Here is a 56,217-nt window from a genome sequence, read left to right as displayed (position 1 = left end):
CGCGGCTTGATCAACTTCACATCGCCGAAATTGCGGCATTCTCGCCGATCGATAGCGCCACTTCGCCGACATGGTGATGATCTCGCCGTATAGCACTTCGATCGGGGTGCCTGGCAGTCGTCCACAGGCACCGGACGCGTGACCGCCGGGCGCTGTCCACAGGGGTATCGGACGCCATGCCGGGGGTCGGAGGCTGGCCGCATGCCTCCTCGCCCCCACCGGCCTCCCGCCCTCGCCTGGCAGGTCTTCCGCGGTTCCGACGTGATCCGACGAGGCCTGGTCACCAGACACCAGCTACGCGGCTCGTCCTGGGTCCGCCTTCGGCACGACGTGTACGCCGACGCCCGCCTCGATCGTGACCACGGGCTGGCCTGCCGGGCGGCAACGTTGCGGCTGCCGCTGGGGGCGATGATCGCTGGGCCTTCCTCGGCGTACCTCCATGGCATCGAACACGCCGCCGGCTTCGAGGACGACGTGCACGTTCTGGTGCCGAGGGTCGGCCGCGTCGACTCTCAACGCGGCCTACGCGTGCACCTGGCCGGTGCCGGCGTTCCTGCGACGCAGGGGCTTGGCGTCGGTCCGAGCCCACCGCCACCCACGCCGATGACGGCTCTACCCGGATCGCAGAGCAACCCCACACTCTGCCGAACGGATCCATCCTCTGCGGCGTGGGAGACCGCAGCCTGGTTGGACCCGCTGCGTGCGGTCGCCATCGTCGACTCGCTGCTCGCGAGCGGCTTGACCACCCGAGCTGCGCTGACCGCCGTCGGCACCGCCAACGCGGACCGGCCGGGCGGCCGACGCGCGTGCTGGGTTTTCGATCTGGCCGATCCGGGCGCGCAATCGCCGCCCGAGTCGCAACTACGGGTGCGTCTGGTGCTGGGCGGGCTACCCCGGCCGGTTGCCCAGCACCCGATCCAATTGGCTGGCGGGCTCGTGCTGCACCCCGATCTGGCCTGGCCCGAGTTCCGGGTGGCGGTGGAGTACGACGGCCGCTGGCACTCTGACCCCGAGCAACTGCACCGCGACCGTCGACGGCTCAACCTGCTCGTCGGCGCGGGCTGGTTGGTGCTGCACGTGACCAGCCGGCGGCTGCAGAACGACTTTCCGGCAGTGCTGAGCGAAGTCCGCTCGGCCCTCATCTCCCGCGGCTGGCGCAGGTGATCACCTCAAGAGCTGATCGACACCAGGTCGCCGACATGGGGGCATCACCCAACGCGGATACCGCAATGTCGGCGACATGGTGTTGATCATGGCCGGAAACGCCAGCGGGGCCCGGTCGACGATCGTCGACCGGGCCCCGAGGCGGTGCCTTACGGGCGGGCGTTCGGCTTGAGCGGGGTCTTCACCGCCGCGTAGGCGTCGACGATCCCGTAGCCGTAGAAGCCGTTGAAGTTGACCCCACCGGCGCAGTACGCGTCGTAGGTCTCGTCCCGGCCCTCGTTGCGGTACTGCTGCAGCCGCGGCTCCGGGCAGGCGTGCTCGGCCGCCGTCCGGTAGAGGTGCTGCTCGACCAGGTCCGGCGACATCCCGAAGCCACCCCGGCGCTCCGGCTTGCCGTACCGGCTCACGATCAGCGCGGCGACACCGGCGGCGTGCGGGGACGCCATCGAGGTGCCTTGCAGGTACGTGTAGTAGCCGCACTCACCGTTGGCCTTGCACTGCTTGAAGACCGACTCCTCGAAGCCGGCGACGATGTTGCCGTCGGCGTCGACCGAGCCCTCCTCCTGAAGCACGTGCTTCGGGTACGAGGAGAGGATCATGTTGGCGTCGGTACGGAACGTGTCCGTGCCGAAGCCGTCCCGGAACCAACCGCCCGGGGCGGCGACGGAGATCTGCTCGGTGCCGTAGTTGGAGAAGTCCGACTTCTTGCCGGACGGGCCGACCGACGACACACCGATCACGTGCGGGCCTTCGGTGGGCAGGTCCCAGCAGCTCTCGTTGTCGATAGGCCGGGGGTACGGGTCGGCACCGTAGTCAGGGCTGCTGACGTCGGTACGGGGTGCGCCCAGGTCCTCGTTGCCGTTGCCGAGCGCACCGACCAGGGTGACGCCCTTGTTGTGAGCGAAGACCAGCGCCCGCTTCATCGCCTTGATGATGGCCCGCTGCTCGGCCTGGTCCTCGGGCGAGTCGGCGGGGTTGGCGGTGCAGTTGTAGAGCCACGGGTCGACGTAGAACGACATGTTGACCACGTCGATCCCGGAGCGGCCGGCGTAGACCAGGGCGTTGACCACCGGGTCGAGGAAGAAGTAGCCGGAGTCCTGGCCGCCCTTGAGCTCGACCAGCGAGACGTTCGGGGCAACACCGGAGAGGCCGAAGCCGTTGGCCGCGGCGCCGATGGTGCCGGCCACGTGGGTGCCGTGCCCGCCGTCGTCGGTGCCGACCGGGTCGAGACAGCTCGGCACCTCGCAGGGGCCGTCCACGTCGGTCAGGTCCGGCGCGAAGTTGCGCGACAGCGACCAGTTGAAGTTCGGCGCGATGTCCGGGTTGCTGGCGTCGACGCCGGTGTCCAGTACGCCGACGGTCACGCGACGGTCACCCGGCTCGATCTTGCGGGCCTTGTCAGCCCGGATCATCTCCAGGCCCCAGAGCTTGTCGTCGAGTGGGTCCAGCTTGGCGCCCTTCCGAGCGGCGGCACCAGCGGCAGCACCGGCAGCGGCCGTCAGGTGCTCCTGCTCGACCCGGTCCAGCTTCGGCTTGCGGCCGATGGCCTTCTGCTCGGCGGCACCGATCAGCGTCGGGGCTACGATCGCCCTGGCCGCGAAGTCGGCCCGGTCGCTGGTGACCTGGAACATGCCGACCTCGTCGGACCGGGACACCACCGTGCCGCCGGCTGCCCGGATCGCGGCGACCGCAGTGTCGGCGGCGACGCCGTCCTCGGCGACGACTGTGAAGGTGCGGGAGTTGCTCGGCGCGGCACTGGCAGGTACACCCAGCCCCGAAGCCGTAAGTGCCAGCACTGCCGCGGTCGCGACAGCACCGGCGGTGAAGCGCGTGCTCACCACATCGGATCCTCTCGTTGAGGGACGTGGCAGCCATCACACAACAACATGCGGGTTTACGCCAGATGAGCGCCCGTTATGGCGGTGAATCTCTGCTTCATGTGCCCAGTTCGACGGGGACACCACCGGCATCGATACGCAGATGGGCGAGCGCGGCCGGCAGGTCGGCCATGCTGGACACTTCGGCATCGGGCGCGATCCCGAGCGGGCGCGGCAGGCCGAGGCGGTTCAACCACACCGATCGCAGGCCGGCCTGCCGGGGCCCCACCACGTCGTGCTCCCACGAGTCACCGACGTACACGATCTGCCCGGCTGGCACCCCGGCCGCCGCGACCACCGCAGCGTAGAACTCCGGGGCGGGCTTCTTGGGCAGGCCGTTCTCGTGCGCGTACACCTCGAAGGCGAACTCACCGACGAGCCCGCAGCGTTCGGCGCGGCTGTTGCCGTTGGTGGCGAAGCCCAGCGTGTACCGGTCGCGCAGCGCGGCCAGTGCCGGCGGAACGTCCGGGAACGGTCGGGTGAGGGCGAATCGGCGGGCGAAGAAGAGAGCCGCGACCTCGTCCAGGTGGTCGTCCAGCCCGGCGCGGGCCAGCGACCGGGCCAGCGCGGCGCGGCGGATCTCCGCCACCGGGGCGGCCCGCAGCTCGCCGAAGACCGCGCCCCAGTCGGACTCCAGTTGGGCGAGCGTCACCCCGGCCGCCGCCGGGGTGCGCCGCCGCATGTCGTCGAGGACGGCGACCAGCCCGCCGGTCACCGCCGGGCGCAGATCCAGCAGGGTCTCGTCGGCGTCGAACACCACAGTGGTCAGCACGGTGCCCACTGTCTCACCGACCATCGAGCGCCAGCACAGGCTCGGGCGCGACAGGCGCGGACGCCGACGGCGACCCGCGCAGCTCATCGAGGCGCACCAGCGCGACGCCGGCGACGATCAACGCGCCACCGAACAGCTGCCAGCCGGTGGGCAGCTCGTTCAGGAACAGCCAGGCGATCAGCACCGCGAAGAGCACCTCGGTCAGCCCGACGAAGGACGACAGCCGGGGGCCGAGGATGCGGGTGCCGGCGATCCCGGCCAGGTACGCGATGACGGCGGCCACCAGGGAGAGCCCGGCGATGGGCAGCAGCCAGCTGGTGGACTGGCCGGCGAAGGTGACCTCGCCGAAGGTGGCGTGCAGCGGCAGCAGGCCGGTCAGCCCGATGAGGAGCAGCACAGCGGCGCCGACGGCCATTCCACCACTCGCCATGGCGACCGAGGGCAGCCGGGGATCGACCCGGCCGGCGAGCACGAAGTAGCCGGCCAGGCCGAATGCCGCGCCCAGACCCCAGAGCACGCCCACCGGGTGGAAGTCGGCGGTGCCGGCGAGATCGAGCACGAACGCCAGCCCGGTCAGGGCAGCCACCGACCCGGCCACGGTGAGCCGGCGGGGACGCTGCCCGTGCCGCAGCCACATCCAGCCCACGACGAGGATGACGCCCAGGTACTCCAGCAGCAGCGCGACACCGACCGGCAGGTAACGCACGGCGTTGAAGAAGCAGACCTGGGCCAGCGCCACCCCGAGCAGCCCGAACATCCCGATAGCTGCGGCGTTGCTCCGCAGCACGTGCCACCTCCCCCGCAGCGACAGCAGCGCGGGGATCGCCAGCACCAGGGCCGCCACACCGACCCGGGCGATCACTGCGGACCCGGCCGACCAGCCGGCGTCGATGAGCGATCGCGCAAAGGTGCCCGAGGTGGCGAAGGTGACTGCGGAGAGCAGCGCCAGCCCGGCACCGGCGGCAGGTCGTGAGTGCATGTCGTGCTCCTCGGGATGGCACCGCGTCATGAGCAAACTATCCTTGTGCTGATGACGCTAGGCGGCCCCTGTGACAGGAGTCAAGTTGCTATTCGCTCATGACACCGAATGTTCGCTGATCGCCACCGCCGCGCTGGTCAACACCGCGGGTCGGGACGGCGAGTTGCTGCCCGACATCGCCGCGCTGGACGCGTTCTTCCTCCGGCACGCGTACAGCGGGCGGCACGAGCACACCGACGCCGAGTTGCGCGCCGTCCGGGACCTGCGGCCCCGGCTGCGCCGCATCTGGCACGCCGAGCCGCCCGAGATCGTCGCGGTGGTCAACGGCCTGCTGCTCGAACACCGGGCGCTGCCCCAGCTCATCGAGCACGACGACGAGCCGTACCACCTGCACGCCGTGCCCCGCGACGCGCCGCTGGCCACCCGGATCGCGGTGGAGGCGGCGATGGCAGTGGCCGACCTGGTCCGCGCACGCGAGCTGAGCCGGCTGCGGATCTGCGAGTACCCGGACTGCGACAACGTCGTCGTCGACCTGTCCCGCAACCGGTCACGGCGGTTCTGCGAGGCCGGCTGCGGCAACCGCGCCGCGGTGACCGCCTATCGCGCCCGCCGGGCGGCCGGCCGCTCCTGACCGACGGCTGACCACGCCTCGGCCCGCAACTCGTACTCCACCTCGCCGTGCTCGGTGCCCGGAATCGGGTCGTCCCACTGAAGGTGGAAGGTACGCACGTGGTGCAGCCCGGCCTTGACCATCACCCGCCGGGACCGGTCGTTGACCGTCATCGTCTCGGCCCAGACCCGCCGCACCCCGACCGTGTCGAAGGCGTACCGGACCAGCGCCCGGGAACCCTCGGTGGCCAGCCCTCGCCCCCACGTCGAGCGGCGCAGCCGGTAGCCCAGCTCGGCCTCGGTGCCGTCTGCCGACGGGTCGAGTGCGAACCAGCCGAGGAAGTCGCCGGTCTCCCGGTCGAGCGCTGCCCAGCGCCCCAGCCCGGGGTGCCGGTCGTACTGGGCCAGCAGCCTCGGCAACTGCTCATCGCGAACAGTGGCCAACGGAGTGGCGGCGCCACCGGTGAGGAACCGCATCACCTCGGGATCACTGTCCAGCTCGACCAACGCGTCCACGTCGCCCGTGGTGAGCCGCCGCAACCGCAAACGCTCGGTCCCCGCAGGCAGCGCCGCATCGTTCCCACCCATGACCGGATCATCCCGCCCACCCCGCGATTCCGTCGAGCCGTTTACCCGAGGCCGCCGCCCGCTCGCAAGATCCGCGCAACATCGGTGAAACTGCTGCTTCGCGCCGCGCTGAGGCAGCAACTTCGGCGAAGTTGCGCGGGGAACCCGGACCGCCGTCGCCCGCGAGGCGGTCGCGTCAGCGCGGGGGCGCGGCCACGAAGAGCCGCCAGGAGTACGCGTCGACGGCGAGCACGGGCCCGTCCGGGTCCTTGCTGTCTCGCACCCCGACCACGGCCCCCAGATTCGTAGCCACCTCGACGCACTGGTCGTTGGAACCGCTCCGGCTGCTCTTCCGCCATCGGGCTCGGGTCAACTCCACGACTCCGCCACTTCCCTCAGCAACTCGATCGACTCCTGCGGTGGCAAGGCCTGCCCGAGGGTCGCTTCCCAGGTCCACTGTAGGCGGAGAAGATCGGCTGGTCGGTCGAGTTCCTGACCACCTATCTGGCCACCAAGGTAGGCAAGGTCGCTGTGGTCGGCATGCGTGGCAAGGATGAACGGCCCGTTCAGGCCGGGATATTCCTCGGCGGTGCGCGGCACGACATGTAGCTGAACCAGCGCCGGGGCGAACGGGGTGATGCCGCAAACGATTCAGCTCCAAAGGAAGGCCGCACCATGACCCGGAGCGCCCCGGGGACGACCAGACCAGGCCGCTACGGCGACCGCACCTGCCGCTGCGCCCGCTCTGGCTCTGCCGGGTCTGCGCCGCGCCCTGGCCGTGCCCGGTCGCCCGACTCACCCTGCACCAGGAGTACGCCCACAACCGGATCGCGTTGAGCATCTACCTGTGCACGGTCCTGCACGACGCGGCCGCCGACCTGTACCGACTCAACCCACACGACGGCCCGAACCCCGCGGCGCTATTCACCCGCTTCCTCGGCTGGGCGGCGCCGCGCGGCGGCCCGCGCTGAGCAGGACACCCGCAGGTCAGGGATGGGTCATCCGGAGCAGGTCCAACGTCTCGTCGAGTTGGGTTTCGGTGAGCTTGCCGGAGTCGACGTGGCCCCGGGAGATCACCACCTCGCGGATCGAGGCCTGCTTGGCCAGCGCCTCCTTGGCGATCGACGCGGCCTCGTCGTACCCCAGGTAGCGGTTGAGCGGGGTGACGATCGACGGCGAACCTTCGGCGTACGCCAGGCAGACCTCGGCGTCCGCGACCAGGCCGGCCACCAGCCGGTCGGCGAACAGCCTGCTCACCGCGGAGAGCAGCCGGATCGACTCCAGCAGGTTGCGGCCCATGACGGGCAGCATGACGTTCAGCTCGAAGTCGCCCTGCGAGCCGGCGAAACCGACAGTCGCATCGTTGCCGATCACCTGTGCGCACACCTGCCGCATCGCCTCGGCGACCACCGGGTTGACCTTGCCCGGCATGATCGACGAGCCGGGCTGGAGGTCGGGGATGCGCAGCTCTCGCAGGCCGGCACGAGGGCCGGAACCCATCCAGCGGATGTCGTTCGCGATCTTGTAAAGACCGATCGCCACGGTACGCAGCTGCCCCGAGGTCTCCACCAGCGCGTCACGGGCGCCCTGCGCCTCGAAGTGGTTGCGCGCCTCGGACAGCGGCAACCCGGTCGACTCGCGCAGCCTGCCGATCACGGCGGCGGCGAAGCCGAGCGGGGTGTTGATCCCGGTGCCCACGGCCGTGCCGCCCAGCGGCAGCTCGGCCAGCCGGGGCAGCGAGCCCTCCAGCCGTTCGACGCCGTAGCGGACCTGGGCGGCGTACCCGCCGAACTCCTGGCCCAGGGTGACCGGGGTGGCGTCCATCAGGTGGGTACGCCCGGCCTTGACCACCGTCTCGAACTCCGCCGCCTTGGCCTCCAGCGCCGACGCCAGGTGGGCCAGGGACGGCAGCAGGTCCTCGACGATGAACTGGGTGGCAGCCAGGTGGATCGAGGACGGGAAGACGTCGTTGCTCGACTGGGAGGCGTTGACGTGGTCGTTCGGGTGCACGTCCCGACCCAGCTCCCGGGTAGCCAGGGTGGCGATCACCTCGTTGGTGTTCATGTTCGACGACGTGCCCGAGCCGGTCTGGAACACGTCCACCGGGAACTGGTCGTCGTAACCGCCGTCGGCCACGTGCGCGGCGGCGGCGGCGATGGCGGCGGCCACGTTCGCGTCGATCACACCCAGCTCACCGTTGACCTCGGCCGCCGCGCCCTTGATCTGCGCGAGGGCCTTGATCTGGGCCGGTTCGAGGCCCCGGCCCGAAATCGGGAAGTTCTGCACCGCGCGCTGGGTCTGTGCCCGCCACAGCGCCTCGGCGGGCACCTCCACCTCGCCCATCGAGTCGCGTTCGATGCGGTAACCGGTCGCTTCTGGAGTCGTCACGCGTACCATCCTGCCGCGCCCGTGGCCGACTCGCAGATGATCCGTCAGCCCAACTCGGCCAACAGCCGTTCCACCTCGTGCCGGTCCGGCGACTCGATCTGCCGGAACAGGAACAGTGCCCGGGTCAGGTGCGCGCGCGCCGCCGCCGCGTCGGTTGGCAGCAGACAGCGGGCGATGCCCTCCAGCGCCCGGCCCAGCTCGTATGGGGAACCTAGCTTGGTGGCATCGGCGAGCACCTGGCGATGCAGGTTGAGCGCGCTGGTCACGTCGCCCTGATCCAGGATGGCTCGGGCCAGCAGGTTGCGCGAGCCGCACTGGGCGATGCGGTCCCCCACCTCGGTCATCGCGACGAGCGCAGCGCGGTGCAGGTCGGCAGCCCGCTCCGGACGGCCGGCCTCCCGTTCCATCGTCGCGATCTCGTTGAGCACCTCGCCCTCCCCGAACCGCGTGCCCAGCTCCCGCTTGAAGCGCAGTGCCACCCGCAGCAACCGGCCGGCCGGTGCCACGTCGCCCATCCGATGTCGGACCATTCCGAGGTGCCCGAGGGCATTGCCGATCCGTCGCGGGTCGCCGATCTCGCGGGCGATCCCCAGGTGCCGTCGGGCGGTGCGCAGCGCCTCGTCGTGGCGTCCCCAGAGCAGCAGGGTCATCGTCACGTTGTTGAGCTCGTTCGCCAGCGCTACCTTGTCTCGCATCCGCGTCGCCAGCGTCCAGGCGGCGTCGTAGCACTCCCGGGCCTGGCGGAACTGGAAGTTGGCGGCGTACGCGCTGCCCAGGTTGCCCAGGGTCTTGCGGTGCTCGTGGCGCAGGCCCAGCTGGCTGAAGATGCCGAGTGACCGCTCCATCACCCGGATCGACTCGGGGAAATCGCCCAGCCGGTAGTGGGCCGAGGCGAGATAGTTGAGCATCGTCGCCACCGCCCTGTCGTCACCCAACTCCTCGGCGGCGCGCAGACCGATGGTGTGTGTCTCGATCAGCTCATCCAGGCGACCGCCCTCGAACTGGGCGTACCAGCAGGCTCTCGCCAACTGCCAGCAGTAACGGGGGAACCCCTCGGTCTCCGCCAACCGGACCAGGGCGGTCCAGGCCGCGAGGTTCTCGTCGAGCCAGGCTCGACCCTGCGCGGCGACGAGCGTGACCAGGTCAGGGCGGAGCGGCTCCGCCACCACGATCAGCGTGTGGAGCGAGGAGAGTTCCCGCTCACGGGCGATCGCCGTGGCGACGTGCAGGTGATGGTCGAGCAGACGCTCGATGCCGCCCCGCCGCTCGTCTGCCCGCTCCGGCTCGGCCACCAGCGTCCGCGCGTACTCCCGGACCAGGTCGTGCAGCCGGTAGCGGCCGGGCTCCGTCTCCTCCACCAGGTGCGCGTCAACCAGCTCGTCCAGGAGGTCCTGCGTCTCGGGCAGGGGCAGCTCCGTGAGAGCGGCGGCGACCGGGGTGTCGAACCGTACCCCCGGGTGCAGGCCCAGCAGCCGGAACGCGCGCTGCGCGGCCGGTGACACCTGGGCATACGACAGGGCGAAGGCACGCGCGACGGACCGTTCGCCCGCCTCCAACTCGGCCAACGGATCCCGCCGCGAGGTCAGCCGCTCGGCCAGGTCGGCGATCCGCCAGTGGGGCCGGTGGGCCAGCCGGGCACCGGCCAGCCGGATGGCGAGGGGCAGATGGCCGCAGCGGCGGGCCACCTCGGTGGCCGCCTCCGGCTCCGCCGCCACCCGGTCCACGCCGGCCACCCGCCCGAGCAGCTCGACCGCCTCGTCGGCGTCGAGCACCGGAAGCGACGACGGTCGTCCCTCGTCCACCCCGACGAGCCGACGACGGCTGGTGATCAGAATCAGGCACTGCGAGCCGTTGGGTAGCAACGGTGCCACCTGATCGGCGGTGGCCGCATTGTCCAACACCACCAGGACACGCCGGCCGGCCAGCTCGGTTCGCCAGAGCGCCAACCGGTCCTCCGGGTTCGCCGGCACCCGCTCTGCGGGCACACCGAGCTGCCGCAGCAGCGTGGCCACCGCCGCCGCCGGCGTCAACGGGGTGCGTTCACTGTGGCCGTGCAGGTCGAGGTAGAGCTGGGCGTCGGGGTAGTTGTCGGCGAGAGCGGTGGCGACGTGCACCGCGAGGGTGGTCTTGCCGCTGCCGGCCATGCCGTCGATGAGCTGGATTCGTGCACCGTCCTCCACCTCCTTCACCAGGCGGGCCAGTGTCTCCTGCCGACCGGTGAAGTCGCCGATCGCCCGGGGCAATGAGCGGACCGGGGCGACCCGTGGGCTCTCCCGACCGGCCAGGGCCAGGTCGCCGGCGAGCACCCGTTGGTGCAGCTCCTGCAACTCGGCGCCCGGTTCGATGCCCAGTTCGTCGGTGTAGGTCCGCCGGCCCTCCCGGTAGACCGCGAGCGCGTCGGCCTGGCGCCCGACCGAGGACAGGGCGAGCATCAGTTGGCCACGCAGGCGCTCCCGCAGTGGATGCCGGTCGACGCTCTCAGCGAGTTCCTCGATCAGCTCGGCTGCCTGGCCGAGGCGCAGCTCGACGTCGACGCATTCCTCCAGCGCGGTGAGACGCTGCTCGTCGAGCGCCTGGGCACGACGGCGGACGTTCCGGCTCAGGATTCCGCCGAGCGCCGGCCCCCGCCAGAGCGCCAGGGCGGCGCGGAATTCCGTACGCGCCTCGACCAACCGGCCGCCCGCGACGGCGGCACGGGCCGCCTCCACACCCCGGGCGAAGGCCTCGGCGTCCAGGTCGGTCGGTGCGGTGCGGACGCCGTACCCCGCCGGGTCCGTGACGATGGTCTCCGGTGCCAGCCCGAGCTCGGCGAGCCGGCGGCGCAGCCGCGACACGCAGGTCTGCAACTGTGCCCGAGCGGTGGCCGGGGGATGCTCCTCCCACACCGCGTCGACCAGTTCGTCGACCGGCACGAGCCGGCCGGCTCGCAACAACAGCATGGCGAGAACGATCCGGTCGCGTCCCGCGGTGACGGTGGATTCGCCACCGCCGACTCGCAGGGGCCCCAGGATCCCGAACCGCATCTACTCTCCCGCATTATTGGTGCAACTTTCAGCAGAGTAGTCCGGCGGTCACGGATCGCCTCAGTCAGGCGATAGTGATCTGAGAGCGGATCGACAGCGGTGCCCCACAGACTCGACCCGGGTTGTCGGTGACGGCATCCGACGGGGGCGGTGCGCCCGTCCCACCCCAGCGGGGCGGGCGCACCGATGTCGGTGGAACACGGACGACAGAAGGGGCGCCGAGCGGATCCGCTCGGCGCCCCTTCGCGTACCTGTCGGGTCAGCGGCGGCCGACGGTGAGCACCGGCTTGGTGACCTCGGCGAAGAAGTCGTTGCCCTTGTCGTCGACCACGATGAAGGCGGGAAAATCCTCCACCTCGATCTTCCAGACCGCCTCCATGCCCAGCTCCGCGTATTCGAGCACCTCGACGTGCTTGATGCAGTCCTGGGCGAGGCGGGCCGCGGGGCCACCGATCGAGCCGAGGTAGAAGCCGCCGTGCTGCTGGCAGGAGCGGGTCACCTGACCCGACCGGTTGCCCTTGGCCAACATCACCTGCGAGCCTCCGGCGGCCTGGAACTTCTCCACATAGGCGTCCATCCGACCGGCGGTGGTCGGGCCGAACGAGCCGGAAGCGTACCCCTCGGGGGTCTTCGCCGGGCCGGCGTAGTAGACCGCGTGGTCACGCAGGTACTGCGGCATCGGCTCGCCGGCGTCCAGCCGCTCGGCGATCTTCGCGTGCGCGATGTCGCGGGCCACCACGAGTGGGCCGGACAGGGACAGCCGCGTCTTCACCGGGTATTTCGACAGCTCGGCGCGGATCTCGTCCATCGGCCGGTTCAGGTCGACCCGGACGACCAGTTCGGCGTCGAGCGAGTCGTCGGTGACGTCGGGAAGGAAACGCGCCGGGTCGGTCTCCAGCCGCTCCAACCACACACCCGACGGGGTGATCTTGGCGACCGCCTGCCGGTCGGCCGAGCAGGAGACGGCGATCGCCACCGGGCAGGACGCGCCGTGCCGGGGCAACCGGACCACGCGTACGTCATGGCAGAAGTACCGGCCGCCGAACTGTGCTCCGATGCCGAAGTTGCGGGTCAGCTCCAGCACCTCGGCCTCCAGCTCCAGGTCCCGGAAGCCGTGCGCGGTCATCGAGCCGGAGGTGGGCAGCGCGTCCAGATACTTGGCGCTGGCGTACTTCGCGGTCTTCAGGGCGTACTCGCCCGAGGTGCCGCCGATGACGACGGCCAGGTGGTACGGCGGGCAGGCCGCGGTGCCGATCAGCCGCAGCTTCTCCTCCAGGAACTGCATCATCCGCGTCGGGTTGAGCAGCGCCTTGGTCTCCTGGTAGAGGTACGACTTGTTGGCCGAGCCACCGCCCTTGGCCATGAACAGAAACTTGTACGCGTCCGGATGCCCGTCCGGGTCCTCGGCGTACAACTCCACCTGGGCCGGCAGGTTGCTGCCGGTGTTCCGCTCGTCCCACATGGTCAGCGGGGCGAGCTGGGAGTAGCGCAGGTTGAGCTTGGTGTACGCCTGGTAGACGCCCCGGGAGATGGCCTCGGCGTCACCGCCGTCGGTCAGTACGTGCCGGCCACGCTTACCCATCACGATCGCGGTGCCGGTGTCCTGGCACATCGGCAGCACCCCGCCGGCGGCGATGTTGGCGTTGCGCAGCAGATCCAGCGCGACGAACCGATCGTTCGGCGAGGCGGCCGGATCGTCGATGATCGCCCGGAGCTGGGCCAGGTGCGCCGGGCGCAGGAAGTGCGCGATGTCGTGCATCGCCTCGGCGGTCAGCGCGGTGAGCGCGGCCGGCTCCACGGTGAGGAACCGACGGCCTCCCGGGCCGTGTACGACGTCCACGCCCTCGTCGGTGACCAGGCGATAGTCCGTCTGGTCGGGGCCGGTCGGCAGGAGGGGAGCGTACGAGAATGCGGCGGCACTGCTCATGAGCGGCAAGCCTAGGGCAGACCGGTCGATCACTCCCACCCGCCGGGCTGGTCCTGGGACGCCGCTCTCATCCGCTGGGCCAGGCTCGCACCGGCGCCGTGCCGATCAGCAGGGGGCCGGCCCGCTCAGCCGTCCTTGCCGCCGTCCGGATCGGGGCACAGTTCCCCCTTCGGCCCGCAGTCGCCGTTGTCCTGCCCGCCGGGGCCGGTGCCGCCCGGCCGGGGATTCCCGCCGTCGCCGGGCGGTCCGGCGGGCGAGCCCCCGGTGGCGCCCCAGCGGATGTACCCGATCTCCCGCCCCTCGCCGATGATCATGCCCTGCGGCCCGACCGCGAGGGCGTTCGCCGAGGTGCGCAGGACGGCCAACTCCCGGCCGCTGCGCGGGTCCACCGCGACCAACCGGGACGGCTTCTCGTCGGCGACCACCGCCGCGTACGGGGTGAGCACCCCACCGGCCTTCCCGCTGGCGGGCCGGGTCCAGAGCACCCGGTCGGTGCCCAGCTCACGGGCGACCACCGAGCGCTTGTCGGCGGCCCGGAACACTGCCAGACGGTCGTCGACCGCGATCAATCTGGTGCCCGAGTCGCCAACCCAGAGCAGCCGTCCGTCGTACCCGTCGATGATCGCCTCGCGGCCGTCCGGGCCGACGCCGATCAGCACGTTCCGCGCGCCCTGCGGGTCTTCACGCTGCACGCAGCCGGCACTGTCGGCGGTCCGCAGGTTGACCCCGGCCCGCTGCCAGGCCTCCTGCCCGGTCGCCGGGTCGCGGGCGGAGATGGCGAAATAGCAGGTGCCGTCCTGGGATCGGGCGGCGATCCGCAGCATCCGGCCGCCCACCACGGAGAGCCGCTCGTCCCGGCCGGGCTCGACGTTCTGCAGCACCCGGCCGGTGGCGGTGTCGACCACGTGGACCCGGCCGTCGACCGGGAAGCCGAGCAGCGGGGGTGCGGGCTCCGCCCCGGCCACCCCGTCGTCGACCCGGGTGGCGGTGAGCCGGCGGGTGCCGCGCAGGCCCGGGTTGTCGGCGAGCAGGCCGCTGTGCACCCCGGGCAGGAAGGCGGTCCAGAGTGGTGCCGTGCCGCGAGGGTCCCAGGCGCTCAGGGTGCAGTCGGTGGCATCCGTGCACCGGGCGTCCAGGAGTAGATTGCGGTACGTCCACACGGCCACCGCGTCGTCGTCGCGTCGCCGGGTCGCCCCGGTGGCCGGGTCGAGCAGCTCGTACCCCTTGACCAGGAGTTTGCCCACGGCGACGACCGCGTCCCGGTCGCCGCCGGCGACCGCCGACCAGTCCGCCTTGCGCTCCCAGAGCTGGGTGCCGGTGGCCAGGCTGCGGGCCTCGACCCGGGTGCGCTGCTCGACCACGACGGCGTCGCCGGCGATGGTCACGCTGCGCGGGGTGCCGCCGATCCGCTGCTGCCAGACCACGTCGGGCTCGGAGATGGGGTCGCTGCGGTCCACCCAGTCCCACAGACCTGGGAAAGGGTTCCACACGCCGGTGGCGGCGAGGGCGACGACCACGGCGAGGCCGAGCAGCAGCCCGCCGCGCACGCTCCCCTTCGCCACACCGCACACCGTAGCCACGATCACGGATCTTCCGTACGCCCGCGCCGCCGTGTCGCCGCGCTTTCTGGGTCGGAGGTGTTACAGCGTCAGGAAGCCGCCCTTCCGTCGGCCCGTACGGCGCTGCGCACCAGGGGCAGCGTGCGGTAGGGAATCTGCACGGCCAGCGCGATGATCGTCGACGCCCGGGTGATGCCGGCGGAGGAGACGATCTGGTCGATGACCCGCTGAAGGTCGGTGTTGGAGCGGGCCACGATCCGGCAGAGCAGGTCGCTGGAGCCGGTGATGGTGTGCGCCTCCAGCACTTCGGGGATGGCGGCGAGGTGGGCGGTGACCGGGTCGTGGCCGTGCCGCTGACTGATCTCCAAGGTGACGAAGCTGGTCACTCCGAACCCGATCGCGGCCGGTGAGATCTCGGGGCCGAAGCCCTCGATGACACGCCGCTCGATCAGCTTGTCCAGCCGGGCCTGGACGGTGCCCCGGGCCACCCCGAGCCGGCGGGAGCACTCCAGCACCCCGATCCGCGGCTCCTCGGCGAGCAGATCGATCAAGCGCACGTCGAGCGTATCGAGCTGTACATTCTGCTCACCATTCATGGGTGAAGACCATACCGAATGCGCAACCTGACCAGCATTTCTGTCAACAGTTGCCCACCGGGTGTCGGCGCAGCGATCCTCGCCACAAGAACCGAGGGCGGCCCACCAGGCCGGCCGGTACGCGAGGGAGACCACCATGACCCAGGCGATCGACCGACCCCAGTCAACCGAGGACGTCGACATCGACCGGCTCGTCGGCGCTGTCGACCACGACATCAGCCACGACCCGTTCCCGGTCAAGGGCCTCGACCACGTGCACTTCCTGGTCGGCAACGCCAAGCAGGCCGCCCACTACTACTCCACCGCGTTCGGCATGACCTGTGTGGCGTACCGGGGCCCCGAGCAGGGCTACCGGGACCACGCCCAGTACGTGCTGACCAGCGGTTCGGCCCGGTTCGTGTTGACCGGTGCGGTGCGCCCGGACGCCGACGGTGCCGAGCACGTGGCCAAGCACAGCGACGGGATCAGCGACATCGCGCTGGAGGTGCCGAACGTGGACGCCGCGTACGCGCACGCCATCGCACAGGGCGCCGCCAGCGTCGTCGAGCCGCACGAGGTGACCGACGAGCACGGCACGGTCCGGATGGCCGCCATCGCCGCGTACGGCGACACCCGGCACACGCTGGTCGACCGTTCCCGCTACACCGGCCCGTTCCTGCCCGGCTTCGTGGCCCGCGGCCCGATCGTGGACCGGCAGCCGATGATCGACGCCGGCATCCAGCCGAAGCGCTTCTTCCAGGCCGTCGACCACGTGGTCGGCAACGTGGAGCTGGGCCGGATGGACGAGTGGGTCGAGTTCTACAAGCGGGTGATGGGCTTCTCCAACATGGCGGAGTTCGTGGGCGACGACATCGCCACCGACTACTCGGCGCTGATGAGCAAGGTCGTGGCGAACGGCACCCGCAAGGTGAAGTTCCCGCTCAACGAGCCGGCGATCGCCCGCAAGAAGTCCCAGATCGACGAGTACCTGGAGTTCTACCAGGGCCCCGGCGCCCAGCACGTCGCCGTCGCCACCAACGACATCGTGGCCAGTGTCGACGCGATGCGCGCGGCCGGGGTCGAGTTCCTGGACACCCCGGACTCGTACTACGAGGACCCGGAGCTGCGCGCCCGGATCGGCAACGTGCGGGTGCCGATCGAGGAGCTGAAGGCCCGCAAGATCCTGGTCGACCGGGACGAGGACGGCTACCTGCTCCAGATCTTCACCAAGCCGGTGCAGGACCGCCCCACCGTCTTCTTCGAGCTGATCGAGCGGCACGGCTCGCTGGGCTTCGGCAAGGGCAACTTCAAGGCGCTCTTCCAGGCGATCGAGCGGGAGCAGGAAGCCCGCGGCAACCTGTAACACTTGCGAGCGTGACGCAGCCTCCGTCGTACCCGACGCCGCCGGCCGGTGGGCCCCCGCCCGCCGCCGGCGGCGTCGCGCCGCCGCCCGGACAGATCCCCCAGGGGTACGCCGTGCCGCCGCAGTACGCCCCGCCCGGGTACGCCCCGCCGTACTGGTACGCCGGACCACCCCGACCGGTGGGTCCACTGCCACCGACGCTGAGCCCGGCTGGGCAGCCGCTGGCCAGCTTCGGCGACCGACTGCTGGCCTGGCTGATCGACACGGCGCTGGCGAGTGCCGTCTCGCTGGTGCTGTTCATGCCGGTCTTCTTCATCCTCTGGTGGCGGATGTTCACCGAGATGACCCGGACCACCCCGGACGGGACGTTCGTGGAGCCCGACCCGGGCACCTTCTTGATCGAGTTCTTCCTGCCGATCATGCTGCTCCAGCTCGGAGTGCTCGTTCTGATGCTCGGGTTCTACTGGCTCTACCACGTGGAGTACCTCAAGCGCGGCGGTCAGACCCTCGGCAAGAAGGTCATGAAGCTGCGCGTGGTGCCGCTTGACCCGACCCACAGGCTGGACCGCGCGATGGCCGGCCGGCGGTGGCTGGTGCAGTACCTGGCGGGCTCGCTGGTCCCCGGGGGCAGCTACCTCGACGGTTTCTGGCAGCTCTGGGACAAGCCGTGGCAGCAGTGCCTCCATGACAAGTTCGCTGGAACGGTCGTCGTTAAGGTGTCCTCGTGAGCGATCGGAGCGAGCGAACCAGCAGGCTCAGTAGCGTGGCGCCTCGCGCCGGCGTGCAGCGAAGCGGAGCGGTGGCGTGAGCGTGCAACCCGGCTGGTACGTCGACCCCGCCGACACCGAGACCCGGCGTTACTGGGACGGCGAGGGTTGGCTCGGTGCGCCCATCCCCGTCGACGCCACCCCACCGGACGGTCCGCCGCCGGTCGAGCCGCCGCCCGCGCCGGTCACGCCGGCCCCACCCGTGGTGTCGGCCGCCCCGGGCCCGGCGACCGCCGCGCCACACCAGGACCCGCAACCGGGGTACGGCCCGCAACCGGGGTACGGCCCGGGCCGGGGGCCACAGGCCGGCCCTCCCGGCTGGGGTCCGCAAGGTGGTCCGCCCGGCTGGGCCCCACCGGGTGGTCAACCCGGCTGGGCCCCGCCGGCCGGTCACCCCGGCTGGGCTGTGCGACCGCCCGAGCCGCGACCGCATGGCCTCCGGCTGGCCGGCTATGGCCGCCGGTTGACCGCCCGACTGATCGACTTCGGCATCGTCTTCGCACTGAATGTGGTGGTCAACGGCTGGTTCGTCTGGCGATGGGCGAAGGAGTGGGCGCCGTACTGGCGGGAGCTCTTCCAGCGCGCGGCGCGGGGCGACACCTCCGCCGAGGGCCTGCCGATGCCCGGCGAGCAGGCTGGGCTTCTCCTGGTGGTGATCCTGCTGATCGCCACCGCGCTCTGGCTGGCGTACGAGGTGCCCGCCATGGCCGCAGGTGGGCAGACCATCGGCAAGCGGATGATGCGGATCCGGGCGGTGCCGCTCGCCGCCGACCAGCCGCTGGGCTTCGGTCGGGCGCTGAGCCGGTGGAGCAGCCTGGGCCTGCCGACGCTGCTCTGGTACTGCGCCGGGATCGGTCTGGTGCTGCAACTGGTCGACGCTCTCTCCCCCCTCTTCGACCACCCGCTGCGCCGGGCACTGCACGACAAACGCGCGCAGACGGTGGTCGTCGAAGTCCCCGAAACCCCCGTTTCCGCCCCCTCGAACGACCGCGACCAGCCCTCGGGAGACACCACATGACCGACTCCGGACGTCACCAGCCGGCATTGCGGCTGACCCGCGCCGACCTGGACGCGCTGCCCAACTACGTGCCGGGTCGCAGCCCCGCCGACCTGGCGCGGGAGCTGGGCCTGCCGGAGGCCATCAAGCTGGCCAGCAACGAGGTTCCGTACGGGCCGCTGCCCGGCGTCGTGGAGGCCGTCACCGAGGCGGTCACCGCCTCGCACCGCTACCCGGACATGGGCGTGGTCGCGCTGCGTGACGCGCTGTCCCAGCGGTACGGGGTGGACGCCGACCGGATCGCCACCGGCTGCGGGTCGGTGGCGCTCGCCGAGCACCTGGTCCGGGCCACCTGCCTGCCCGGCGACGAGGTGATCTACTCGTGGCGGTCCTTCGAGGCGTACCCGATCATCGCGGCGACCAGCGGCGCGACCAGCGTGCGGGTGCCCAACGACGCCGGGCACGGGCACGACCTGGCGGCGATGGCCGCCGCGGTGACCGACCGGACCCGGCTGATCCTGGTCTGCAACCCGAACAACCCCACCGGCACCGCGGTACGCCGGGCCGAGCTGGACCGGTTCCTGGACGCGGTCCCGGACGACGTGCTGGTGGTCATCGACGAGGCGTACCGGGAGTTCGTCAACGACCCGGAGGTGCCGGACGGGCTCGACTACCTGGACCGGCCCAACGTGGCGGTGCTGCGCACCCTGTCCAAGGCGTGGGGTCTCGCCGGGCTGCGGATCGGCTGGCTGGTGGCGCAGCCGACGGTGGCGGCGGCGATCCGCAAGGTGGCGACCCCGTTCTCCACCAGCACGGCTGCCCAGGCCGGCGCGCTCGCGGCGCTGACCCAGGCCGAGGAGATGGAGCGCCGCTGTGCCCTGGTCGTCGCTGAGCGGGACCGGGTCACCGAGGCGCTGCGCAAGTTCGTGCCCGACCTGCCGACCAGCCAGGCCAACTTCGTCTGGCTGCCGCTCGGCGACCGGGCCGTGGCGTTCGGCAAGGCCTGTGAGGCGCGTGGGGTCATCGTGCGGCCGTTCGCCGGGGACGGGGTCCGGGTCACCATCGGCACACCGGCTGAGAACGACGCGTTCCTCGCGGCGGCCGAGTCTGCCCTGGTCTAGGGCATCTCGCCCGCAACCTAGCTCCACCCCGTGACAAATGGGTTGTTTGTCCGACTTTGAGAGGTTGTGCCCGCGGGGCAGCATCGTCTCCCGGATGATCTCCGGCTGGGCCGTCGGGGCGACCATCGCGGGCCTGCTGTTGGTCACCGGTCTCGCGATGCTGGCCCGCCGATCCCCCGCCTACGGCGGGCGGCGAGCCAACCGACGAAGAGCAGGGCCCCACCCAGCCCGGCGAGCAACAGCGCCGAACGGCCCGATCCGGTGACCGGCAACTGACCACCGTGGCTGGGCGTGGGAGTGGGTGGGGTCGGTGACGCCGACACGATCTCGAAGGTCACACCGTCAACGGTCGACGGCTCGGCCCGGACGGCGCCTTCATGGACGAAGGGAACGGGAGGTTCTGCTTCCCCGGAGTCGAGACGCCACGATCAGGTGGCGGCCAGGATCACCGCCTCCGCGGTCAGGTAGTAGCGCCGGTCGTCGCCGTCCGGGTCGACCGGCTTGCGGAGCCGTTCGATCGCGACGTAGCCCCCCTCGACTGCCACCGCCCCGGGCGCCCAGCCCGTCCCGTCCCGTCCGACGTTGAGTGAAAAGCGGGACAGCTGCGTACCGGTCACCGGATCCAGCGTCACCAGGTCGTTCGCCTCGGTCAGCAGATGTACCCGACCAGGCTGCCCGGCCAGCACCCGTGCCGTGCCCAGATCCGCGGACCGCCACAGCTCGGCGCCCGTACGCGCCGACCGACCCACCGCCACCCCGTCGAGCACGACGACGGCCTGCTCACCGACCAGCGTGGTGCCGGCCGGATCCAGCGCGGGGGCGGCGACCGGCTCGCCGGCACCCAGCAGCCAACCCCGGCCGCCCGCATCGCCCGGCCCGGCGGTCCGCAGGGCCAGGCAGTCCGACCGATCGGTACGGCAGCCGAGCGGAGTCACCACCAGCTCGTCCGGGCCACCCGGCGGTCGCCAACGCTCACGCACCACACCGGTCGCCGCATCCCGGAACTCGACCGTGGCCGGCCCGGCGCAGGTGTCCAGACCGATCAGCTGCCCGGAGGCGGTGGTGCCGACGTCGCTTCGACAACTGCCGGGGAGGTCGACCCGCCACAGCTCCCGACCGCCGCTCAACTCGACCCCACGCGCCTGGGCGTCCCCGGTAGCCACCAGCACCGTTCGGCCGTCCGGGAGGTCGGTGAGCTGAAGCCCGCGCGGGTTCCAGACGGTGGCCGCACCGGTACGCCGCACCACCGCCCCACCGTCGGTGGGCTCCGGGCCGTCGGTACGCCAGAGCACCCGGCCGGTCGGCGCGTCGAGTGCGACCAGTTGACCGTCGGACCAGCGGCTGACCACCGTGCTGCCGCTGGCCACGACCCCGGTCAACTCCGCTGGCCAGCGCCGGTACGACCAGTAGGGCGTGGTCCGGTATTTCCCGTCGACCGGGCGGTCGGCGTAGACCTGACGGTGTGCGGCGTACACCCGCAGCCTCGCGTCCACGATCAACGGGGCGACCGGCAGTCGACCGACCACGCCGGCGTCCGGTCGGGCCGCGGCCGGGTAGTCAGCCCGCGCCACCGTGCTCACCTCTGCCGGCGCGAGCACCCGGTGGACGATGACCGCGACGGCCGCGGTCGCGAGCAGCGCCGCGACCGCCATCACGAGCCGTCGCCGGCCCCTCGGGAAACCCATGCCGCACCTCCGCCCGGCACCCTACCCAGCGGAACCGGCCGGATCCCGCTCAGGTCACGGGGACCACGGTCGCGCGAAGGGCGGATGTGACCGGCTGGCGGTCAGGCGGCTTCGACGGAGCCGACGGCGCCGGCAGCGACGGCCAGGTCCGCGAGATCACGCCGGAGCGCCACCTCGACGGCCCGGGCGGCGAGCCCGCCGAGCAGCAGCGCCACCACCCGACCGTACGGGGCGGTCGGCACCGCCTCCTGGGTGACGGTGATCGCCGTGCAACCCCGACGGCGACGCCGGACCGGGCGCAGGCTCCAGGTGATCCGGTAATCCACGCCGGCACCGGAGGAGCAGAGCACCAGCCGCTGCGGGGCGAGTGCCTCCACCACCAGGAACTCCTCGGTCAGCGTGCCGCCGCCCGGCTGGATCCGCTCCTCACGCCAGGCGGTGCCCGGCCCGAACGGGCCCGGAGTGAGCACCTCGATCGGGCCGGCTGCGGTCGGTCGGGCCGCACGGCCGGGCAGGTCGGTCAGCAGACGCCAGGCATCGACAGCGTGCGCCTCGATGAACCCGGTAACCGCCACCGTCGACATGCCACCCTCCCGTGTCCCCGACGGTACGCGGAGTGAGGGCGGGACGGGGGCCTCCGGGACGGAATTTCCACCACCCGGAGGCCACGCTGTCCGATTGGGCGTCGCTCCGGCACCGATCGTCGTCGACCGGTGCCGGAGCGCCGGTCAGCGTTCGAAGCGACCGGCCCGGATCGCGCCGATGAACGCCGTCCATCCCGGCGGGCTGACCGCGAGTGTGGGGCCAGCCTGATCCTTGGAGTCGCGGACCCCGACCAGACCATGGACATCGACCAGGTTGTCCGCCACTTCCACGCAGAGCCCCTGGTCGTTAGAGCGGCTGCTGGTACGCCATACCGCGCCCGCGAAATCGTGCATCGTCGTTACCTCCGTGTGCGATGGGATGCCCCACCGCTGGCAACCGGGCACAGCCCGGCCCGGATCGCGCGGCGAGGCAACGGAATCCGGACGATCAACGGGTCAACCAGGGCCGGTGATCGCACAGCGGGTGCGATCACCGGTCCCATGGACGAGACGGATGGAACGTGCCCGTTCAGCGGGCCGGGCGAACCGTGCCGGTGACCTCGCCGAGGGCGATGGTGGTGCCGTCCGGGCCGGGAGCGGTGGCGGTGATGGTCACCGTGTCGCCGTCGGCGAGGAAGGTGCGGCTCTCGTCGCCCACCGTCACCGGCTCGGCCCCGCCCCAGGTCAGCTCCAGGAACGAGCCGACCTGCGATCGGTCCGGGCCGGAGACCGTGCCCGAGGCGTACAGGTCGCCGGTGCGCAGAGACGCGCCGTTGACGGTGAGGTGCGCCAACTGCTGTGCCGGCGTCCAGTACATGGTGGCGAACGGCGGCTCGCTGACCCGCTCGCCGTTCCACTCGACCGCCAGTCGGAGGTCCAGCCCGACGTGCGGCACGTCCCGCAGGTAGTCGACGACGGGCGGGTCCTGATCGGGGGCCGGCACGAAGGCACCGCCGAGCGCGTCCAGCGGCGTCACCCAGGCCGAGACCGAGGTGGCGAACGACTTGCCGAGGAACGGGCCGAGTGGCTGGTACTCCCAGGCCTGGATGTCCCGGGCCGACCAGTCGTTGACCAGCACCACGCCGAACACGTGGTCGGCGAAATCGTCGACGGACACCCGATCGCCCAACGAGCTGGGTACGCCCACCACGAAGCCGACCTCGGCCTCGATGTCGAGGCGTACCGATGGGCCGGTGACCGGGCCGTCGGCGGAGGCCCGCTGGCCGCTGGGACGGATCACCGGCGTTCCGGAGACCACCACCGTGCCGGCCCGCCCGTGGTAGCCGATCGGGAGGTGCTTCCAGTTGGGCAGCAGCGGCGGCTGGCCGGGGCGGAAGATCTGCCCGACGTTCGACGCGTGGTGCTCGGAGGAGTAGAAGTCGACGTAGTCGGCGACCTCGATCGGAAGCAGCAGCTCCACGTCGTCGAGGGGCACCAGCAGCGGCTCCACCGCGGCCCGGTGCGCCGGGTCGGTGAGCAGCTCGGTGATCCGCTGTCGCACCGCCGTCCACTGCGGACGGCCCAGCGCCATGAACTCGTTCAGGGTGGGTCGGCACAGCGCACCGGCGGCCAGCACCAGCTCGGCGGCCTCCGCCGCCGCCAGGTCCAACACCCATGACCCGATCCGTACGCCGATCCGCGCCTGACCCCCGTCGGACCGGAACACCCCGTACGGCAGGTTCGTCACCCCGTACGGCGAACCGTCAACGCCGGTCACCCAGGTCATGCGTCGTAGCCCCCGTTCACCAGCCCAAGCCGGATCAGATCGGTCAGTGGTTCCAGGATGCTGCACGAGCCGAAGCCGACCCACAGTGGGCGGGGGGCGTCCAGCCGTGCGGTCGCGCGCTCCAGCAGGGGGCGCGGATCGACCACGGTCAGCAGCTCGGCGACGGCGTCCACCCCGCCACCGTCAGCGGCCCCCAGGGTCGCGGCCAGCACGTTGGCGTAGCCGTGGTGGGTGAAGCCGGTCTCCGAATCCAGGTGCCGGACCGCCTGGTGCAGCCCGGCGGTGAGCTTGAACGGCAGGTCCCGGTCCCGGCAGGCGCAGATCACCGCGGCCAGTTCGGCCGGGGTGGGGAAGAGCTCTGCGGCCAGGCCGCCGGTGCGGAACTTGGCCGCGATCGGCACCCCGTCGGCCCGGGCGGCGGCGAGCGCGTCCAGCGCACCCATCAGCCCGAAGGTCAGTGGCAGCTCGGCGTAGAGGGCCTCGACGCCCGGCATGGCATCGGTGAGCCGCAGCAGCTCGGCGATGCCGGGCAGCGGGTCCTCCCCGCGCTTGGCGACTGCCACCTCGACCTGGCGGGCGGTGACGCCGACCGGGGCCAGGAACGACAGCGCGAAGGGCAGGCTCCCGATTCCGGTGTCGCCGATCACGCCGACCACCAGACCCTCGGCCGGGTCGACGAGACCGTTCAGGTCGCCTACGGCAACGGTCGAGGCGGGGACCAGCAGCGGACCGACCAGGTCGGCGTACCAGGCAGCGCGGTGTTGACGGTGGGCGACCAGGGCGTCGGGTAGCGCGGCGCTGCCGGGCGGGAAGACGGCGGCGTCATCCACCAGGCCGTCGAGGAGTGCGGGCACCTGCGTTGACACGGAACAAGAATGTACGGGACGCTACGAGGAACGGACAACAGCGTCCGATTATCGGACGCCCCTGGCCGGTGGACGGGACATATCGGGAGGCGAGATGCCGTATTACCGCAGCGTCGGCGAGGTGCCGCGCAAGCGCCACACCCAGTTCCGTCAGCCCGACGGCAGCCTCTACGCCGAGGAGCTGATGGGCCAGGAGGGCTTCTCCTCCGACTCGTCCCTGCTCTACCACCGGCACGCGCCCACCTCGATCCTGGCCGCCGACGAGTTCGCACCACCCGCGTTCACCCGGGCACCGAACCTGCCGCTCAAGCCCCGCCACCTGCGCACCCACAAGCTCGACACCGGCGGCGCCGACCCGATCCTCGGCCGGCAGTACCTGCTCGCCAACGACGACGTACGGATCGGGTACGTGCTCGCCGACCGGCCCTCACCGCTGTTCCGCGACGCCACCGGCGACCACTGCCTCTACGTGGAGTCGGGCACCCTGCGGGTCGAGTCCCCGTTCGGGGTGCTGGACGCGGTCGCCGGCGACTACGTCATCATCCCCACCTCGACCATCCACCGGCTGGTGCCCACCGGCGACCAGCCCGTCCGACTGCTCACCGTCGAGGCGGCCGGGCACATCGGCCCACCCAAGCGCTACCTCTCCGTACGCGGCCAGTTCCTGGAGCACTCGCCGTACTGCGAGCGCGACGTCCGCGGCCCGGACTCCCCGCTGCTCGTCGACGACGAGGAGGTCGAGGTGCTGGTCCGGCACCGGCGTGGCTGGACCCGCTACGTCTACGCCAACCACCCGTTCGACGTGGTGGGCTGGGACGGGCACCTCTACCCGTGGGCGTTCTCCGTCCACGACTTCGAGCCGATCACCGGCCGGATCCACCAGCCCCCGCCCGTGCACCAGACCTTCCAGGGCCCCAACTTCGTCATCTGCTCATTCGTGCCCCGCAAGGTCGACTACCACCCGGATGCGATCCCGGTGCCGTACAACCACCACAACGTCGACTCCGACGAGATGCTCTTCTACACCGGCGGCAACTACGAGGCCCGGCGTGGCTCCGGCATCGAGCAGGGCTCAATCTCCCTGCACCCGTCCGGTTTCACCCACGGCCCCCAGCCGGGTGCCGCCGAGCGGTCCATCGGTGCGGACTACTTCGACGAGCTGGCCGTCATGGTCGACACCTTCCGCCCCCTGGATCTCTGCGACGCCGCCAGCAGCTGCGAGGACGAGGGGTACGCCTGGACGTGGGCGCGTCGCGCCTAGATCAGGAGCGGATGGCGGTTCTCGTGAAGACGGCGAACTCGGCGATCGCCGTGGCGGCGATGGCCAGCACCAGCGGCCACGGTGAGCCGACCACCGCGTACGCCAGCAGCAGCACCGGCGCGGCGGCCACGGCGTAGATCGCGAGTGCCATCGCCCGGTCCGACTGCAGCAGGGCGGGCAGGACGGTCCGGGTCAGCCCCGGCAGCCGGGCCGCGAGCTGCCAGACGACGATCCCACCGGTGAGCGCGGCGAGCACCGCCAGGATGCGGGAGAACCCGTCGCTCGCCGAGGCCGCGAACGCGACCAGCACCGCCGCCACCAGCGACCAACCCGCGCCGTAGAGCACCAGGCGGTGCAGGCCGGACGCGAGGGTCCGCGGGGATTCGATGCGACTCGGGCTGATCGTCACCGCCTCGGCGACGTGTTCCAACGCCTCCGACCAGCGGCGCTGTTCCAGTCGCATGACACCCACGTCGTGCCCCGCTTCGGCGATGCGCGGGTCGAGCCGCAACGCCTCCCGGTAGGCCCGCTCGGCCAGGTCGAACAGGTCCAACCGAGCGGCGACCAGGCTCAGCACCAGGTGCGCCTGCGCCTCCTGCGGGGCCAGTTCGACGCCGTGCCAGGCCGCGTTCAGCGCTGGCTGACCGTTGCGGGCGCCGGCCAGGATCGCCGCTGCGCTCCGCTGGGCGTACGCGTCGGCCGGGCCGAGGGCGAGGATCCGGTCGGCGGTGACGGCCGACTCGGAGTAACGCTCCAGGTCGGCCAACGCCATACCCCTGGCGACCAGCGGCGGCAGGGCCTCCGGTGCGGCGGCGACGGCCGTGTCGGCGGCGGTGAGCGCCTCGGCCGGGCGGTCGGCGGCCAGGTGCACGCGGGCCAGCATGGTGAGGGCGTCGACGTCATCCGGCTGCAGAGCCAGCCCGTAGGTCAGCTCCCCGGCCGCTTCGTCATGGCGGCCGAGCTCGGCGAGAAGTTGGGCCCGCTGGACGTAGCCGTCGGCGGCGGACCGGTCGGGGGCGGGGTCGCTGGACATCGCGGCGAGCTTAGGCGGCCGGCGCGTCGTACACCAGGGCGACCGCGATGCCGGCCAGCCCTTCCTCGCGGCCGGTGAAGCCCAGCCCGTCGGTGGTCGCGGCGGAGACGGTGACCGGGGCGCCCACGGCGGCGGAGAGCACCTGCTGGGCCTCCACACGACGCCGGCCGATCTTGGGGCGGTTGCCGACGACCTGCACGGACACGTTGCCGATCTCCAGGCCGGCTGTCCGCACCCGACGGGCCGTCTCGGTCAGCAACGCCACTCCGGACGCGCCGGCCCACTCCGGCTCGCCCACCCCGAAGGCGGAGCCAAGATCACCGAGGCCGGCGGCGGAGAGCAGCGCGTTGCAGGCGGCGTGTGCGGCGACGTCGGCGTCCGAGTGCCCGGCCAGGCCGTCCTGATCGGGCCAGAACAGGCCGGCCACCCAGCAGGGCCGGCCAGGCGCGAACGCATGCACGTCGGTGCCGATGGCCACCCGGGGAACGATCATGATCAGAGGGTACGCGTCAACCGGCGGCGGCGAGCAGATGCTCCGCAAGCACCAGATCGAACGGGCGGGTGATCTTCAGTGCGTACTCCGAGCCCGGCACGCAGCTCACCACGACGCCCTGCTTCTCGACGAGCCCGGCGTCGTCGGTGAGGGAGTCTCCGGCCGCGGCGTGGGCGGCGCTCAGCACGGCCCGGCGGAAACCCTGCGGGGTCTGCACCGCGCGCAGGGCGGAACGGTCAACGGTGCCGAGCACCACCTCGCCGGCACCGACCTCCTTGATCGTGTCGACGACCGGCAGGACCGGAATCACCGCGTCACAGCCGTCACGGACCGCTGCCGCGACGGATTCGACCAGCTCAGGCGGTGTGAGCGCGCGAGCGGCGTCGTGCACCAGGACGATCGTCGGACCAGCGGGCACCGCGGCCAGCGCGGCGGCCACCGACGCCTGCCGTTCCGCGCCGCCCGGCACCACGATCACCGGCGCAACCGGGGCCAGCAACTCGCGGACGGCAGTCACCTCGGCGGCCGGCGCGGCCACCACGATCGTGTGCACCGAAGGTGCGGCGGCCAGCCGACGCACGGCGTGCACCAGCAGCGGCTCGCCGGCGAGCAGGCGCAGCGCCTTGGGTCGGCCGGGGCCGAGCCGTACACCGGCACCCGCCGCAGGCACGAGGACCGCGACGTCACCGCGCGGATTGAGCTGCGCGGTCACGTCACGGTCCTCGGTGGTTTGTTCGCTACGAAGTGGGTACGACGATGCTGTGCTGACTAGGCCTCGGTGAGCACCTTGTCGAGCAGCATCTCCGCCTCGTCCTTGGTGCTCTTCTCCGCCAGCGCGACCTCGCCGACGAGAATGTCACGGGCCTTGGCGAGCATCCGCTTCTCACCCGCGGACAGGCCCCGCTCCCGCTCCCGGCGCCACAGGTCACGCACGACCTCGGCGACCTTCAGCGGGTTTCCGGAGGCCAGCTTTTCCAGGTTGGCCTTGTAACGCCGCGACCAGTTGGTCGGCTCCTCGGTGTGCGGAGCCCGGAGAACGTCGAAGACCAGGCCGAGGCCCTCTTCGCCGACCACCTCGCGCACACCCACGATCTCGGCATTCTCGGCGGGCACCCGGACCGTCAGGTCACCCTGCGCGACCCTCAGGACGAGGTATTTCTTAGGCTCGCCCTTGATGATCCGAGTCTCGATTGCCTCGATGAGTGCGGCCCCGTGGTGGGGGTAAACAACGGTCTCGCCGACACTGAAAACCATAGGTTCGAAACCCCTTTCGCTGTGTCTAGGGTAACACGGTCAGGCAGCGATGTCTCTCCGATGTCCTGACCGTTGGCGCAGCTCAGGGGCCCTGTGAGAGGTCTTGCTTCAGCTTGACAGGCGGTCAAACCGATGGTTCGAACACGCTCCGTAACGATGGGATGACTTCCCGGTACGGGTGAACAGAACGTCCAGATCAAGGGCTATGCGCTCTCCCATGGTATCCCGGCCGGCGGGACTGCGCCCAGGTGTAGCGGGAGGAGCCCTCGGTGCGCGACCCTGGAGGCGGAGCCGCACTCCGCTCTCGAGACGCTTCCAGGAGGTCCGATGGGCAAGCCGGATGCAGAGGGCCACGGGCCGACCGACGGCCTGCCCGGCCTGCCGCCCGAATGGGGCCGGGTGGTGGTCCCCGACGACGCCTCCGCGCTCTCCGCCGAGGCCGCCCAGATCCGCCGTGAGCTGCGCAGGGCCACCGGCCTACCCGGCGGACACCGAGCTCTGGGCCTGCCGCTGCTGGTCCTGCTGGTGGCGGTCCTCACCACGCTGGCCGGTCTGCTCGTGGTCACCTGGCCACGAGCCAACCGAGGCACCGAGCGGTCGACCCCGGCCCCCTACTCGCCGCCCGCGACACTCGCCGGTCGGGCCCTGCCCGCACTGGACCTCGTCGACGCGAGCCAGGCACCGGTGCCGCTGCGCGGCCTGCTACCCGCCATGATCATTCTGCTGGACGGTTGCCCCTGCCCGGACCGCGTCGCCGACGCCCTGGCGGCTGCGCCAGCCGGCGTCTCCGTGGTCACCGTCACCGGAGGGCGGACGGTCCCGGCCGGGCCCACGAACCAGCGGCAGGCCCGTGCACTGGCCGACCCCGCCGGTGGGCTGCGCTCGTTCCTGGGCCAACCGGCCCGCCCCGGCACCGCGACCGCCCTGCTGGTCGACCGCGCCGGCACAGTGACCCGGGTGCTGCCCGACCTGGGGCCGATCGACGCCTACCGGGGCGACCTGAGCGCCCTCGCCGCCTGACGCAGGTCAGGGCAGCGCGACGAGTTGCGCCTCGGCGTCGACCGGCCTGTCGCCCAGCGTCGACAACGACACCCGGATCGGCCCGCTGATCGGGCTCAACTCCGCGGTGGCGACCGCGCCGTCACAGTCGATCCGGGACGGCCCGGTGATCCGGGCCCCGGTGACCACCACCAGCATCTCGCCCGGCCGGGTGCACCGGTACTGAAGCAGGTAGCGGCCGCCATCGTCGGCGGACTGCCGGATCACGCTGGCGCCCGGGCTGAGCGTCGCCTGCTCGCGCCAGATCGTTTCGCGGAACCGGGACAGCTCACCCGACGGGTCCGCCTGTTGGAAGGACGCACCCAGAGCCGCGAGGGTGTCCATGGTCAGACCGGTCGCCGGGTCGATGATCGACGCCCCAGGGCTGCCCTGAACGCTGACGGCCTCGCCCGTCTCGGAATCCACCCGGAACGTCACCCGCTCATCGGGCGTCGCGGCGGCCAGGGCGCGGTCCAGCGGGGTGCTGACACTCGGTCCTACGGCGGGTGCGGCCGAGGGACCAGCCGACGCGGCCGTCGAGGCAGGCGCGGCGGCGTGCCACCACCAACCACCGACGGCCAGGACGGCCACCGCAGCACCAAACAGCACCGCAGACCGCAGCCGGTCGTCCGCCGTCGCATCCATTCGTCGAGCGTACCGGCCGGGTAACCGGATGTTCAGTCCTGTCGATCGAGCAGAGCCGCGTACAGGGTGAGGCCAGGGCCGAACGCCAGCATGACGACGCGTCGAGCCGCTGGCGTCGCACGGCTCAGCCGGTCCAGGATCAGCAGCACGGTCGGCGACGAGCAGTTGCCGTGCTCGTCGAGCGTCGCCCGGGACGCGGCCAGCCCCTCCGGGGGCAGTGCCAACTCCCGCTCGACCACGTTGAGGATTCGCGGCCCGCCCGGGTGCACCGCCCAACCGTCCACCTCGAAGCGGGTGGTGCCGTGCCGGGCCAGCAGGTCGTCGACCAGCCCGAGGACATGCCTGGAGAGCACCTGCGGCACCTTCGGCGACAGCCCCATCCGGAAGCCGGTGTCGGTGACATCCCAGGTCATGTGGTCGGCGGTCGAGGTGTCGGTGACGGAGGTGACCTCGCGCAGCGCGTACCCCGGGCCGCCCGGCACGACCACGGCGGCGACCGCGGCGTCCGAGAAGAGCGCGTGGGAGACGATCTGCTGGGTGTCCACCCTGGCACTGGACGGCTGGATGTGCAGGCTGGTCAGCTCCGCGCAGAGCAGCAGCGCCGGTCGCCCCCGGGCGGTGACGAAGTCACTCGCCGCGCCGAGCCCCGGCAGCGCCGCGTAACAGCCCATGTGGCCGACGAACATCCGCTGGGTGTCCGCGGCCATACCGAGATCCCGCGCGAGCAGGATGTCCAGCCCGGGGGTGGCGTACCCCGTGCAGGAGCAGACGATGAAAAGACCGATGTCGCCGGCGCCCAGCCCGGCGGCGGTCAACGCACGGCCCACCGCCTCCTTGCCCAGCGGCAGCGCCTCCACCTGGTAGCGGCGCATCCGGCGCTCGGTCGGCCAGTCCGACACGTCCTCCAAGAGAGGGTTGACCGCGGCCTGCCGCCGGGTCACCCCCGAGTTCGCGAAGATCCGCTGGGCCAACGACCGGGTGGTCCCGGAGAAGTGCCGGGAGAAGTAGCCCTCCCACAACTCGTCCTGCGAAGCGGACGGCGGCTGCGCAGCCCCGAGCCCCGCGATCACTGGTACGGACACGATCCCCACCTCTCGTCAGATGCTGTCCTCCCCCTTGCCGTCCCGCCGGCCACCTCGGCCGGCCCATCCCCCGCGCGGAGCCCGCCAGGCCCGCTCACCAACGCGGTGCCGATCCGTCGCGATCCGGGTCGCCGCCCAACGCGGCGATACCGAGCCAGTCGGCGCAGACATCCGACGTGGCCGGGTGCAGTGAGCCGCAGCGGGCATCGCGGTAGAGCCGCTCCAACGGATGACCGCGGCGGGTCGCCGAGGTGCCCGCCGCCTCCAGCACCGACGCCGCCACCTCGGCAGCCGTGGTGCCGGCGAGCAGCTTCGCCCGCCACACCCAGCGGTTGGTCTCCGCGTCGCCCGGTGCCTCGTCCACCCGGCGAGCTGCCTCGGCCACCACCAGCTGGGCCGCCGCCGTCGCCGCGTCCGCCCGCCCCAGCCGGGCCCGCACCGCCGGCAGGCCGGCCAGGTTGCGGGCGTTGAGATGCTCGGCAGCCGCGTCGATCGCCGCTCGGGCCACCCCCACGTAGACGGCCGCGTAGCTGGCCACCAGCCAGTGCGGCATCAGCTGGGCGACCACCAGGGCAAGCCCCTCCACCCCGCCGAGCAGCCGGTCGGCCGGCACAGTGACGTCCAGATGCAGGTCGTGTGAGGAGGTGGCGCGCATGCCGAGCGAGTCCCAGGTCGGCTCCACGGTGAGACCGTCGCCGGCCGGCACCAGGAACTGCGAGACCACCGACTGGTCGGCGGCACTGCGCGCCGCCACCAGGTAGCCGTCGGCATGCCCGGCGCCGGAGCAGAAGGTCTTGCTGCCCTTGAGGTGCCAGCCCTCGTCGGTCGCCTCGTAGACCGTGCTCAGCTGGGACAACCGGGCACCGGCGCCGCGCTCGCTCATGGCGACCGCGTACCAGGAGCCCTGCGCCGCGGCGGTGAGCAGCCGGTCCCGTGCGACCAACGCCTCGTCCGGCACGCCCAGCGCCTCGGCCAACTCCTCGGTGACCGCGCCCAGCGCGCCGGTCACCGAGGCGTGCATGTTGAACACCAGGGCGGTCGCGCCGTTGCCCCGGGCAAGCTCAGTGGCCACTGCGGTGTACTCGGCGAAGCTGGCTCCCAGGCCACCCAGCGCCCGGGGGACCATCAGGCCGAACAGGCCGGCCTCCCGCAGGTCACGGAAATCATCCGCTGGGAAGGAACCGTCCCGGTCGTGCTCTGCCGCCCGCGCGGCGAACCGCGGCGCCAACCGGCGGGCCGCCTCAAGCGCGTGCACCGTCATATCGCCTCCTTCTCGGCGTCCCATACCCCGCCACGACCCGACTATCCTTTGCGGATCCCCCGGCCCTGGTACAGCACGGCGGTGGATCGGGTCGGCACGATGCGAGGGGCGCGGCCGGCAGGTGTCGCATCGGGCGTCCCCGCCGCGCGGGCACGGCGCAGCAGCCAGGCAACCAGGCCGGTCACCTGCGGACGGATGCCCCGCAGCCGCAGGTCGACGCCGTGCCGGGCACACTCGGCCACCAGCGCCCGGGCGTCCACGAACAACCGGGGATCGTGGATGCCACGCGGCACGGTCGGCAGCCGCTCGGCGAGCCGGACCGCGACCAGCCGCGCCAGCGCCGTGTCGTTCAGTGTGTCCAACACGAGCAGGCCGCCCGGGCGCAGCAGCCGGCACGCCTCGGCCACCGCGCGCGGCCAGGCCGGGACATGCTCCAGCAACTCGCCCGCGGAGACCACGTCGGCACAGCCATCCGGGAGCGGGACCGCCGTGACATCGCCCTGGACCACGCGCACCCCGTGCTCGGCGGCCTGGACCAACGCCGAGCGGGTCAGATCGACCCCGACGTGGCGGTAGCCCTTGCCGGTCAGGTGCGGCGCGAGCAGACCGGCGCCACAACCCAGATCGACCAGCAACGCGTCCGGACGAGTGGCCGGGGGCACCAGCGCCGCGCGGGCCTCAGCCAGCCAGTGCAGCATCGCGAACGCGCCATCTGGCCGCCACCACTCACCGGCCAGGTCGTCGTACTGGCGCGGATCGTTACGCGGCAGCACCCTGGGGCCGGTGGACGCCGCAGCCGCAGCCACCTCTCGCATGGCACCGAGCGTGGCACGACTGCTCGGTAACGACCAGACTTCCCTTATGTCGTCGAGGGTGTTAGGGCTGGTCAGAGCGAGCCATCCGGAACCGGCCGCAGCGGTGACCACGGTGGCCGGTCTGCTGGCGTGGGGAGTGGGTCACCGGCCGACCGGAATCGTTTCGGTGGTGCTCGCCGTGCTGGCCAGCCAGCTCGCCGTCGGCTGGACCAACGACGCGCTGGACGCCGAGCGGGACGCCACTGTGGGGCGTACCGACAAACCGGTCGCCGCTGGCGCGGTCGGTCGGCGCACCACGGCCTGGGCCGCGACGGCGGCCGCGGTGGCCTGCCCGCTGCTGGCGCTGACCACGAACCCGACGGCGGCGTTCTGGCTGACCGTCGCCCTGGTCTCCGCGCTGCTCTACGACTGGCCGCTCAAGGCCACCGCGTTCTCGGTGCTGCCGTACGCCGTCTCCTTCGGCGCGCTGCCCGCCTTCGTGGTGCTGGCGCTACCCGGTCAGCCGGCCCCGCCGGCCTGGCTGGTGGCGGCGGCGGCGTGCCTGGGCGCCGGCGCGCACTTCGCCAACGTGCTGCCCGACCTGGCCGACGACGCTCGGACCGGGGTGCGCGGCCTGCCACACCGCCTGGGCGCCGCCGGCAGCCGGGCGGCGGCGGCCGGTCTGCTCCTCGCGGCGACGGCGATCCTGGTCCTCGGGCCACCCGGGCCGCCGTCGGCGATCGGGTTGGCGGCGGTCGGCACGGCCGCCGTGGTGCCGCCACTGAGCTGGTACGCCGGGCGCTCGGCGGTCCGGGCCGGCCGACGGCCGGTGTCCGCGTTCCGGGCGGTGATGCTGGTGGCCCTGATCGACGTGGTCCTGCTGGTCGCGAGCGGTCGGGTGGTGTGAACGGCACCCGGCCAGGTGGCAATGCCGGGTCCGCGTGCGGGCCTCGATCAGTCCCAACTACGCTGGAACGCGGTCTGCGCGGGTATGGCCACCGTGCCCGGCGTGCGGCCCGGGTGGGGATTGTGACGAGGAGGACCGACGTGACGCGCTCGATCAGGGGATCCCGGCGGGCGGCCCTGTTGCTGTCCGGGATTGCGGCGACCAGCCTGCTGGCGTCCGGATGCGGCACCGGTCAGATCGCCGAGACCGCCACCAAGGAGGCGTCGGTCCAGGGCGTCAGCCTCACGACCAAGAACGGTTCCTTCTCCGTGCGTGGCCTGCTGGTGGACTACCCGGGCACCGAGGGCTACCGGGCCGGCCAGGACGCTCCGCTCAACGCCGTGATCTACAACGACTCGAAGGAGACGGTGACGGTCACCGTCACCACCGAGAGCGCCCGCGAGGTGGTGATCAGCGGCGGCTCGGCGAGCGCGTCGCCGTCCGCCTCGGAGTCCGCCCCCGCCAGCCCGTCGACCTCCACGTCCGGCTCGGCCACCCCGTCGGCGACCCCGTCCGAGACCGGGTCGTCCTCGGCCACCCCGTCCGCCCCGGAGTCGGCGCGGGCGTCGGGCTCGGCCAGCGCGGCCGCCCCGGGTCAGCCGGCCCGGATCGAGCTGGCTCCGCTGAGCTACCTTCAGCTCAACTCCGAGGCCACCACGCAGCTCCGGCTGATCGGCCTGACCGAGGCGCTGCGCTCGGGCCAGAACGTCATCGTGACCTTCGACTTCGGTAACGGCAACACGGTCACCGGTCCGGCGCCGATCGCGGTGCCGCTCACCCCGGCGGCGCCCCCCTCCCCGATCATCGAGCGCGAGGGCGGCTACGACGACGAGGGCGGCACGACCCACGAGTGATCCGACCGTCACATCGACAAACACCCCGGCGTGGTGACCACCACGCCGGGGTGTTTTCGTCGGACGCGAGGGCTAGCGTCCTGATGTGACCACCTCCCGATCGACCCCTCCGCGTGGCGGCACGGCCGGTGCCGCTCGTGGTCGGTCCACCACCCGCGATCCGCGTCCGGCCTACCAGTGCGACGCCTGCGGGCACCAGCCACCCAAGTGGGTGGGGCGCTGTCCGGAGTGCGGCGAGTGGGGCGCGGTGGTCGAGAGCACGGTGACGGGCCCGACCGTCTCCGGTCGGGTGGTCAGCTCCCGGATGCCGGCCGAGCCGGCCCGCCCGATCGCCACCATCAGCGCCGCTCCGGCCCGCGCCCGTCCGACCGGGGTGAGCGAGCTCGACCGGGTGCTCGGCGGCGGCCTGGTCCCGGGCGCGGTGGTGCTGCTCGCCGGCGAGCCCGGCGTGGGCAAGTCGACCCTGCTGCTGGACGTGGCGCAGCAGTGGGCCGCCGGCTCCGGCAGCCCCTCGCTGGTGATCAGCGGTGAAGAGTCGGTCAGTCAGGTGCGCCTGCGTGCCGAGCGGATGGGCACCCTGCACGACCAGCTCTACCTCGCGGCTGAGAGCGACCTGGCCGCGGTGCTCGGGCACCTCGACGCGGTCAAACCCGGCCTGCTGGTGCTCGACTCGGTGCAGACCATCTCGACCACCGGCACCGAGGGGGTGCCCGGTGGGGTGACCCAGGTGCGCGCGGTCACCTCCGCGCTGGTCTCGGTCGCCAAGGAGCGGGGCATCGCCACCGTGCTGGTCGGGCACGTCACCAAGGACGGCCAGGTGGCCGGGCCGCGCGTGCTGGAGCACCTGGTCGATGTGGTGCTGTACTTCGAGGGCGACAAGCACTCCTCGCTGCGTCTGGTGCGCGGCGTGAAGAACCGGTTCGGCGCGGCCGACGAGGTCGGCTGCTTCGAGATGCACGAGGGCGGCATCAGCAGCCTGGCCGACCCGTCCGGGCTGTTCCTGACCCGCTACGCGGAGCCGGTCCCCGGCACCTGCGTGACCGTGGCCATGGAGGGGCGGCGCGCCCTGGTCACCGAGGTGCAGGCCCTGATCGGCGCGACGGTGGCCGGCTCTCCCCGACGCACCGTCTCCGGCCTCGACTCGGCGCGACTGGCGATGGTGCTCGCGGTGCTGCAACGGCGCACCGAGCGGCTGACCCTGCACGACCGGGAGGTCTTCGCCGCCACGGTGGGCGGCATCCGGGTGGTGGAGCCGGCCGCCGACCTGGCGGTCGCGTTGGCGGTCGCCTCCGGCGGGCTCAACCTGGCCATCGCGCCGCACCTGGTGGCGATCGGTGAGGTGGGGCTGACCGGCGAGGTGCGTCGGGTCGGGGCGGTGCCGCGCCGGCTGGCCGAGGCGGCCCGGCTCGGGTTCAAGGTGGCCCTGGTGCCTCCCGGTTGCGGCCCGGCCAGCACCGGCGCCGGCCCCGAGCAGATGCGGGTGACCGAGGTCACGGACGTTCGTTCGGCGCTGCACCACGCGGCCCGCGCGTCCGCCGAGTGACCGACCGTGTCGACGGGGACGGCGATACCGGACAGCACGTCGCAAGCGGGGAAAGGGTGGGAAGGGCCGCATCGTGACACATCACAGTAACCACGACAGCACCCACCGCACGGCAGTCCGTAGACTGTGCCCGTGCCGATCGACCGCGATACCACCAAGCCAGCCGGCGCGCCGCCTCAGGCCCGCACCGGCGCCGTGGGCTCGCCCGCCCGCCCGATCAGCGTGAGCGTCACCGCGGGAGCCGCCGGGGGCACCGGGGATCCGCTACGGGCCAACCTCGCCCTGATGGCCCCCGGCACCGCCCTGCGCGACGGTCTGGAGCGCATTCTGCGCGGCCGCACCGGCGCGCTCATCGTGCTCGGCTACGACAAGGTCGTCGAGGGCCTGTGCACCGGCGGCTTCGCGCTGGATGTGGAGTTCTCCGCGACGCGGGTCCGGGAGCTGTGCAAGATGGACGGCGCCGTCGTGCTCTCCAGCGACGGCACCAGGATCGTCCGAGCGGCCGTGCACCTGATGCCCGACCCGTCCATCCCGACCGAAGAGTCCGGCACCCGGCACCGCACCGCCGAGCGGGTGGCACGGCAGACCGGCTACCCGGTGATTTCGGTCAGCCAGTCGATGCGAATCATCAGCCTCTACGTCAACGGCCAGCGGCACGTGCTCGACGACTCGGCGGCGATCCTCTCCCGGGCCAACCAGGCGCTCGCCACGCTGGAGCGCTACAAGCTCCGGCTGGACGAGGTCTCCGGCACGCTCTCCGCACTGGAGATCGAGGATCTGGTCACCGTGCGGGACGCGGTGGCCGTGGTGCAGCGGCTGGAGATGGTCCGCCGGATCGCCGACGAAATCGCCGGGTACGTGGTGGAGCTGGGCACCGACGGCCGCCTGCTCGCCCTGCAACTCGACGAGCTGATGGCCGGCGTGGACGCCGACCGGACGCTGGTCATCCGGGACTACCTCCCGGTCGGCCGCAAGTCGCGCACCCTGGACGAAGCACTGGTCGAGCTGGACCTGCTCGGCGCCACCGAGCTGATCGACCTGGTGGCGGTGGCCAAGGCGATCGGCTACCCGGCCGCGTCCGACGCGCTGGACGCCGCGGTCAGCCCACGCGGCTTCCGACTGCTGGCCAAGGTGCCCCGGCTGCCGGTGGCGGTGGTCGACCGGCTGGTGGTGCACTTCGGCAGCCTCCAGCGGCTGCTCGGCGCGACCGTGGAGGACCTGCAGGCTGTCGAGGGGGTCGGTGACGCCCGGGCCCGAGGCGTCCGCGAGGGGCTGTCCCGGCTCGCCGAGGCATCCATCCTGGAGCGGTACGTCTGACCCGGCTCAGCCGGTGACGGTGAGCTTCGTCGGCGCGCTGAGCTTCGTGCCGACCCGAGCGAACACCTGGTATGTCCCGAGCGGCGGGAAGGGGCCAGCGGCCAGCCCGCTGCCGTCGCACCGGCTCGTGTCCCGCCCGTTCCAGGCAATCTGGTAGGAGCGCTCGAAGTTCGGCGTGAAGGACTGCACGTCCGAGCCCTGGACCTTGCCGCAGGTGTCCGACGACCAGATCTTCTCGGCACCGGACTTGATGAAGATCTCCTGTAGATCGGCGCCGACGTTCCGGCTGCACGTCCGGTCCGACGTGTTTTTGATCTTCAGCTCCAGGTCGACCACCGCCCCCCGCTGGACCGAGGTTGGACTCGCCACCGAAACCACGCTGATCTCCGCGTTGGTGCAGGTGCCGTCGTCCTCGGAACCGGCGGCCGCGCCCAGCGGTGGTTCGTTGCTGGTGGTCGCGGGGCTCGGACTCGTCGCATCGGGGTCGGCGGACGCCGGCGGAGCACCGGTCTGCGGTGTCAGCACCGGCCCACCCGGCCCCGGCGACTCGGGAGACGTCGGCGTCGAGGTCGCCGTCGCGGTGGGCGTCGCCCCCGCCTGCGGTCGCTCACCGGAACGACCCGAGCCGGTGCAGGAATAGAGCAGGACAATCAGGAAGAGAAACCCCGCTCCGAGTACGACGGCGCGACGCCGCCAGTACACGGCGGGTGGCAGGGGGCCGACCGTCAGACGCATGATGCCCTCCACCGTAGCCGCGCTGCCCCCGCCAGTGCGGTGCGACGCGCCGGAGCCCCACCGAGGCACCCGCTCGACCTTCCACTGCGGACGGACCCCCTGACCGTCCGGCACACCCTCAGAGGTAGACCTTGCGCTGGTAGACGGCGTGCGCCCCGCCCACCCGATCCAGAAAGAGCAGCCCCGCGCAGTGGTCGATCTCGTGCTGCAACGCCCGCGCCTCGAAGCCGTCGGTCACCAACCGGACCGGCTCGCCGGTGCCCGGCAGGTCACCCTCCACCACCAGCCGACTGGCCCGCTTCACGTCCCCGGTCAGGTCCGGCACCGACATGCACCCCTCCCGGCCCGGCTTCCACCGGGTCGCCTCGACCACCCGGGCATTACAGAGCACGAAGGTGCCATGCACGGTGACCGCCTTCGGATGGCCGGTCACATCGACGGCGAAGACACGGGCGCCCACCCCGACCTGCGGCGCGGCCAGCCCAACGCAGCCCGGCGACACCCTCATCGTGGCGACCAGGTCGGCCGCGAGCTGGACAGTCTCCTTCGCGGTCGGATCGACCTCGTCAGCGGCCCGACTGAGCACCGAATCCGGGGCGGACACCACGGCCCGCACCTCGCCCGGCACAGCCAGCGCCTCCGGTGTCCAGTCGCCCAGACCGGCGTACGTCTCGACGGCCGGCCCACTCTCCTCGCCGGTCACAACAGATCCGGGTCCGCCGGCCGGAGAGTGACCTCCACGCCCAGCTCGGCAGCCGTCCGATGCAGCCGGTCGATCAGTGTGTCGGCCACATCGATCGGCAACTCGACCTCCGCCAGCACCACGTAGAGCGAACCGGCCAACCGGGTACTCAGGTCGGTGACGTTTCCTCCGGCGTCCACCAGCACCCGGGTCATCGCCGCGACGATGCCCATCCGGTCCGAACCGTGCACCGCCATCACGTACGGCTCACCCGCCGGAGGCACCTCGCCGTCGGGGGTGACCGCGCGTACCGTCGCCAGCAGTTGACCCTCGACGGCCAGCGGCGCCAGCGCGGCCTCGACCTCGGCGGCCGCCGGCCCGGTGCAGATGAGGGTCATCGCGAAATGCCCCCGCAGCCGCGTCATCGTGCTGTCGGTGAGGTTTGCGCCCAGTCGGGCCAGCACCTCCGCGACGTCAGCCACGATGCCCGGCCGGTCCCGACCGATGACGGTGATCGCGAGCTCGTTCATCCGCGCATTCTCCCCGATCCGTCGGGCGCCGTCGTGACACCCCGCCCGAACCGCCCAACCATCGGGAACGCACCGCGTGACATCATCGACGGCGCCATGACTCAACCCGACTTCGCCACCCTGGTCAGCCGATGGTTCCAACAGCACGCCCGTGACCTGCCATGGCGTGAACCCGGTGTCACCCCGTGGGCCATCCTGGTCAGCGAGGTCATGCTCCAGCAGACTCCCGTGGTCCGGGTGGTGCCGGCCTGGCAGGCATGGCTGGCCCGCTGGCCGGACCCGGACGCGCTGGCGGCGGACACCCCCGCCGAGGCGATCCGGATGTGGGGACGCCTCGGCTACCCCCGCCGGGCGGTCCGACTGCGGGAATGCGCGGTCGCCATCGTCGACCGGCACGGCGGCCAGGTGCCGGACCGGCTGGAGCAACTGCTGGCGCTGCCGGGGGTCGGCACGTACACGGCGCGGGCGGTGGCCGCATTCGCGTACGGGCAGCGGCATCCCGTGGTCGACACCAACGTGCGTCGGGTGGTCTGCCGGGCAGTGGGCGGTGAGCCGGACGCCGGGCCGGTCACCCGGCCGGCCGATCTGGTCGCCACCGAGGAGCTGCTCCCGGCCGAACCGGCCGCGGCAGCGCTGGCGAGCGCCGCGTTCATGGAGCTGGGTGCGGTGATCTGCACAGCCCGATCACCGCGCTGTACGGCCTGCCCGGTCGAGTCGGTCTGCGCGTGGCGGGCCTCCGGGCAGGAGCAACCGGCAGGGCCAACCCGGCGACCCCAGCGGTACACGGGCACCGACCGACAGGTACGCGGGCTGCTGCTCGGGGTGCTCCGTGAGACCACCGGGCCGGTACCGCACCAGCGACTGGACCAGGTCTGGACCGATGACGTGCAGCGCGCCCGCGCCCTGGCCGGCCTGGTGCAGGACGGGCTGGTCGAACCAGCTGGGACCGACTCCTTCCGCCTAGTCGGCGACGGCCCGTCCCTCCCCGTCGCCGACCTCCCCATTGCCGACCTCACCACCTGACCGGCCGTGAAGCGGTGATCGACTCCATATCGCCGACATGGGGGCCCGCCGACGCCAGGACACCGCGACATCGCCGATATTGAGTCGACACCGCACGAGGCGGACGACGACCCCCGAGGCGATCACCGCACGAGGCGGGCGGGCAGCGGAAAAGGCGGGGCCCCGGTGGCTTGCGCCACCGGGGCCCCGCCCCTTGCTGCCGGTTGTGCTACTCGTCCGCGCCTGCGGCGGCGGTGCCGCCGAGGTCGGCCGGTACAGCGTCCGGAACCTCGACCGGCTTGTCCGCGCCGTGGAAGACGAGCTTGGACTTGTCGATGTCGTTCGGGTCGCCCTCGCAGTCCACCACCACGATCTGACCCGGGGTCAGCTCGTTGAACAGGATCCGCTCGGAGAGGTTGTCCTCGATGTCGCGCTGGATCGTGCGACGAAGCGGACGGGCACCGAGCACCGGGTCGAAGCCCTTCAGCGCCAGGTACTTCTTGGCGTTGTCGGTCAGCTCCAGACCCATGTCCTTGTTGCGCAGCTGGCCCTCGATCCGCTGGATCATGATGTCCACGATCTGGAGGATCTCGTTCTGGCGCAGCTGGTGGAAGACGATGGTGTCGTCGATCCGGTTGAGGAACTCAGGCCGGAAGTGCTGCTTGAGCTCGTCGTTGACCTTCTGCTTCATCCGGTCGTAGGTCGACTCGGAGTCCTCCGACTGCTGGAAGCCCAGCGACACCGCCTTGGCGACATCGCGGGTGCCCAGGTTGGTGGTCAGGATGATGACCGTGTTCTTGAAGTCCACGATCCGACCCTGACCGTCGGTGAGCCGACCGTCCTCCAGGATCTGGAGCAGCGTGTTGAACACGTCCGGGTGGGCCTTCTCGATCTCGTCGAAGAGAACCACCGAGAACGGCCGACGCCGCACCTTCTCGGTCAGCTGCCCGCCCTCGTCGTAGCCGACGTAGCCGGGAGGGGCACCCACCAGCCGGGAGACCGTGTAGCGGTCGTGGAACTCGGACATGTCCAGCTGGATGAGGGCATCCTCGCTGCCGAAGAGGAACTCGGCGAGCGCCTTGGACAGCTCGGTCTTACCCACACCGGACGGGCCGGCGAAGATGAACGAGCCCGACGGGCGCTTCGGGTCCTTCAGGCCGGCCCGGGTACGCCGGATCGCCTTCGAGACCGCCTTGACCGCGTCCTCCTGGCCGATGACGCGCTTGTGCAGCTCGTCCTCCATGCGCAGCAGGCGCGAGGTCTCCTCCTCGGTCAGCTTGTAGACCGGGATGCCGGTCCAGTTGCCGAGCACCTCGGCGATCTGCTCGTCGTCAACCTCGCTGACGACGTCCAGGTCACCGGCCTTCCACTCCTTCTCCCGCTGAGCCTTCTGACCGAGGAGCTGCTTCTCCTTGTCACGCAGCTGGGCGGCGCGCTCGAAGTCCTGAGCGTCGATCGCGGACTCCTTGTCACGACGCACCTGGGCGATGCGCTCGTCGAAGTCACGCAGGTCTGGCGGCGCGGTCATCCGACGGATCCGCATCCGGGCACCGGCCTCGTCGATCAGGTCGATCGCCTTGTCCGGCAGGAAGCGGTCGGAGATGTATCTATCGGCCAGAGTTGCGGCAGCCACCAGGGCTGCATCCGTGATCGAGACCCGGTGGTGCGCCTCGTAGCGGTCACGCAGGCCCTTGAGGATCTCGATGGTGTGCGCCAGCGACGGCTCACCCACCTGGATCGGCTGGAACCGGCGCTCGAGAGCGGCGTCCTTCTCCAGGTGCTTGCGGTATTCATCCAGCGTGGTGGCGCCGATGGTCTGCAGCTCACCACGGGCCAGCATCGGCTTGAGGATGCTCGCGGCGTCGATCGCGCCCTCGGCGGCACCCGCACCCACCAGGGTGTGGATCTCGTCGATGAACAGGATGATGTCGCCGCGGGTGCGGATCTCCTTGAGCACCTTCTTGAGGCGCTCCTCGAAGTCACCGCGGTAGCGGGAACCGGCGACGAGCGCACCGAGGTCGAGCGTGTAGAGCTGCTTGTCCTTGAGAGTCTCGGGCACCTCGCCCTTGATGATCTTCTGGGAAAGCCCCTCCACCACGGCGGTCTTACCGACGCCGGGCTCACCGATCAGGACCGGGTTGTTCTTGGTACGGCGGGAGAGCACCTGCATGACCCGCTCGATTTCCTTCTCGCGCCCGATGACCGGGTCGAGCTTGCCCTCGCGGGCGGCCTGAGTCAGGTTGCGGCCGAACTGGTCCAGCACCAGGCTGGTCGACGGCGCGGCCTCACCCGGCGCGGCGCCCGCAGCGGCAGGCTCCTTGCCCTGGTAGCCGGAGAGCAGCTGGATCACCTGCTGGCGGACCCGGTTGAGGTCGGCGCCGAGCTTGACCAGCACCTGGGCGGCAACGCCCTCGCCCTCACGGATCAGACCGAGCAGGATGTGCTCAGTGCCGATGTAGTTGTGGCCGAGCTGCAGCGCCTCGCGCAGCGACAGCTCCAGCACCTTCTTGGCCCGCGGCGTGAACGGGATGTGCCCGCTCGGCGCCTGCTGGCCCTGGCCGATGATCTCCTCGACCTGCTGGCGGACGCCCTCCAGGGAGATGCCGAGGCTCTCCAGGGCCTTTGCCGCGACGCCTTCACCTTCGTGGATCAGGCCCAACAGGATGTGTTCCGTACCGATGTAGTTGTGGTTGAGCATCCGGGCCTCTTCTTGGGCCAGGACGACAACCCGTCGCGCTCGGTCGGTGAACCGCTCGAACATGCCCTCGTGCTCCTCACGTGCCGTGCGCCTTGATGGTCAAGATCTTGGCGGGGCCGGTGCACGAACGTCCAGGACGGGCGTCCGTGCCTCCTTACTCTATCGTTGCTGACCGACTCAGCTGAGGTCGTGTGTCTTCGGTCTGGGTCGGTTCTACGTCGTTTTGCACAACCGTCCGCGCTCAGGAGGTGTTCCGGTAGCCCTGCCGCTACGCGCAGAGCGAAATCCGAGTAACGCGACGGAAGCCCAATCCCGGCTCCGGAAGCGATCCGGGAGGCTCCGGGAGGGCGGACGGGCGGTCGCGACGAACGAGCGGCCGGCCCTGGGGAAGGTTGTCCACAGGCTGTGGATAGCTCTTCCACTGGTTGTGGACAACGCCGGTGGGCACGGAATGCTTCCCGGACCCTCAGCCCGACCCGGCGGGCGGTCGACCCCGTACCGGCCGCGCACGCCGGGGCCGGTCGCGGATGCGGCGACGCCGGCCCGGAGAACTGCTCCGGCCCGGCGTCGGTGTCGCCTACGGTGGCGGCTGGCCACCAAGCTGCTGAGGGATCAGCGCTTCGCGTGGTACTCGTCGACGATCTCCTGCGGGATACGACCCCGGTCTGAGATGTCCTTGCCAGCCTTCTTGGCCCACTCCCGGATCGCCTTGTTCTGTTCCCGATCGGCGGTCGCGCCACCCCGACCGCGGGCAGCCCGTCCACCGATCACCACGCCGCCCCGGCCGACCTTGGTGCCGGAGCCCACGTACGAGGCAAAAGCGTCGCGCAATTTCGCGGCGTTGGCACTCGACAGGTCGATCTCGTACTGAACGCCGTCGAGGGCGAACTTGACGGTCTCGTCCGCGTCCCCGCCGTCCAGGTCATCGACCAGCTTGTGAATGATCTGTTTGGCCACGTCGCACATTCCTTTCGAGCAGGGCGCTCCTGCTAACGAGAGCACAATAACCCGCGCGCTGCTCGCCGCGTCAATAGGATGCCGTTACGGCTCGGCGTGAGCCGGGCGAGACTACTCCGGGCGGACCAACGGGAAGAGGATCGTTTCCCGAATTCCGAGCCCGGTCAGGGCCATCAACAGCCGGTCGATTCCCATTCCCATACCGCCGGCCGGCGGCATTCCATACTCCATCGCCCGGAGAAAGTCCTCGTCGAGACGCATCGCCTCGTCGTCGCCACGGGCGCCCAACTGCGCCTGGGCCACCAGCCGCTCGCGCTGCACGATCGGGTCGACCAGCTCGGAGTACGCGGTGCCCAGCTCGAAGCCGAGCACGTAGAGGTCCCACTTCTCGGCCAGCCCCGGCTCGCTGCGGTGCGCCCTGGTGAGCGGGCTGGTCTCCTCCGGGTAGTCCCGGATGAAGGTGGGCGCGTCCAGGCCGGGGACGACCAGCTCCTCGAACAGTTCCTCGGCCAGCTTGCCCGGGCCCCACTTGGGGTCCACGGCCAATCCCACCTTGTCGGCGTACTCCACCAGGCGGGAGCGTTCGGTGCGGACCGTGACCTCCTCGCCGAGTGCTTCGGAAAGCACGCCGAACAGCGTCACCGACCGCCACTCGCCGCCCAGGTCGAACTCGCGCCCGTCGGCGTGGGTCACCACCATCGAGCCACTGACCGCGATCGCCGCCTGTTGCACGAGATTGCGGGTCAACTCGGCCATCGTGTCGTAGTCGCCGTACGCCTGGTAGGTCTCCAGCATCGCGAACTCCGGCGAGTGCGAAGAGTCGACGCCCTCATTACGGAAGTTGCGGTTGATCTCGAAGACGCTGTCGACGCCGCCGACCACGGCGCGCTTGAGAAACAGTTCCGGCGCGATTCGCAGATACAGATCAGTGTTCAACGCATTGCTGTGGGTCACGAACGGTCGAGCCGCCGCGCCACCATGCAGCAGTTGCAACATCGGCGTTTCCACCTCGATGAAGCCCCGCCCATGCAGTGAATCGCGCAGACTGCGTACCGCGGCGGCCCGGGTACGGACCATCTCCCGTGCCTGAGGGCGGACGATCAGGTCCACGTAACGCTGCCGGACGCGGGCCTCCTCGGAGAGCGGCTTGTGCGCCACCGGCAGCGGTCGCAGCGCCTTGGCGGTCATCTCCCACTGCCGCGCCAGCACCGACAGCTCACCCCGCCGGCTGGTGATCACCTCACCGGTGACGCCGACGTGGTCGCCGAGGTCGATCAGGCGCTTCCAGGCCTCCAACTGCTCCGGCCCGACCCGGTCCAGGGAGAGCATCGCCTGTAGCTCGGTGCCGTCGCCGTCCCGGAGAGTCGCGAAGCAGAGCTTGCCCGTGTTGCGTACGAAGATCACCCGGCCGGTGACCGCGACCTCGTCACCGGTCGCGGTGTCGGTCGGCAGGTCGGCGTAGCGCGCCCGGACCTGTGCCAGGGTGTTGGTGCGGGAGAAGCCGACCGGGTAGGGCTCGACGCCCTCGGCGAGCATCCGGTCCCGCTTCTCCCGGCGAACCTTCATCTGCTCGGGAAGGTCATCGGCGGGGTCCACTGGCACGGGGTTCTGCTCGCTCACGGCACGCTTCCTCGTCACGGAGATACAGGGGGTCAGGCCCGAGCGTACTCAAGCGTCCCGGGGGCTGTTAGCGGATAACCTGCCCGTCATGGTCGATCACACTCACGCCCTCTCGTTCGGCGCGGCCGCGGCCGACTACGACCGGTTTCGACCCCGTTATCCGGAGGAAGCCGTCCGATGGGCGCTGGACGGGCTGGGCGGTTCCGCCCGTGTCGTCGACCTGGGCGCGGGCACCGGCATCCTCACCCGCGGGGTGCTCGCCCTGGGCCACGAGGTGACCCCGGTGGAGCCGGACCACGACATGCGCACCCAACTGACGGCCGCCACCCCGGGGCTCACCGCGCTGGCCGGCGGCGCGGAGTCCGTGCCGCTGCCCGACGGGGCCGCGGACGCCGTCGTGGTGGGGCAGGCCTACCACTGGTTCGACCGGGAGCTGGCACACGCCGAAATTGCGCGGGTCCTGCGGCCCGGCGGGACGTTCGCCCCGATCTGGAACCTCCGGGACGAGCGGGTCGACTGGGTCGCCGAGCTGGGCCGGATCGCCCACCTGGGGGACAACGCCGGCAACGTGACCGAAAAGTACGCCGACTTCGGCTCCGCGTTCGGGTCGATCGAGCTGGGCGAGTTCACCCACCACACCACGCTCACGCCGGACGAGATCGTCGCGATGCTGCACACCCGCTCGTACTGGCTCACCGCCCCGGCCGAACGGCGGGCGAAGATCGACGAGGAGTTGCGCACGCTCCTGTCCACCCACCCCGACCTGGCCGGCAGGGAGACCGTCGAGCTGCCGTACCGCACGATCGTCTTGCGGGCCCGGCGACGCTGAGCCCCCGCGCAGCGACCGAGCCCGGCGGCGGCCGGGTCACAGGTTGCGGTCGTAGACCATCCGCAGCCCGATCAGCGTGATCATCGGCTCGTGATGCGTGATCGACCGGCACTCGTTGATCACCAGGGAGGCGAGGCCACCGGTGGCGATCACCGCCCGCACCTCGCCCAACTCCTCGGTCATCCGCTCGACGATCCGGTCCACCTGGCCGGCGAAGCCGAAGTACAGGCCGGCCTGGAGGCACTCCACGGTGTTCTTGCCGATCACCGAGCGGGGCTTGGTGGCCTCGACCTTGCGCAGCTGGGCGGCCCGAGCGGCCAGCGCGTCGAAGGAGATCTCGATGCCCGGGGCGAACGCCCCGCCCAGGAACTCGCCCCGCTCGCTGATCACGTCGAAGTTGGTGGTGGTGCCGAAGTCCACCACGATCGACGGCCCGCCGTAGAGGGTGTACGCGGCCAGGGTGTTCACCACCCGGTCGGCGCCCACCTCCTTCGGGTTGTCGATCGCCAACTGCACCCCGGTCCGTACCCCGGGCTCGACGATCACGCTCGGCACTTCGGCGTAGTAGCGGCTGAGCATGGTGCGCAGCGACCGCAGCGCGGCCGGCACCGTGGAGCAGGCCGCCACACCGGTGATCTCGACGTTGTCCCCGGCGAGCAGGCCCCGGAACATCAGGCCCAACTCGTCCGCCGTCGAGCGGGCATCGGTCTTGATCCGCCAGGAGTGCACCAGCTTGTCGCCGTCGAAGGTCGCCAGCACGGTGTTGGTGTTTCCGATGTCGATGCAGAGCAGCACGCACGCAGCCTAGACAACGACCGTACGGGCGGGCGCGGACCGGCCGGTGGGCCGTATCCTGGCCGTATCGCGATATGAGCATGAGTCGATCCACGGCGCGGCCGGACGGGGAGCGGACATGTCGGGGACGTGGTGGGTGCGGGGCCGCAACACCCTGCGCCGGCGTCGACGGCACGTGCTGGTGCTGGTCGCGTTGGCCGGCGGCGCCATCTGGATGGTCGTACAGGCATGGCGGGCGTCCCTGCGGGAGAGTGGCAGCTTCGCCGGCGACCTCTACCTCAACATCGGCGCCGCGCTGATCATGACGCTGCTGACCTACGTGGTGCTCAACCCGCTCTTCCGCGAGCTGCAGACGGTCAGCATCATCGAACACCCCCGACTCGACCGGGACGCCCTGATCGAACGGGTCGCCCAGTCCCGGGAGATCGTGGCCATCCTGGAAACCTGGACCAGCATGCTGGAGGGCCCGTACGCGCCCCGGTTCGTGGCCGCCCTGCGCTCCGCGCTCGCCAACGGCGCCGCCGTCAAGGTGCTGCTCCTCGACCCGGACTCGCCTGCGGTCCGGCTGCGCGGCGAGGAGCTGCGCCGGCGGGACGCCTCGGTGGCCATCCTCAACAACCTGTGGCACCTCGCCCGGCTCAGCGAGGAGCTACCCGAGTCGGCCCGAGCCCGCCTCCAGGTCCGGGTCTACAGCGCCGCCCCCTCGGTGCAGATGTACCGCTGGGACGGCAAGGCGTTCATCTCGTTCTTCCCGGTGCAGGGCAGCACATTCGACACCCAGCAGATCGAGGCGTTCGTCTCGACGCCGTTGGGCGAGTTCGTCGACGACCGGTTCGCCGAGCTGTGGGAGACCGCACCCCTGGAGGACCTGGCGGCCTGCCTCACGCTGCGGCTCTGCCTACGCCAGGCTGGTCGGGACCTGGAGACCTGCGACGCGCTCTACGTACGCTCCGACGGCGACTGGTACATCGCCGGCACCGACCTGGTGCGCAACGTGGCCCGGCACGGCCTGACCGGGCTGACCGTCGTGCTGGACCGGCCCGAGGCAGCCGGCGAGATCTTCGCCATCGGTGAGGCCGACGAGCTACCGCCCGAGATCTACAACCGGGTGTTGGAGCTCTTTCGGGCCAAGTACGGCCTGGACGGCCGACAGGACACCGAGAACAGGGTGATCTTCAACCTGGCCGCCAGCTCGCTGACCAGCGTCTGAGACGCCGGCGGCCCGCCCGCTACCCGGTCCGCAGGTCGAGCGCGATGTCCAGGATCGGCGACGAGTGCGTCAACGCACCCACCGAGAGGAAGTCGACGCCGGTCGCCGCGTACCGGCCCGCCACCTCCAGGGTCAGCCCACCGGTCGCCTCCAACTCCGCCCGGTCACCCACCGCGGCAACCGCCTCGGCCAGCACCTCGGGCGTCATGTTGTCGCAGAGCAGGAAATCCGCCCCGGCCTCCACCGCCTCCACCGCCTCGGCGACCGTGGTCACCTCGACCTGCACCGGCACCTCCGGGAACGCCTCCCGAACCCGCCGATACGCAGCGGTGATGCCCCCGGCCGCGAGCTTGTGGTTGTCCTTGATCATGGCCACGTCGTAGAGGCCCATCCGCTTGTTGGTGCCACCGCCGGCGCGCACCGCGTACTTCTCCAGCGCCCGCAGGCCCGGCGTCGTCTTGCGGGTGTCCAGCACCATCGCCTTCGTGCCAGCCAACGCGTCCGCCCAGGCGCGAGTGTGGGTGGCCACCCCGGACATCCGGCAGAGCAGGTTGAGCGCCGTCCGCTCGGCCGTCAGCAGCAGCCGGGTCGGACCGGTCACCGTCGCCAGCACGGCACCGCGGGCCACCCGCTCGCCGTCGCGGGCCACCACCGACACCTCGACGGTACGACCGAAGCCCGTCACCTCGCCCACCAGCTCGAACACGGCGGCGGCCACGGCCATCCCGGCCAGCACCCCGTCCGCGCGGGCCACCAGGTCAGCAGTGTCGGTCTGCTCCGCCGGAATGGTGGCCACGCTGGTGACGTCGAGGAAGTCCGGGCCCAGATCCTCGACCAGCGCGTTCTCGATCACCCGCCGCACCTGCGCCGGGTCCAGCCCGGCCGCCCGCAACGCCTGCAGCGTCGACTCGGTCATGAATTTGCCTCCCAGCGCTGCGTCATCCGGCCCTGCACCCCTATCGACCCGACCAGGTGGCCCAGCCACCGCTCGTCGGCTATCGGGAAGTCCTCCCGCCAGTGGCAACCCCGGGTCTCGCCGCGCGCGTACGCGGCAGCCACCAGCGTCGACGCCACGGTGAGCAGGTTGGTCGCCTCCCAGTCGGCGGTCCGCGGCCGGCCCCGGGCAACACCCAACTCGGTCAGCGTCCCGGCCGTCTCCGCCAGCGTCGCGGCGGAACGGAGCACCCCGGCCCCCCGCGTCATCGCCCGTTGCAGGGGAGGCGTCGCCTCCGCCGGCAGCACCCAGCCCGCTCCACCACGCCACGCGCCGGTGTCCGCCGGCTGAACCTGCTCAGGCAGACCTGCCGCGATGTCCTCGGCGATCCGCCGGGAGAAGACCAGACCCTCCAGCAGCGAGTTGCTGGCCAGCCGGTTCGCGCCGTGCACACCCGTGCAGGCCACCTCGCCGCAGGCGTACAGGCCGGGGATGGAGGTGCGGCCGCGCAGATCGGTGCGGACACCGCCGGAGGCGTAGTGGGCGGCCGGCGCGACCGGAATCAGGTCGGTCGCCGGGTCCACGCCGATCGCCAGGCAGGACGCCACGATGGTCGGGAACCGCCCGGCCAGGAAGTCCCCGCCCAGGTGCCGGGCGTCCAGGAAGACGTGGTCCGCGCCGGTGGCCAGCAACACCCGGTGGATGCCCTTGGCCACCACGTCCCGGGGTGCCAGCTCGGCCAACTCGTGCTGGCCCACCATGAACCGCTTGCCGTCCGCGTCCACCAGGTACGCGCCCTCGCCGCGCAGCGCTTCGGAGACCAGCGGCTGCTGTGCGTGCCCAACGCCGGGCATTCCGGCGCCGGTCGGGCTGATCAGTGCGGTCGGGTGGAACTGGACGAACTCCACGTCGGTAACCGCCGCGCCGGCCCGCATCGCCAGCGCCACCCCGTCCCCGGTGGAGACCGCCGGGTTCGTGGTGGCCGAGAAGATCTGCCCCATCCCGCCGGTGGCGAGGACCACCGCCCGGGCCAGCAGCGCACCGACGCCGTCCTCGCTGCCCTCGCCCAGCACGTGCAGGGTGATCCCGCAGGCCGGGCCGAGCTCGTCCGGGCCGTCGCCCGGCGCTCGCAGCAGGTCCAGCACCAGGGCGTGCTCGACCAGTCGGATCCACGGGTCGCGCTGCACCGCGGCGTGCAGGGCCCGCTGCACCTCCGCGCCGGTGGCGTCCCCGCCCGCGTGCACGATCCGGTCCGCCCGATGCCCGCCCTCACGGGTCAGCATCAGGGAACCGTCCGAGTGGCGATCGAACTCGGCGCCGATCCGGATCAGCTCACGCAGCCGGGTCGGACCCTCCTCGACCAGCACCCGGACCGCCGCCGGGTCACAGAGCCCGACCCCGGCGACCTCGGTGTCCCGGGCGTGCGCCGCCGAAGTGTCCGTCGGGTCGAGCACGGCGGCGATGCCGCCCTGTGCCCACCGGGTCGAGCCATCGTCGATATTGACCTTGGTGACCACCGTGACGTGCAGGCCCGCCTCACGCAGGTGCAGCGCCGCGGTCAACCCGGCCACCCCGGAACCCACCACGATCACGTCGGTGGTCTCCACCCAACCGGGCGCGGGCGCGGCCAGCAATTCGGGTAGGGCCGGCAGGTCGACGGTCGGAAGGTCCATCCCCCCAGTCAACCCGAACCATCCTCGCTCGGGGCGGCGGGGGCGGGACGAGTGTTTTGGGCGACGCTGTCCGGCGCCGCCCGCCCCGCACCGGCCGTCGGGCCGTGGTCACTTCGTCCGGACCGGTAGGCCAGCCGGGCCCGCGCCCTTCAACGAGGCGGCCACCGTACGGTCGCTGAGCCACAGGTAGCAGCGGACGCCCCGGTCACCGACCTTCCAGCGCCCCGCACCTGGCAGGCGGACCACCACACCGCTGCGAAACCGCAGCTCGGCGTCGTCCGGCACGCCCACATAGCGGCCGAGGACGCTGCGACAGCCGGCATAGAACGGCACCGAGTCGGCGTCCCGGGTCGGGTACGCCGTGTCCGGCGCGCGCCACACCCCGACGAACTCGGCGTCGTGTTGTCTACCGCACTCCACCGGGTCCAGTGTCTGCTCACCCCGCCTGGCCGCGCCACGGGTCTGCTGGCAACCCAGCCGCAGCCCGGAGGCCCCCTTCAACGCGTCCCGGAGGCTGCCCGACCGGACGACCACCTTCGCCGCAGCCTCGACGGTGGTCAGCTCGGTGAGGTCGCACCGGAACCAACGGGAACCCACCGCCCAGCCCGGCCCGGAGGGAAGCGCCACGGACAACCGCAGCCGGCCGGACCGCCAGTCGTCGCCCACGTAGCCGGTCGCCCGGGTGTCGCACTCGGCGAACGCGCCTCGCAGTTCCGCCGAGCCACCCACCGGGGCATTCGCCCGCTCGACCGGGAACGCCCCCACATGCACGGTCTCCACCCGGTGCGGGCCTGCGCAGTCCACCGGCTCATAGCTGGCCAGAGTGACCACGTCGGTGAAATCCGCAGCCTGGCACACCCCGGCGGCCGGCGTGAACGCCGTGGCCGGCGGCAGCGCCGCCCAGTCGTCCGTCAGGTCACCGTCCAGGCCATTGGACCCGGCACAGCCGACCAACAGCACTGCCGTGACCGCAGTGGCGAACAGAGTCGTCATCGCACGCATAGCGGCCTCCCCCAGCCACCGGCCGGCTTCCGCCAGCGCGCCAAGGGTAACCAGAAATGACCTTCTGGTGACAGACCGGAATCGCGTCGTGCGGGATCAGACTCCGGACACGGCCAGCGGGCTGGGCACCGGGTCACCGGCCGTGCCGGGGGCCGCCGCAGCCGGGTCGGCACCCAGCTCGATCACCCGGTTGTCCGCGTCCACGTGCACCACCCGCGGCCGGTACGACCGCGCCTCGGCGTCGTCCATCTGCCCGTACGAGATCAGGATGACCAGGTCACCGGGGTGCACCAGGTGCGCGGCTGCGCCGTTGATGCCGATCACGCCGCTGCCCCGCTCGCCCGGAATCACGTACGTCTCCAGCCGGGCACCGTTGGTGATGTCCACGATCGCCACCTGCTCGCCGGGGAGCAGGTCGGCGGCGTCGAGCAGGTCCTCGTCCACCGTCACCGAACCGACGTAGTGCAGGTCGGCCTGGGTCACCGTGGCACGGTGGATCTTCGACTTGAGCATGGTCCGCAGCATCGGGATGGCCTTTCGCGGGAGTGGTGGAGGGTGGTGCGGCCGGGTCAGGGGCGGGGGGCGAGTCGGATCGCGGCGTTGTCGATCAACCGGGTGGCGCCCACCCACGCGGCGATCACCAGCCGGGCCGGCCCGGACACCGGCCCCGGCTCCAACTCGGGATCGGTGAGCACCAGATAGTCGAGGCGGGCACCGGGCGTACCGGCACCGAACGCGGCGTGCGCGGCGGTCAGCACCGCCCCCGCGTCCAGGCCGTCGTCGGCCGCCCGCGCACCGGCCCGCAGCGCGGCGGACAGGCTCAGCGCGGCGGCCCGCTCCGACCCGCTCAGGTAACGGTTGCGGCTGGAGAGCGCCAGCCCGTCCGGCTCCCGGACGGTCGGCACGCCGACCACCTCGACCGGCACGTCCAGGTCCCGCGTCATCCGCCGGATCAGGGTGAGCTGCTGGTAGTCCTTCTCGCCGAAGAAAGCCAGGTCCGGCTGCGTGAGCTGAAGCAGCTTCAGCACCACGGTGAGCACGCCGTGGAAGAAGCCGGGGCGGCTCGCGCCCTCCAACTCCACGCCGAGCGGGCCCGGGTCGAGGCTTACCCGGGGCTGGCCGTCCGGGTACATGTCGGCCACCGACGGAGCGAAAACCAGGTCGGCGCCAGCCCGTCGGCACACCTCCAGATCCACGTCGAGAGTCCGCGGGTAGCGGTCGAAGTCCTCGTTCGGCCCGAACTGCAACGGGTTCACGAAGATCGTCACCAGCACGTGGTCGGCCTGTTCCCGGGCCGCGCGCAGCAACGTCTCGTGACCGGAGTGCAGCGCGCCCATGGTCATCACCACCCCGACCGCGCCCTTCAACCCGGCTCGGGCCTCAGCCAACTCGGCGCGTGTGTGCACGAGCTGCGTCATGCGGCCACCTCCCGACCGCTGTCGGCCAGCACACCGAGCAGCGACTGCGCGTCCGCCGGCCGGAGCCGGCCGGCGGCGATCGCCCGGTCGGCGGTACGCCGGGCCAACGCCAGGTACGCGGGAACGGACTCCGGCGCGGTGGCGGCCAACCGGGCCAGGTGCCGCTGGACGGTGCCCGCGTCGCCACGGGAGACCGGGCCGGTCAACGCGTCATCGCCGAGCCGCAGCGCGTTCTCCAGGGCAGCCCGCAGCAACGGGGCGAGCACCTTCTCCGGCCGGGCCACCCCGGCGTCGCGCAGCCGGTCGGTCGCCTCGTTCACCAGGGTCACCAGGTGGTTCGCGCCGTGGGCCAGCGCGGCGTGGTAGAGCGGGCGGTCCGCCTCGCCCACCCACTCGGGTACGCCGCCCAGGTCGGCGACCAGTCGGGCGGCCAACGGGCGCAGTTCCGCTGGGGCGGTCACCCCGTACGAGATGCCGGCCAGCCGGTCCAGATCGTCCGGCGTACCGGTGAAGGTCATGGCGGGGTGCAGGGCGAGCGGCCGGGCACCGACCTCGGCCGCCGGTGCCAGCACGGCCAGGCCATGCGCGCCGGAGGTGTGCGCGACCACCTGGCCCGGACGCAGCGCACCCCGCTCGGCCAGGTCGGCCACCACACCGGCCAACGCGTCGTCCGGCACCGCGATCAGCAGCAGGTCGGCGGCGGCGTGGGCCACGGCCGCGACCGGGTGGCGGGGCACCTCGGGCAGCAGCAGCGCGAGTCGGGCGCTGCTGGCTCCGGTACCGCCGGTGACGGCGACCACCCGATGCCCGGCGGCAGCGAGTGCGGCCCCCAGCACGGCTCCGACCCGACCGGCACCAATGACTCCGACGGTGAGCAGACGGGGGGCGACGAAGGCGCCGATGTCGGCGCGGTCCCGCGAGGCGGCGGGCCCATGCGGGGCGGCCGGACGCGGGCGCAGCGGTGCGCTCATGATCACGATCCAGTCCTCGAGAAGGGGTACCGGTCGATCGCAAGTATGCGCCGGGCCTACCGAACCGGGACAAGCATGTGTGAAAACGTTCACCACCCCCGCAGGGCACCCTTGCCACAACACCGTCCGCGCCAGACCGGCCCCGTCGATCATGGACTTGTGGTGCCGACTAAACACCAAAATGAGCGCTTTGTCCCCCACCACAACTCCATGATCGACGCGGCAGTAGGGTCGGCACTGTGACCCACCCGCAACGCGGAATGAACTGATGTCGATCGCCTGGCGAGACGCGATGAGCCAGGCCCTCTACGGGCCGGGCGGCTTCTTCGTCGCCGGCACCGGGCCGGCCGACCACTTCCGCACCAGCGTGAACGCCTCCCCGGCCTTCGCCACCGCCCTGCTGCGCCTCCTCGAACAGGTGGACTCGGCCCTCAGCCACCCGCCACGACTCGACGTGGTCGATGTCGGGGCTGGGCGTGGGGAACTCCTGCAAAGCCTGCTCAGGCTCGTCGGATCCGCACCCGCCGTAGGGGTTTCCGGGGAGCCCACCCACTCCGGGCGGTCCGGCTTGATCCCTCCGTGGGCGGGCTTCCCGGAAACCCTGACTCCCCCGGCCTCCGTCCATCGGTCGCCCGACGAGCCATCGTCCGGCACCGTCCGTCCGTCACTCGCGGAACGAGTCCGCTTCACAGCTGTCGAGTACGCCGACCGCCCCGAGAACCTGCCCGAAGAGATCAACTGGACGTCTGAGATCCCTGGTGAGATCACGGGGGTGCTGCTGGCGACCGAGTGGCTGGACAACGTCCCACTGGACGTGGCAGTCCACCTCGAAGACGGCTGGCGGTACGTACTGGTCGACCCGGAGAGCGGTGTCGAGTCGATTGGTGAGCCGGTCAGCCCGGCTGATCTTGATTGGCTTACGGAGTGGTGGCCCAGCCCCACGAGCCCTCGCACCACGAACGGTGCCCCGGATCCGGGATTGACCTGGACGGACACGACACGCGAAGGCGAGTCGGGTTTCGGGGCAGCCCGGCCGGCGCAGGGATCAAGCCTGACCGACCATCGGCCGGGCGGCAACGGCGTTGACAGGC

54 protein-coding genes and 1 pseudogene are annotated in these 56,217 nt (G+C 71.5%); 17 read left to right on the top strand and 38 right to left on the bottom strand.

Annotation, left to right across the window (positions count from 1 at the left end; all coding sequences use genetic code 11):
- Window positions 1–201 precede the first annotated feature (201 nt).
- Entirely contained in the window at window positions 202–1,164 is a 963-nt protein-coding gene (locus ABZT18_RS12545; RefSeq protein ID WP_354994526.1) for a DUF559 domain-containing protein, read from the top strand.
- Between the two features lie 149 nt (window positions 1,165–1,313).
- Here the strand turns inward: ABZT18_RS12545 and ABZT18_RS12540 are convergent, their stop codons facing one another.
- The 3 genes from ABZT18_RS12540 to ABZT18_RS12530 all read right to left on the bottom strand — a co-directional run bounded on the left by ABZT18_RS12540 (window position 1,314) and on the right by ABZT18_RS12530 (window position 4,792).
- Complete coding sequence (locus ABZT18_RS12540) at window positions 1,314–3,002, bottom strand: S8 family serine peptidase (protein ID WP_354994527.1); 1,689 nt, start codon at window positions 3,000–3,002, stop codon at window positions 1,314–1,316.
- Window positions 3,003–3,099: 97 nt separating this feature from the next.
- A complete protein-coding gene (locus ABZT18_RS12535; protein ID WP_354994691.1) occupies window positions 3,100–3,813 on the bottom strand; it encodes an HAD family hydrolase in 714 nt (237 codons plus the stop codon).
- A 13-nt stretch (window positions 3,814–3,826) separates the two neighbouring features.
- A complete protein-coding gene (locus ABZT18_RS12530; RefSeq protein ID WP_354994528.1) occupies window positions 3,827–4,792 on the bottom strand; it encodes a DMT family transporter in 966 nt (321 codons plus the stop codon).
- Between the two features lie 85 nt (window positions 4,793–4,877).
- On the opposite strand from ABZT18_RS12530, the gene ABZT18_RS12525 reads away from it, so the two are divergent.
- The gene (locus tag ABZT18_RS12525) at window positions 4,878–5,423 is read left to right on the top strand and encodes a CGNR zinc finger domain-containing protein (RefSeq protein WP_354994529.1); all 546 of its coding nucleotides are present in this window, start codon (window positions 4,878–4,880) and stop codon (window positions 5,421–5,423) included.
- Here ABZT18_RS12525 and ABZT18_RS12520 read toward each other — a convergent pair.
- The 3 genes and pseudogenes from ABZT18_RS12520 to ABZT18_RS12510 all read right to left on the bottom strand — a co-directional run.
- Window positions 5,390–5,989: a GNAT family N-acetyltransferase gene (locus tag ABZT18_RS12520; protein ID WP_354994530.1), complete on the bottom strand. Its 600-nt coding sequence runs from the start codon at window positions 5,987–5,989 to the stop codon at window positions 5,390–5,392. The genes ABZT18_RS12525 and ABZT18_RS12520 overlap by 34 nt on opposite strands.
- Window positions 5,990–6,164: 175 nt before the next feature.
- The gene (locus ABZT18_RS12515; protein WP_354994531.1) at window positions 6,165–6,347 is read right to left on the bottom strand and encodes a DUF397 domain-containing protein; all 183 of its coding nucleotides are present in this window, start codon (window positions 6,345–6,347) and stop codon (window positions 6,165–6,167) included.
- A pseudogene (locus ABZT18_RS12510) lies at window positions 6,338–6,583 on the bottom strand (Scr1 family TA system antitoxin-like transcriptional regulator); the annotation flags it as partial. The gene ABZT18_RS12515 and the pseudogene ABZT18_RS12510, both read right to left, overlap by 10 nt.
- A gap of 113 nt (window positions 6,584–6,696) precedes the next feature.
- Between ABZT18_RS12510 and ABZT18_RS12505 the strand changes: the two are divergent.
- On the top strand, window positions 6,697–6,939 hold the full coding sequence (locus ABZT18_RS12505) for a hypothetical protein (RefSeq protein ID WP_354994692.1): 243 nt from the start codon (window positions 6,697–6,699) through the stop codon (window positions 6,937–6,939).
- A gap of 16 nt (window positions 6,940–6,955) precedes the next feature.
- Here the strand turns inward: ABZT18_RS12505 and ABZT18_RS12500 are convergent, their stop codons facing one another.
- The 5 genes from ABZT18_RS12500 to ABZT18_RS12480 all read right to left on the bottom strand — a co-directional run bounded on the left by ABZT18_RS12500 (window position 6,956) and on the right by ABZT18_RS12480 (window position 15,461).
- On the bottom strand, window positions 6,956–8,365 hold the full coding sequence (locus ABZT18_RS12500; RefSeq protein ID WP_354994532.1) for a class II fumarate hydratase: 1,410 nt from the start codon (window positions 8,363–8,365) through the stop codon (window positions 6,956–6,958).
- A 35-nt stretch (window positions 8,366–8,400) separates the two neighbouring features.
- Window positions 8,401–11,379: a BTAD domain-containing putative transcriptional regulator gene (locus tag ABZT18_RS12495; RefSeq protein WP_354994533.1), complete on the bottom strand. Its 2,979-nt coding sequence runs from the start codon at window positions 11,377–11,379 to the stop codon at window positions 8,401–8,403.
- A gap of 259 nt (window positions 11,380–11,638) precedes the next feature.
- Window positions 11,639–13,306, bottom strand: a complete 1,668-nt coding sequence (locus ABZT18_RS12490; RefSeq protein ID WP_354994534.1) for a fumarate hydratase — start codon at window positions 13,304–13,306, stop codon at window positions 11,639–11,641.
- A gap of 125 nt (window positions 13,307–13,431) precedes the next feature.
- Window positions 13,432–14,841 (bottom strand): PQQ-binding-like beta-propeller repeat protein, encoded by a 1,410-nt coding sequence (locus ABZT18_RS12485; RefSeq protein ID WP_354994693.1) that lies wholly within the window; start codon window positions 14,839–14,841, stop codon window positions 13,432–13,434.
- 113 nt (window positions 14,842–14,954) lie between these two features.
- The gene (locus tag ABZT18_RS12480; RefSeq protein ID WP_354994535.1) at window positions 14,955–15,461 is read right to left on the bottom strand and encodes an Lrp/AsnC family transcriptional regulator; all 507 of its coding nucleotides are present in this window, start codon (window positions 15,459–15,461) and stop codon (window positions 14,955–14,957) included.
- Between the two features lie 136 nt (window positions 15,462–15,597).
- On the opposite strand from ABZT18_RS12480, the gene hppD reads away from it, so the two are divergent.
- The 4 genes from hppD to hisC all read left to right on the top strand — a co-directional run bounded on the left by hppD (window position 15,598) and on the right by hisC (window position 19,688).
- A complete protein-coding gene (gene hppD / locus ABZT18_RS12475) occupies window positions 15,598–16,803 on the top strand; it encodes a 4-hydroxyphenylpyruvate dioxygenase (protein WP_354994536.1) in 1,206 nt (401 codons plus the stop codon).
- 11 nt (window positions 16,804–16,814) lie between these two features.
- Window positions 16,815–17,531 carry an RDD family protein gene (locus ABZT18_RS12470; RefSeq protein WP_354994537.1) on the top strand — a complete coding sequence of 239 codons (717 nt, stop codon included), beginning with the start codon at window positions 16,815–16,817 and terminating at the stop codon, window positions 17,529–17,531.
- Between the two features lie 76 nt (window positions 17,532–17,607).
- Entirely contained in the window at window positions 17,608–18,588 is a 981-nt protein-coding gene (locus tag ABZT18_RS12465) for an RDD family protein (RefSeq protein WP_354994538.1), read from the top strand.
- Window positions 18,585–19,688 carry a histidinol-phosphate transaminase gene (gene hisC / locus ABZT18_RS12460; protein ID WP_354994539.1) on the top strand — a complete coding sequence of 368 codons (1,104 nt, stop codon included), beginning with the start codon at window positions 18,585–18,587 and terminating at the stop codon, window positions 19,686–19,688. The genes ABZT18_RS12465 and hisC overlap by 4 nt, the downstream gene beginning before the upstream one ends.
- Window positions 19,689–19,831: 143 nt before the next feature.
- Here the strand turns inward: hisC and ABZT18_RS12455 are convergent, their stop codons facing one another.
- The 6 genes from ABZT18_RS12455 to ABZT18_RS12430 form a co-directional block, all read right to left on the bottom strand.
- Entirely contained in the window at window positions 19,832–20,026 is a 195-nt protein-coding gene (locus ABZT18_RS12455) for an LPXTG cell wall anchor domain-containing protein (RefSeq protein ID WP_354994540.1), read from the bottom strand.
- A 90-nt stretch (window positions 20,027–20,116) separates the two neighbouring features.
- Window positions 20,117–21,373, bottom strand: coding sequence for a PQQ-binding-like beta-propeller repeat protein (locus ABZT18_RS12450; protein WP_354994541.1), 1,257 nt, complete (start codon window positions 21,371–21,373; stop codon window positions 20,117–20,119).
- A gap of 101 nt (window positions 21,374–21,474) precedes the next feature.
- Window positions 21,475–21,957 carry an SRPBCC family protein gene (locus ABZT18_RS12445; RefSeq protein ID WP_354994542.1) on the bottom strand — a complete coding sequence of 161 codons (483 nt, stop codon included), beginning with the start codon at window positions 21,955–21,957 and terminating at the stop codon, window positions 21,475–21,477.
- A 144-nt stretch (window positions 21,958–22,101) separates the two neighbouring features.
- Window positions 22,102–22,311: a DUF397 domain-containing protein gene (locus ABZT18_RS12440; protein WP_354994543.1), complete on the bottom strand. Its 210-nt coding sequence runs from the start codon at window positions 22,309–22,311 to the stop codon at window positions 22,102–22,104.
- 175 nt (window positions 22,312–22,486) lie between these two features.
- On the bottom strand, window positions 22,487–23,683 hold the full coding sequence (gene fahA, locus ABZT18_RS12435) for a fumarylacetoacetase (RefSeq protein ID WP_354994544.1): 1,197 nt from the start codon (window positions 23,681–23,683) through the stop codon (window positions 22,487–22,489).
- The gene (locus ABZT18_RS12430; protein ID WP_354994545.1) at window positions 23,680–24,549 is read right to left on the bottom strand and encodes a hypothetical protein; all 870 of its coding nucleotides are present in this window, start codon (window positions 24,547–24,549) and stop codon (window positions 23,680–23,682) included. Before ABZT18_RS12430 ends, fahA begins: the two co-directional genes overlap by 4 nt.
- Before the next feature lie 94 nt (window positions 24,550–24,643).
- Between ABZT18_RS12430 and ABZT18_RS12425 the strand changes: the two genes are divergently transcribed.
- Window positions 24,644–25,810, top strand: coding sequence for a cupin domain-containing protein (locus ABZT18_RS12425; protein WP_354994546.1), 1,167 nt, complete (start codon window positions 24,644–24,646; stop codon window positions 25,808–25,810).
- A gap of 1 nt (window position 25,811) precedes the next feature.
- Here ABZT18_RS12425 and ABZT18_RS12420 read toward each other — a convergent pair whose 3' ends face one another.
- The 4 genes from ABZT18_RS12420 to ABZT18_RS12405 are packed head-to-tail and all read right to left on the bottom strand — an operon-like array spanning window position 25,812 to window position 28,590.
- On the bottom strand, window positions 25,812–26,843 hold the full coding sequence (locus tag ABZT18_RS12420) for a tetratricopeptide repeat protein (protein ID WP_354994547.1): 1,032 nt from the start codon (window positions 26,841–26,843) through the stop codon (window positions 25,812–25,814).
- Between the two features lie 10 nt (window positions 26,844–26,853).
- A complete protein-coding gene (gene ispF, locus ABZT18_RS12415; protein WP_354994694.1) occupies window positions 26,854–27,339 on the bottom strand; it encodes a 2-C-methyl-D-erythritol 2,4-cyclodiphosphate synthase in 486 nt (161 codons plus the stop codon).
- 13 nt (window positions 27,340–27,352) lie between these two features.
- Window positions 27,353–28,048: a 2-C-methyl-D-erythritol 4-phosphate cytidylyltransferase gene (gene ispD / locus ABZT18_RS12410; protein WP_354994548.1), complete on the bottom strand. Its 696-nt coding sequence runs from the start codon at window positions 28,046–28,048 to the stop codon at window positions 27,353–27,355.
- A 56-nt stretch (window positions 28,049–28,104) separates the two neighbouring features.
- Window positions 28,105–28,590, bottom strand: coding sequence for a CarD family transcriptional regulator (locus ABZT18_RS12405; RefSeq protein WP_272613946.1), 486 nt, complete (start codon window positions 28,588–28,590; stop codon window positions 28,105–28,107).
- A gap of 327 nt (window positions 28,591–28,917) precedes the next feature.
- Here ABZT18_RS12405 and ABZT18_RS12400 point away from each other — a divergent pair, with 327 nt between their 5' ends.
- A complete protein-coding gene (locus ABZT18_RS12400; protein WP_354994549.1) occupies window positions 28,918–29,610 on the top strand; it encodes a hypothetical protein in 693 nt (230 codons plus the stop codon).
- A 6-nt stretch (window positions 29,611–29,616) separates the two neighbouring features.
- Here ABZT18_RS12400 and ABZT18_RS12395 read toward each other — a convergent pair whose 3' ends face one another.
- The 4 genes from ABZT18_RS12395 to ABZT18_RS12380 form a co-directional block, all read right to left on the bottom strand.
- Complete coding sequence (locus tag ABZT18_RS12395; RefSeq protein ID WP_354994550.1) at window positions 29,617–30,273, bottom strand: hypothetical protein; 657 nt, start codon at window positions 30,271–30,273, stop codon at window positions 29,617–29,619.
- A 32-nt stretch (window positions 30,274–30,305) separates the two neighbouring features.
- Window positions 30,306–31,355, bottom strand: coding sequence for a type III polyketide synthase (locus ABZT18_RS12390; RefSeq protein WP_354994551.1), 1,050 nt, complete (start codon window positions 31,353–31,355; stop codon window positions 30,306–30,308).
- A 94-nt stretch (window positions 31,356–31,449) separates the two neighbouring features.
- Entirely contained in the window at window positions 31,450–32,616 is a 1,167-nt protein-coding gene (locus ABZT18_RS12385; protein ID WP_354994552.1) for an acyl-CoA dehydrogenase family protein, read from the bottom strand.
- 41 nt (window positions 32,617–32,657) lie between these two features.
- The gene (locus ABZT18_RS12380) at window positions 32,658–33,431 is read right to left on the bottom strand and encodes a methyltransferase domain-containing protein (protein ID WP_354994553.1); all 774 of its coding nucleotides are present in this window, start codon (window positions 33,429–33,431) and stop codon (window positions 32,658–32,660) included.
- Window positions 33,432–33,477: 46 nt separating this feature from the next.
- Between ABZT18_RS12380 and ABZT18_RS12375 the strand changes: the two genes are divergently transcribed.
- From ABZT18_RS12375 to disA, 4 genes are all read left to right on the top strand, one after another.
- Entirely contained in the window at window positions 33,478–34,317 is an 840-nt protein-coding gene (locus ABZT18_RS12375; RefSeq protein WP_354994554.1) for a UbiA family prenyltransferase, read from the top strand.
- 140 nt (window positions 34,318–34,457) lie between these two features.
- On the top strand, window positions 34,458–35,210 hold the full coding sequence (locus ABZT18_RS12370; RefSeq protein WP_354994555.1) for a hypothetical protein: 753 nt from the start codon (window positions 34,458–34,460) through the stop codon (window positions 35,208–35,210).
- Window positions 35,211–35,295: 85 nt separating this feature from the next.
- Window positions 35,296–36,753 (top strand): DNA repair protein RadA, encoded by a 1,458-nt coding sequence (radA, locus tag ABZT18_RS12365; RefSeq protein ID WP_354994556.1) that lies wholly within the window; start codon window positions 35,296–35,298, stop codon window positions 36,751–36,753.
- Between the two features lie 132 nt (window positions 36,754–36,885).
- Window positions 36,886–38,070 (top strand): DNA integrity scanning diadenylate cyclase DisA, encoded by a 1,185-nt coding sequence (gene disA, locus ABZT18_RS12360; protein WP_272613959.1) that lies wholly within the window; start codon window positions 36,886–36,888, stop codon window positions 38,068–38,070.
- Between the two features lie 6 nt (window positions 38,071–38,076).
- On the opposite strand, the gene ABZT18_RS12355 is transcribed toward disA, so the two are convergent.
- From ABZT18_RS12355 to ABZT18_RS12345, 3 genes are all read right to left on the bottom strand, one after another.
- Window positions 38,077–38,805 carry a hypothetical protein gene (locus tag ABZT18_RS12355; protein WP_354994557.1) on the bottom strand — a complete coding sequence of 243 codons (729 nt, stop codon included), beginning with the start codon at window positions 38,803–38,805 and terminating at the stop codon, window positions 38,077–38,079.
- 118 nt (window positions 38,806–38,923) lie between these two features.
- A complete protein-coding gene (locus ABZT18_RS12350; protein WP_354994558.1) occupies window positions 38,924–39,508 on the bottom strand; it encodes a peptide deformylase in 585 nt (194 codons plus the stop codon).
- A complete protein-coding gene (locus ABZT18_RS12345; protein ID WP_354994559.1) occupies window positions 39,505–40,017 on the bottom strand; it encodes an ACT domain-containing protein in 513 nt (170 codons plus the stop codon). Before ABZT18_RS12345 ends, ABZT18_RS12350 begins: the two co-directional genes overlap by 4 nt.
- A 96-nt stretch (window positions 40,018–40,113) precedes the next feature.
- Here ABZT18_RS12345 and ABZT18_RS12340 point away from each other — a divergent pair, with 96 nt between their 5' ends.
- Entirely contained in the window at window positions 40,114–41,040 is a 927-nt protein-coding gene (locus tag ABZT18_RS12340; RefSeq protein ID WP_354994560.1) for an A/G-specific adenine glycosylase, read from the top strand.
- Between the two features lie 208 nt (window positions 41,041–41,248).
- On the opposite strand, the gene ABZT18_RS12335 is transcribed toward ABZT18_RS12340, so the two are convergent.
- From ABZT18_RS12335 to lysS, 3 genes are all read right to left on the bottom strand, one after another.
- On the bottom strand, window positions 41,249–43,780 hold the full coding sequence (locus ABZT18_RS12335; protein WP_354994561.1) for an ATP-dependent Clp protease ATP-binding subunit: 2,532 nt from the start codon (window positions 43,778–43,780) through the stop codon (window positions 41,249–41,251).
- A gap of 549 nt (window positions 43,781–44,329) precedes the next feature.
- The gene (locus tag ABZT18_RS12330) at window positions 44,330–44,674 is read right to left on the bottom strand and encodes an Lsr2 family protein (RefSeq protein WP_354994562.1); all 345 of its coding nucleotides are present in this window, start codon (window positions 44,672–44,674) and stop codon (window positions 44,330–44,332) included.
- Window positions 44,675–44,785: 111 nt separating this feature from the next.
- Window positions 44,786–46,294: a lysine--tRNA ligase gene (gene lysS / locus ABZT18_RS12325; protein WP_354994563.1), complete on the bottom strand. Its 1,509-nt coding sequence runs from the start codon at window positions 46,292–46,294 to the stop codon at window positions 44,786–44,788.
- Between the two features lie 88 nt (window positions 46,295–46,382).
- Between lysS and ABZT18_RS12320 the strand changes: the two genes are divergently transcribed.
- Window positions 46,383–47,123 carry a class I SAM-dependent methyltransferase gene (locus ABZT18_RS12320; protein ID WP_354994564.1) on the top strand — a complete coding sequence of 247 codons (741 nt, stop codon included), beginning with the start codon at window positions 46,383–46,385 and terminating at the stop codon, window positions 47,121–47,123.
- A gap of 36 nt (window positions 47,124–47,159) precedes the next feature.
- On the opposite strand, the gene ABZT18_RS12315 is transcribed toward ABZT18_RS12320, so the two are convergent.
- Window positions 47,160–47,918, bottom strand: coding sequence for a type III pantothenate kinase (locus ABZT18_RS12315; RefSeq protein WP_354994565.1), 759 nt, complete (start codon window positions 47,916–47,918; stop codon window positions 47,160–47,162).
- 118 nt (window positions 47,919–48,036) lie between these two features.
- Between ABZT18_RS12315 and ABZT18_RS12310 the strand changes: the two genes are divergently transcribed.
- Window positions 48,037–49,128 carry a hypothetical protein gene (locus ABZT18_RS12310; protein ID WP_354994566.1) on the top strand — a complete coding sequence of 364 codons (1,092 nt, stop codon included), beginning with the start codon at window positions 48,037–48,039 and terminating at the stop codon, window positions 49,126–49,128.
- 19 nt (window positions 49,129–49,147) lie between these two features.
- Here ABZT18_RS12310 and nadC read toward each other — a convergent pair whose 3' ends face one another.
- The 6 genes from nadC to ABZT18_RS12280 all read right to left on the bottom strand — a co-directional run bounded on the left by nadC (window position 49,148) and on the right by ABZT18_RS12280 (window position 55,126).
- Window positions 49,148–50,044: a carboxylating nicotinate-nucleotide diphosphorylase gene (gene nadC / locus ABZT18_RS12305; RefSeq protein ID WP_354994567.1), complete on the bottom strand. Its 897-nt coding sequence runs from the start codon at window positions 50,042–50,044 to the stop codon at window positions 49,148–49,150.
- Entirely contained in the window at window positions 50,041–51,735 is a 1,695-nt protein-coding gene (locus tag ABZT18_RS12300) for an L-aspartate oxidase (RefSeq protein WP_354994568.1), read from the bottom strand. The genes nadC and ABZT18_RS12300 overlap by 4 nt, the downstream gene beginning before the upstream one ends.
- A 108-nt stretch (window positions 51,736–51,843) precedes the next feature.
- Window positions 51,844–52,737, bottom strand: a complete 894-nt coding sequence (locus ABZT18_RS12295; protein ID WP_354994569.1) for a septum formation family protein — start codon at window positions 52,735–52,737, stop codon at window positions 51,844–51,846.
- Between the two features lie 96 nt (window positions 52,738–52,833).
- Entirely contained in the window at window positions 52,834–53,262 is a 429-nt protein-coding gene (panD, locus tag ABZT18_RS12290) for an aspartate 1-decarboxylase (RefSeq protein ID WP_354994570.1), read from the bottom strand.
- 44 nt (window positions 53,263–53,306) lie between these two features.
- Window positions 53,307–54,155 (bottom strand): pantoate--beta-alanine ligase, encoded by an 849-nt coding sequence (gene panC, locus ABZT18_RS12285; protein WP_354994571.1) that lies wholly within the window; start codon window positions 54,153–54,155, stop codon window positions 53,307–53,309.
- Window positions 54,152–55,126: a Rossmann-like and DUF2520 domain-containing protein gene (locus tag ABZT18_RS12280; RefSeq protein ID WP_354994695.1), complete on the bottom strand. Its 975-nt coding sequence runs from the start codon at window positions 55,124–55,126 to the stop codon at window positions 54,152–54,154. Before ABZT18_RS12280 ends, panC begins: the two co-directional genes overlap by 4 nt.
- A 268-nt stretch (window positions 55,127–55,394) precedes the next feature.
- On the opposite strand from ABZT18_RS12280, the gene ABZT18_RS12275 reads away from it, so the two are divergent.
- Window positions 55,395–56,217, top strand: an 823-nt coding sequence (locus ABZT18_RS12275; protein ID WP_355251311.1) for an SAM-dependent methyltransferase, incomplete at its 3' end; no start/stop codon positions are given.

Origin of the sequence: Micromonospora sp. NPDC005291 (genome assembly GCF_040607415.1) — a bacterium.
In the GTDB taxonomy this organism is placed as follows: domain Bacteria; phylum Actinomycetota; class Actinomycetes; order Mycobacteriales; family Micromonosporaceae; genus Micromonospora.
Note: the sequence above shows the minus strand (reverse complement) of the source record. Positions and strands in the feature narration are given on the sequence as shown.

Coding starts and splice junctions, on each gene's coding strand:
- ABZT18_RS12545 (WP_354994526.1), top strand. CDS start 202: ATGCCTCCTCGCCCCCACCGGCCTCCCGCCCTCGCCTGGCAGGTCTTC.
- ABZT18_RS12300 (WP_354994568.1), bottom strand. CDS start 51,735: ATGGACCTTCCGACCGTCGACCTGCCGGCCCTACCCGAATTGCTGGCC.
- hisC (WP_354994539.1), top strand. CDS start 18,585: ATGACCGACTCCGGACGTCACCAGCCGGCATTGCGGCTGACCCGCGCC.
- ABZT18_RS12335 (WP_354994561.1), bottom strand. CDS start 43,780: ATGTTCGAGCGGTTCACCGACCGAGCGCGACGGGTTGTCGTCCTGGCC.
- ABZT18_RS12375 (WP_354994554.1), top strand. CDS start 33,478: ATGTCGTCGAGGGTGTTAGGGCTGGTCAGAGCGAGCCATCCGGAACCG.
- ABZT18_RS12425 (WP_354994546.1), top strand. CDS start 24,644: ATGCCGTATTACCGCAGCGTCGGCGAGGTGCCGCGCAAGCGCCACACC.
- hppD (WP_354994536.1), top strand. CDS start 15,598: ATGACCCAGGCGATCGACCGACCCCAGTCAACCGAGGACGTCGACATC.
- panD (WP_354994570.1), bottom strand. CDS start 53,262: ATGCTGCGGACCATGCTCAAGTCGAAGATCCACCGTGCCACGGTGACC.
- ABZT18_RS12320 (WP_354994564.1), top strand. CDS start 46,383: ATGGTCGATCACACTCACGCCCTCTCGTTCGGCGCGGCCGCGGCCGAC.
- ABZT18_RS12310 (WP_354994566.1), top strand. CDS start 48,037: ATGTCGGGGACGTGGTGGGTGCGGGGCCGCAACACCCTGCGCCGGCGT.
- ABZT18_RS12280 (WP_354994695.1), bottom strand. CDS start 55,126: ATGAGCGCACCGCTGCGCCCGCGTCCGGCCGCCCCGCATGGGCCCGCC.
- ABZT18_RS12440 (WP_354994543.1), bottom strand. CDS start 22,311: ATGCACGATTTCGCGGGCGCGGTATGGCGTACCAGCAGCCGCTCTAAC.
- ABZT18_RS12495 (WP_354994533.1), bottom strand. CDS start 11,379: ATGCGGTTCGGGATCCTGGGGCCCCTGCGAGTCGGCGGTGGCGAATCC.
- ABZT18_RS12405 (WP_272613946.1), bottom strand. CDS start 28,590: ATGGTTTTCAGTGTCGGCGAGACCGTTGTTTACCCCCACCACGGGGCC.
- ABZT18_RS12445 (WP_354994542.1), bottom strand. CDS start 21,957: ATGTCGACGGTGGCGGTTACCGGGTTCATCGAGGCGCACGCTGTCGAT.
- ABZT18_RS12520 (WP_354994530.1), bottom strand. CDS start 5,989: ATGGGTGGGAACGATGCGGCGCTGCCTGCGGGGACCGAGCGTTTGCGG.
- ABZT18_RS12420 (WP_354994547.1), bottom strand. CDS start 26,843: ATGTCCAGCGACCCCGCCCCCGACCGGTCCGCCGCCGACGGCTACGTC.
- ABZT18_RS12295 (WP_354994569.1), bottom strand. CDS start 52,737: ATGCGTGCGATGACGACTCTGTTCGCCACTGCGGTCACGGCAGTGCTG.
- ABZT18_RS12340 (WP_354994560.1), top strand. CDS start 40,114: ATGACTCAACCCGACTTCGCCACCCTGGTCAGCCGATGGTTCCAACAG.
- ABZT18_RS12395 (WP_354994550.1), bottom strand. CDS start 30,273: ATGGATGCGACGGCGGACGACCGGCTGCGGTCTGCGGTGCTGTTTGGT.
- nadC (WP_354994567.1), bottom strand. CDS start 50,044: ATGACCGAGTCGACGCTGCAGGCGTTGCGGGCGGCCGGGCTGGACCCG.
- ABZT18_RS12400 (WP_354994549.1), top strand. CDS start 28,918: ATGGGCAAGCCGGATGCAGAGGGCCACGGGCCGACCGACGGCCTGCCC.
- ABZT18_RS12380 (WP_354994553.1), bottom strand. CDS start 33,431: ATGCGAGAGGTGGCTGCGGCTGCGGCGTCCACCGGCCCCAGGGTGCTG.
- ABZT18_RS12355 (WP_354994557.1), bottom strand. CDS start 38,805: ATGCGTCTGACGGTCGGCCCCCTGCCACCCGCCGTGTACTGGCGGCGT.
- panC (WP_354994571.1), bottom strand. CDS start 54,155: ATGACGCAGCTCGTGCACACACGCGCCGAGTTGGCTGAGGCCCGAGCC.
- ABZT18_RS12500 (WP_354994532.1), bottom strand. CDS start 8,365: ATGGTACGCGTGACGACTCCAGAAGCGACCGGTTACCGCATCGAACGC.
- ABZT18_RS12450 (WP_354994541.1), bottom strand. CDS start 21,373: ATGGGTTTCCCGAGGGGCCGGCGACGGCTCGTGATGGCGGTCGCGGCG.
- ABZT18_RS12385 (WP_354994552.1), bottom strand. CDS start 32,616: ATGACGGTGCACGCGCTTGAGGCGGCCCGCCGGTTGGCGCCGCGGTTC.
- ABZT18_RS12345 (WP_354994559.1), bottom strand. CDS start 40,017: ATGAACGAGCTCGCGATCACCGTCATCGGTCGGGACCGGCCGGGCATC.
- fahA (WP_354994544.1), bottom strand. CDS start 23,683: ATGACCTGGGTGACCGGCGTTGACGGTTCGCCGTACGGGGTGACGAAC.
- ABZT18_RS12480 (WP_354994535.1), bottom strand. CDS start 15,461: ATGAATGGTGAGCAGAATGTACAGCTCGATACGCTCGACGTGCGCTTG.
- ABZT18_RS12490 (WP_354994534.1), bottom strand. CDS start 13,306: ATGAGCAGTGCCGCCGCATTCTCGTACGCTCCCCTCCTGCCGACCGGC.
- ABZT18_RS12530 (WP_354994528.1), bottom strand. CDS start 4,792: ATGCACTCACGACCTGCCGCCGGTGCCGGGCTGGCGCTGCTCTCCGCA.